General features: G+C 35.3%; 47 protein-coding genes and 2 tRNA genes (2 of these 49 running past the window's edge). 19 read left to right on the top strand and 30 right to left on the bottom strand.

From position 1 onward, the window contains the following. Positions 1-91 carry the start of a TolC family protein gene (locus tag D9R05_RS08795; RefSeq protein ID WP_121666856.1) on the bottom strand. The gene continues 1,283 nt to the left of window position 1, outside the view, so the window shows 91 of its 1,374 coding nt (coding positions 1-91); its start codon is at positions 89-91; its stop codon lies off the left edge, out of view. Beyond that, positions 88-690 carry a TetR/AcrR family transcriptional regulator gene (locus D9R05_RS08790; RefSeq protein ID WP_162984932.1) on the bottom strand — a complete coding sequence of 201 codons (603 nt, stop codon included), beginning with the start codon at positions 688-690 and terminating at the stop codon, positions 88-90. The genes D9R05_RS08795 and D9R05_RS08790 overlap by 4 nt, the downstream gene beginning before the upstream one ends. A gap of 135 nt (positions 691-825) precedes the next feature. On the opposite strand from D9R05_RS08790, the gene D9R05_RS08785 reads away from it, so the two are divergent. The 3 genes from D9R05_RS08785 to odhB all read left to right on the top strand — a co-directional run bounded on the left by D9R05_RS08785 (position 826) and on the right by odhB (position 5,989). Then, positions 826-1,800: a polyprenyl synthetase family protein gene (locus tag D9R05_RS08785; RefSeq protein ID WP_121666886.1), complete on the top strand. Its 975-nt coding sequence runs from the start codon at positions 826-828 to the stop codon at positions 1,798-1,800. A 124-nt stretch (positions 1,801-1,924) separates the two neighbouring features. Beyond that, positions 1,925-4,699 carry a 2-oxoglutarate dehydrogenase E1 component gene (locus tag D9R05_RS08780; protein ID WP_121666854.1) on the top strand — a complete coding sequence of 925 codons (2,775 nt, stop codon included), beginning with the start codon at positions 1,925-1,927 and terminating at the stop codon, positions 4,697-4,699. 39 nt (positions 4,700-4,738) lie between these two features. Then, positions 4,739-5,989, top strand: a complete 1,251-nt coding sequence (odhB, locus tag D9R05_RS08775; protein ID WP_121666853.1) for a 2-oxoglutarate dehydrogenase complex dihydrolipoyllysine-residue succinyltransferase — start codon at positions 4,739-4,741, stop codon at positions 5,987-5,989. Between the two features lie 53 nt (positions 5,990-6,042). Here the strand turns inward: odhB and D9R05_RS08770 are convergent, their stop codons facing one another. Further along, entirely contained in the window at positions 6,043-6,480 is a 438-nt protein-coding gene (locus D9R05_RS08770; protein ID WP_121666852.1) for a retropepsin-like aspartic protease, read from the bottom strand. Between the two features lie 129 nt (positions 6,481-6,609). On the opposite strand from D9R05_RS08770, the gene D9R05_RS08765 reads away from it, so the two are divergent. From D9R05_RS08765 to D9R05_RS08730, 8 genes are all read left to right on the top strand, one after another. Then, positions 6,610-7,380, top strand: coding sequence for a TatD family hydrolase (locus D9R05_RS08765; protein WP_121666851.1), 771 nt, complete (start codon positions 6,610-6,612; stop codon positions 7,378-7,380). Then, complete coding sequence (locus D9R05_RS08760; RefSeq protein WP_121666850.1) at positions 7,377-8,405, top strand: asparaginase; 1,029 nt, start codon at positions 7,377-7,379, stop codon at positions 8,403-8,405. Before D9R05_RS08765 ends, D9R05_RS08760 begins: the two co-directional genes overlap by 4 nt. A gap of 75 nt (positions 8,406-8,480) precedes the next feature. Beyond that, a tRNA-Ser gene (locus D9R05_RS08755) sits at positions 8,481-8,568 on the top strand. A gap of 75 nt (positions 8,569-8,643) precedes the next feature. Continuing rightward, a complete protein-coding gene (locus D9R05_RS08750) occupies positions 8,644-9,444 on the top strand; it encodes a MotA/TolQ/ExbB proton channel family protein (RefSeq protein WP_121666849.1) in 801 nt (266 codons plus the stop codon). A 26-nt stretch (positions 9,445-9,470) separates the two neighbouring features. Next, positions 9,471-9,911 carry a hypothetical protein gene (locus tag D9R05_RS08745; RefSeq protein WP_121666848.1) on the top strand — a complete coding sequence of 147 codons (441 nt, stop codon included), beginning with the start codon at positions 9,471-9,473 and terminating at the stop codon, positions 9,909-9,911. 4 nt (positions 9,912-9,915) lie between these two features. Continuing rightward, a complete protein-coding gene (locus D9R05_RS08740; protein ID WP_121666847.1) occupies positions 9,916-10,530 on the top strand; it encodes an ExbD/TolR family protein in 615 nt (204 codons plus the stop codon). A 22-nt stretch (positions 10,531-10,552) separates the two neighbouring features. Beyond that, a complete protein-coding gene (locus D9R05_RS08735; RefSeq protein WP_121666846.1) occupies positions 10,553-11,035 on the top strand; it encodes an ExbD/TolR family protein in 483 nt (160 codons plus the stop codon). An 80-nt stretch (positions 11,036-11,115) separates the two neighbouring features. Then, entirely contained in the window at positions 11,116-11,841 is a 726-nt protein-coding gene (locus D9R05_RS08730) for a porin family protein (protein ID WP_121666845.1), read from the top strand. A 163-nt stretch (positions 11,842-12,004) separates the two neighbouring features. Here the strand turns inward: D9R05_RS08730 and D9R05_RS08725 are convergent, their stop codons facing one another. The 9 genes from D9R05_RS08725 to pyrH form a co-directional block, all read right to left on the bottom strand. After that, positions 12,005-12,619, bottom strand: a complete 615-nt coding sequence (locus D9R05_RS08725) for a hypothetical protein (protein ID WP_121666844.1) — start codon at positions 12,617-12,619, stop codon at positions 12,005-12,007. After that, positions 12,620-14,077: an RNA polymerase factor sigma-54 gene (gene rpoN / locus D9R05_RS08720; RefSeq protein ID WP_121666843.1), complete on the bottom strand. Its 1,458-nt coding sequence runs from the start codon at positions 14,075-14,077 to the stop codon at positions 12,620-12,622. Between the two features lie 69 nt (positions 14,078-14,146). Next, the gene (locus D9R05_RS08715; protein ID WP_121666842.1) at positions 14,147-15,019 is read right to left on the bottom strand and encodes an RluA family pseudouridine synthase; all 873 of its coding nucleotides are present in this window, start codon (positions 15,017-15,019) and stop codon (positions 14,147-14,149) included. 7 nt (positions 15,020-15,026) lie between these two features. Further along, a complete protein-coding gene (gene asnS, locus D9R05_RS08710) occupies positions 15,027-16,469 on the bottom strand; it encodes an asparagine--tRNA ligase (protein ID WP_121666841.1) in 1,443 nt (480 codons plus the stop codon). Positions 16,470-16,563: 94 nt separating this feature from the next. Beyond that, on the bottom strand, positions 16,564-17,214 hold the full coding sequence (locus D9R05_RS08705) for a hypothetical protein (protein ID WP_121666840.1): 651 nt from the start codon (positions 17,212-17,214) through the stop codon (positions 16,564-16,566). A 30-nt stretch (positions 17,215-17,244) separates the two neighbouring features. Next, complete coding sequence (locus D9R05_RS08700; RefSeq protein ID WP_121666839.1) at positions 17,245-19,644, bottom strand: efflux RND transporter permease subunit; 2,400 nt, start codon at positions 19,642-19,644, stop codon at positions 17,245-17,247. 60 nt (positions 19,645-19,704) lie between these two features. Then, positions 19,705-22,149 (bottom strand): DUF5686 and carboxypeptidase-like regulatory domain-containing protein, encoded by a 2,445-nt coding sequence (locus D9R05_RS08695; RefSeq protein ID WP_121666838.1) that lies wholly within the window; start codon positions 22,147-22,149, stop codon positions 19,705-19,707. A gap of 97 nt (positions 22,150-22,246) precedes the next feature. Next, positions 22,247-22,801 (bottom strand): ribosome recycling factor, encoded by a 555-nt coding sequence (frr, locus tag D9R05_RS08690; protein ID WP_121666837.1) that lies wholly within the window; start codon positions 22,799-22,801, stop codon positions 22,247-22,249. 58 nt (positions 22,802-22,859) lie between these two features. Then, positions 22,860-23,567 carry a UMP kinase gene (pyrH, locus tag D9R05_RS08685; protein ID WP_121666836.1) on the bottom strand — a complete coding sequence of 236 codons (708 nt, stop codon included), beginning with the start codon at positions 23,565-23,567 and terminating at the stop codon, positions 22,860-22,862. 155 nt (positions 23,568-23,722) lie between these two features. On the opposite strand from pyrH, the gene D9R05_RS08680 reads away from it, so the two are divergent. Then, positions 23,723-24,271: a hypothetical protein gene (locus D9R05_RS08680; RefSeq protein ID WP_121666835.1), complete on the top strand. Its 549-nt coding sequence runs from the start codon at positions 23,723-23,725 to the stop codon at positions 24,269-24,271. Positions 24,272-24,332: 61 nt separating this feature from the next. On the opposite strand, the gene D9R05_RS08675 is transcribed toward D9R05_RS08680, so the two are convergent. From D9R05_RS08675 to polA, 9 genes are all read right to left on the bottom strand, one after another. After that, positions 24,333-27,986: a M1 family aminopeptidase gene (locus D9R05_RS08675; protein WP_121666834.1), complete on the bottom strand. Its 3,654-nt coding sequence runs from the start codon at positions 27,984-27,986 to the stop codon at positions 24,333-24,335. Between the two features lie 4 nt (positions 27,987-27,990). Further along, complete coding sequence (locus D9R05_RS08670; RefSeq protein WP_121666885.1) at positions 27,991-28,887, bottom strand: ABC transporter ATP-binding protein; 897 nt, start codon at positions 28,885-28,887, stop codon at positions 27,991-27,993. Between the two features lie 597 nt (positions 28,888-29,484). Next, on the bottom strand, positions 29,485-30,312 hold the full coding sequence (gene tsf / locus D9R05_RS08665) for a translation elongation factor Ts (protein WP_121666833.1): 828 nt from the start codon (positions 30,310-30,312) through the stop codon (positions 29,485-29,487). 99 nt (positions 30,313-30,411) lie between these two features. Further along, the gene (gene rpsB / locus D9R05_RS08660; protein ID WP_121666832.1) at positions 30,412-31,341 is read right to left on the bottom strand and encodes a 30S ribosomal protein S2; all 930 of its coding nucleotides are present in this window, start codon (positions 31,339-31,341) and stop codon (positions 30,412-30,414) included. 167 nt (positions 31,342-31,508) lie between these two features. Beyond that, complete coding sequence (rpsI, locus tag D9R05_RS08655) at positions 31,509-31,895, bottom strand: 30S ribosomal protein S9 (protein ID WP_121666831.1); 387 nt, start codon at positions 31,893-31,895, stop codon at positions 31,509-31,511. Further along, on the bottom strand, positions 31,896-32,351 hold the full coding sequence (gene rplM / locus D9R05_RS08650; RefSeq protein ID WP_121666830.1) for a 50S ribosomal protein L13: 456 nt from the start codon (positions 32,349-32,351) through the stop codon (positions 31,896-31,898). A gap of 497 nt (positions 32,352-32,848) precedes the next feature. After that, positions 32,849-33,334 carry a hypothetical protein gene (locus tag D9R05_RS08640; RefSeq protein ID WP_121666828.1) on the bottom strand — a complete coding sequence of 162 codons (486 nt, stop codon included), beginning with the start codon at positions 33,332-33,334 and terminating at the stop codon, positions 32,849-32,851. 27 nt (positions 33,335-33,361) lie between these two features. Further along, positions 33,362-33,991 carry a hypothetical protein gene (locus D9R05_RS08635; protein WP_121666827.1) on the bottom strand — a complete coding sequence of 210 codons (630 nt, stop codon included), beginning with the start codon at positions 33,989-33,991 and terminating at the stop codon, positions 33,362-33,364. A gap of 160 nt (positions 33,992-34,151) precedes the next feature. Continuing rightward, entirely contained in the window at positions 34,152-36,995 is a 2,844-nt protein-coding gene (gene polA / locus D9R05_RS08630; RefSeq protein ID WP_121666826.1) for a DNA polymerase I, read from the bottom strand. Between the two features lie 439 nt (positions 36,996-37,434). On the opposite strand from polA, the gene D9R05_RS08625 reads away from it, so the two are divergent. Beyond that, positions 37,435-38,661 carry a metallophosphoesterase gene (locus D9R05_RS08625; RefSeq protein WP_121666825.1) on the top strand — a complete coding sequence of 409 codons (1,227 nt, stop codon included), beginning with the start codon at positions 37,435-37,437 and terminating at the stop codon, positions 38,659-38,661. Positions 38,662-38,724: 63 nt separating this feature from the next. Next, entirely contained in the window at positions 38,725-39,024 is a 300-nt protein-coding gene (locus tag D9R05_RS08620) for a thioredoxin family protein (protein WP_121666824.1), read from the top strand. 61 nt (positions 39,025-39,085) lie between these two features. Here the strand turns inward: D9R05_RS08620 and D9R05_RS08615 are convergent, their stop codons facing one another. Continuing rightward, positions 39,086-42,418: a glycosyltransferase family 117 protein gene (locus D9R05_RS08615; RefSeq protein WP_121666823.1), complete on the bottom strand. Its 3,333-nt coding sequence runs from the start codon at positions 42,416-42,418 to the stop codon at positions 39,086-39,088. 158 nt (positions 42,419-42,576) lie between these two features. Between D9R05_RS08615 and D9R05_RS08610 the strand changes: the two genes are divergently transcribed. Then, positions 42,577-42,649 (top strand) — tRNA-Gln (locus tag D9R05_RS08610). A gap of 181 nt (positions 42,650-42,830) precedes the next feature. Here the strand turns inward: D9R05_RS08610 and D9R05_RS08605 are convergent. The 7 genes from D9R05_RS08605 to D9R05_RS08575 all read right to left on the bottom strand — a co-directional run bounded on the left by D9R05_RS08605 (position 42,831) and on the right by D9R05_RS08575 (position 50,589). Then, the gene (locus D9R05_RS08605) at positions 42,831-44,264 is read right to left on the bottom strand and encodes a TolC family protein (protein ID WP_121666822.1); all 1,434 of its coding nucleotides are present in this window, start codon (positions 44,262-44,264) and stop codon (positions 42,831-42,833) included. Further along, on the bottom strand, positions 44,257-47,421 hold the full coding sequence (locus D9R05_RS08600) for an efflux RND transporter permease subunit (RefSeq protein ID WP_121666821.1): 3,165 nt from the start codon (positions 47,419-47,421) through the stop codon (positions 44,257-44,259). The genes D9R05_RS08605 and D9R05_RS08600 overlap by 8 nt, the downstream gene beginning before the upstream one ends. Before the next feature lie 23 nt (positions 47,422-47,444). Then, positions 47,445-48,527 carry an efflux RND transporter periplasmic adaptor subunit gene (locus D9R05_RS08595; protein WP_121666820.1) on the bottom strand — a complete coding sequence of 361 codons (1,083 nt, stop codon included), beginning with the start codon at positions 48,525-48,527 and terminating at the stop codon, positions 47,445-47,447. A gap of 162 nt (positions 48,528-48,689) precedes the next feature. Beyond that, on the bottom strand, positions 48,690-49,085 hold the full coding sequence (locus D9R05_RS08590; protein ID WP_121666819.1) for a hypothetical protein: 396 nt from the start codon (positions 49,083-49,085) through the stop codon (positions 48,690-48,692). A 148-nt stretch (positions 49,086-49,233) separates the two neighbouring features. Further along, positions 49,234-49,578, bottom strand: a complete 345-nt coding sequence (locus tag D9R05_RS08585; RefSeq protein WP_121666818.1) for a hypothetical protein — start codon at positions 49,576-49,578, stop codon at positions 49,234-49,236. Between the two features lie 123 nt (positions 49,579-49,701). Further along, on the bottom strand, positions 49,702-50,325 hold the full coding sequence (locus D9R05_RS08580; RefSeq protein WP_121666817.1) for a metallophosphatase domain-containing protein: 624 nt from the start codon (positions 50,323-50,325) through the stop codon (positions 49,702-49,704). Between the two features lie 60 nt (positions 50,326-50,385). After that, positions 50,386-50,589 carry a hypothetical protein gene (locus tag D9R05_RS08575; protein ID WP_121666816.1) on the bottom strand — a complete coding sequence of 68 codons (204 nt, stop codon included), beginning with the start codon at positions 50,587-50,589 and terminating at the stop codon, positions 50,386-50,388. Positions 50,590-50,768: 179 nt separating this feature from the next. Here D9R05_RS08575 and D9R05_RS08570 point away from each other — a divergent pair, with 179 nt between their 5' ends. Then, a complete protein-coding gene (locus tag D9R05_RS08570) occupies positions 50,769-52,286 on the top strand; it encodes an AsmA family protein (RefSeq protein WP_162984931.1) in 1,518 nt (505 codons plus the stop codon). On the opposite strand, the gene D9R05_RS08565 is transcribed toward D9R05_RS08570, so the two are convergent. Further along, positions 52,279-53,112 (bottom strand): universal stress protein, encoded by an 834-nt coding sequence (locus tag D9R05_RS08565; RefSeq protein WP_121666814.1) that lies wholly within the window; start codon positions 53,110-53,112, stop codon positions 52,279-52,281. The two genes, D9R05_RS08570 and D9R05_RS08565, sit on opposite strands and share 8 nt — an antisense overlap. 167 nt (positions 53,113-53,279) lie before the next feature. Between D9R05_RS08565 and rimP the strand changes: the two genes are divergently transcribed. The 3 genes in view from rimP to infB are tightly spaced (at most 58 nt apart) and all read left to right on the top strand, a layout consistent with a single transcriptional unit that may run on beyond the window. After that, complete coding sequence (gene rimP, locus D9R05_RS08560) at positions 53,280-53,741, top strand: ribosome assembly cofactor RimP (RefSeq protein ID WP_121666813.1); 462 nt, start codon at positions 53,280-53,282, stop codon at positions 53,739-53,741. Positions 53,742-53,753: 12 nt separating this feature from the next. Further along, entirely contained in the window at positions 53,754-54,986 is a 1,233-nt protein-coding gene (gene nusA / locus D9R05_RS08555) for a transcription termination factor NusA (protein ID WP_121666812.1), read from the top strand. A gap of 58 nt (positions 54,987-55,044) precedes the next feature. Next, on the top strand, positions 55,045-57,671 hold the 5' portion of the coding sequence (gene infB / locus D9R05_RS08550; protein ID WP_121666811.1) for a translation initiation factor IF-2. 160 nt of this gene lie beyond the right edge of the window; the window shows 2,627 of its 2,787 coding nt (coding positions 1-2,627); it begins with the start codon at positions 55,045-55,047; its stop codon lies beyond the right edge, outside the window.

The raw sequence follows: 57,671 nt of genomic DNA, 5'->3' as shown, positions 1-57,671 counted from the left end.
AAGAGTACTCTTGTTGGCTGTTAAATTCAGTATTTTGCGCATTTGCTAAAAAACCAAAACATAGCAATACTATGCCGAGTTTTATTTTCATAAGTCTTTATTTTTTAAATGATTGATATATGTTAAACCTTTTTCTGAGGCAATTGCTCTGAAGTGATATTCTAAAAAATGTTTGAGTATAAAGGGAATAGTATATTTTTTTACCGAGAAAATATCGCTGTTCTTAATTCCTTCTAGCGTCATATAATAAAATTGAAACACAACCTCAATATCAATATCATCTCTATAATAGCCTTGCTTTTTTCCTCTTTTTAGGTTGTTTATCACCTGTTTACGCATCAATTCAAGCTTTTGCTTTCGCATCTTTTGCTCAATTTTTGGATAATATTTTCGCAATTGATGCTGTGTTGATTCTTTTTCTTCTTTCAGCTTATTCAATGCATATTTGTGAATGAGAAAATGCTCCTTTATGGGATTGTGGTTTTTATTAATGATTTCTGCTACACCGTCACTGATATTGCAAAAAAGATCTTTGGCGCAAGATTCAACAAGTTTAGATTTGTTTGGAAAATGGGTATAAATGGTTTTTTTAGAGATGCCTAATTCTTGAGCAATATCGTCCATCGTCCCACTTTTAAATCCTAATCGTGTAAATAATTCGGTAGCTTTGTTTAAAATTTTTTCTTTCATAATTGCGGCAAAATTACACAGAAACTTTAAAAACAAAAAAAGTTTCCGTGGTTTTTTTGAAATATTTACATTCATTTAAAAGAGCCTTTAAAATTCATCGAAATGTGGTATTTTAGCCGAAAATTTTTGCCCCGTATGCACGATATTTCTTTTTACCGATCAGAATTTTTAGCGCATTTAGAAAAAAAAGTAATTGCAAAAGAGCCGGTAGGGCTTTACGATCCTATACTCTATATTTTAAATCTTGGCGGAAAGCGTTTGCGTCCGGTAATGGTTTTACTTTCAGCAGAACTTTTTGGGACACCTTATAAAAAGGCACTCGATGCTGCTTTGGCAATTGAAGTTTTTCATAATTTTTCGTTAGTACATGACGATATTATGGACGATGCTCCGTTAAGAAGAGGGCAAGAAACCGTACACGAAAAATGGAATGTGAATACGGCAATTCTATCAGGAGATGCGATGTTGATTAATGCGTATCAACTCTTTGAGAATTACGCGGGAGATACATTTAAGCAAATGGCAAAACTTTTTACAAGAACAGCGATAGAAGTTTGTGAAGGCCAACAATACGATGTTGATTTTGAAACGCGAGATGATGTAAGTATAGAAGAGTACATCAAGATGATTAGGTATAAAACGGCTGTTTTAGTAGGGGCCTCTTTAGAAATGGGAGCAATTGTCGCTGATGTAAGTGATGCTTGTAAAGAGCAGATTTATGAGTTTGGTTGTTTATTAGGAATTGCTTTTCAATTGCAAGATGATTTTTTAGATGCTTTTGGCGATCCCAAGAAATTCGGAAAACAGGTAGGTGGCGATATCATTGAAAACAAAAAAACATTTTTATATCTAAAAGCTATAGAGCAGTCTAGTGTAGGAGAAGCTAGACAATTAGAACATTTGTATACAATTGCTCCAAGAGATGCTTCTCAGAAAATAGAAACAGTAAAAAATATTTTCGAATTAAGCGGTGCGGCAAAAAGTACACAAATAGAAATTGAACGCTATACCGAAAAAGCCTTTAAAATGCTGGAGCAAATGAATATTCAAGAAGAAAAAAAGCAGCTTTTAAAAGACTTTGGAAATTCATTAATGACACGCAAAGTTTAACAAAAATAACGCAGTGTTAGAAAATCTTATACCATATAAGATAAATTTATGTTTAGGTAGCTGCTAATTTTAGTAAAAATTGTATTTTTGTTTTGTTTAAAAAAACACAACAGTAATTCCTCTTATGGATCAATTTTCATTTCTAAATGCGGCACACACCGCTTACTTCGCAGAATTATACGATCAATACCTGCAATACCCTGATAGTGTTGAACCTAGCTGGAGAGCCTTTTTTCAAGGGTTTGACTTCGGTAAAACGCTAGGAGAAGAAGAGATCTTAGGGCAAACTAATGGAACAGAGCAATCTAGTAATACGCAGATTGCCATTCCAGATAGTGTCAGAAAAGAATTTCAGGTCGTGCAGCTTATCGATGGGTACAGGTCCAGAGGTCATTTGTTTACCAAAACAAACCCTGTTAGAGAACGTAGAAAATACGAACCTACGTTAGCCATTGAGAACTTTGGGCTTTCTAAAGAGGATTTAGATACCAAGTTTAGCGCAGGAGAAATTTTAGGGATTGGCACAAGTTCGCTACAAGAAATAATTGATCATTTAGAAAGAATTTATTGCGACGCTATTGGGGTTGAATATATGTATATTCGGAAGCCTGAAGAGGTGCAATGGATTCAGAAGCGCTTAAACATCAATGAAAATCATCCAAAATTCGATGAGCAAAAGAAAAAGCAAATTCTAAAAAAACTGAATGAAGCTGTTTCTTTTGAAGCTTTTCTGCATACAAAATATGTAGGGCAAAAACGTTTTTCGTTAGAAGGCGGAGAAACTTTAATTCCGGCTTTAGATGCTTTAATTGAAGAAGCTGCAGAAAGAGGAGTTCGAGAATTTGTTATGGGAATGGCGCACCGAGGCCGATTAAACACCTTAACCAATATTTTTGGAAAAAGCGCAAAAGATATTTTCAGTGAGTTTGATGGAAAAGACTACGAGCAAGAAGTGTTTGATGGGGATGTAAAGTATCACTTGGGGTGGACTTCTTGTAGAAAAACCGATAGCGGAAAAGAAATAAACTTAAATATTGCACCAAACCCTTCGCATTTAGAAACGGTGGGGCCGGTTGTGCAAGGTATTGCAAGAGCTAAACAAGATAATCATTATAAAAGTAACCCGGAGCATGTGTTGCCGATAGTTGTACATGGAGATGCTGCAATTGCCGGACAAGGCGTGGTTTATGAAACTGTGCAAATGGCGCAGTTAGACGGGTATAGAACAGAAGGAACAATACATATTGTGGTGAATAATCAAATTGGTTTTACTACAAATTACTTAGATGCTCGTTCATCTACCTATTGTACAGATGTTGGTAAAGTGACTCTCTCTCCTGTGCTTCATGTGAATGCAGACGATGCAGAAGCGGTTGTTCATGCAATGTTGTTTGCGCTTGATTTTAGAATGAAATTTAAAAGAGACGTCTTTATAGACCTCTTAGGCTATAGAAAATATGGTCATAATGAAGGTGATGAGCCTCGTTTTACCCAGCCAAAATTATACAAGGCTATTTCTAAGCACGATAATACACGCGATATTTATGCCAAGAAGCTTCAAAGCGAAGGACTGATCGATAGTGATTATATTAAAAAATTAGAGAAGGAGTACAAAGATAAATTAGAAGAAAACTTAGAGAGTTCTCGTAAAGAAGAGAATACGGTAATTACTCCTATTATGCAAGAAGAGTGGGATGGATATACCTACGCTACCGAAAGTGATATGATGGAGATGGTAGACACTTCTTACGACCTAGAAAAATTGAGTGAGGTTGCAGAAACCATCACTAATTTACCGGAAGACAAAAAATTTATGCGAAAGCTTAAAAAGCTTACCGATACGCGTAAAAAGATGTATTTCGATAAAAATAAACTGGATTGGGGCTTAGCAGAATTATTAGCCTATGGTACGTTACTTTCTGAAGGGTATAATGTTAGAATGACCGGTCAAGATTGCGAGCGCGGAACTTTTTCTCACAGACACGCAGTTTTAAAAGTTGAAGATAGCGAAGAAGAGGTTGTATTGCTTAATAATATTAGTAAGGATCAAGGAGAATTTTATATTTATAATTCCTTATTGTCAGAGTATGGAGTAGTTGGTTTTGATTATGGTTATGCAATGGCAAGTCCAAATACTTTAGCGTTATGGGAAGCACAATTTGGTGACTTTAGCAATGGAGCGCAAATTATGATCGATCAGTATATTTCTGCTGCAGAAGATAAATGGAAGTTACAAAACGGGTTGGTTATGCTCTTACCGCACGGATACGAAGGGCAAGGAGCAGAGCACTCTTCAGCAAGAATGGAGCGTTACCTTCAATTGTGTGCAAAGGACAATATGTTTGTTGCTGATGTGACTACACCGGCAAACTTATTCCATTTGTTAAGAAAACAAGTAAAAGCTTGTTACAGGAAGCCTTTAATTATCTTTACTCCAAAAAGCTTATTGAGACATTCTAAAGTAATTTCAACAAAAGAAGAATTAGCTGAGGGAAGATTTCAGACCGTAATAGATGATGGTGAGGCGGATGTTAAGAATATTAAAAGCTTAGTTTTTTGTACAGGTAAATTTTATTACGACCTTTTAAAGAAAAGAGAAGAAAACGAAAGAGATGATGTAGCTTTGGTTAGAATTGAACAATTATTCCCATTGCCTACCTCAAGAATCTTGGAGATTATAAAGAAATACGAAAACGCAGACGATCTGGTTTGGGCACAAGAAGAACCTAGAAATATGGGTGCTTACAGTCATTTGCTTTTACATTTAAAAGAAGCTAAAGACTTCAGAGTTTGCAGTAGAAAATTCTATGGTTCTCCTGCCGCAGGTAGTCCTGTGAGATTTAAAAGAAGACATGAGCGTGTTATGGAAAGTGTCTTTGATAAAAGTTTAAATGAATAATAAATTTAGAAATTACGATATACCGAAATAAATATAATTATGGCTTTAGAAATGAAAGTCCCTTCACCGGGAGAATCTATTACAGAAGTTGAAATAGCAGAATGGCTTGTTGAAGATGGCGATTATGTTGAGAAAGATCAAGCAATTGCAGAAGTAGACAGCGACAAGGCAACATTAGAACTTCCAGCAGAAGCAAGTGGAATTATCACTTTAAAAGCAGAAGAAGGTGATGCTGTTGCAGTTGGAGAAGTTGTTTGTCTTATTGATACCGAAGCTGAAAAACCGGGCGGAGGAGATGATGAAGATGATAAAGCTTCAAATGAAGAAAAAAGTGAAGACGAAAAATTAGAGCCTAAAAAGGAGACCCCGTCTAAGCCTTCTACTCCAGATCAAAAACAAGATGATAATAATTATGCTGAAGGAACTCCTTCTCCTGCGGCAAAAAAAATCTTGTCAGAAAAAGAGATTGAGGCTAAGGATGTAAAAGGGACCGGTAAAAACGGAAGAATTACTAAAGAGGACGCAGAAAATGCGAAACCATCTATGGGTTCTCCGGGTAGCGGGAAAAGAGGTGAAACACGTAAAAAAATGTCAATGCTACGTAGAAAGGTAGCAGAGCGTTTAGTGGGAGCTAAAAATGAAACGGCAATGCTAACAACTTTTAATGAAGTTGATATGTCGCTAATTTTTGAATTAAGAAAAAAATACAAAGAAGAATTTAAAGAAAAACATGACGTAAGTTTAGGTTTCATGTCGTTCTTTACCAAAGCGGTTGTTAGAGCCTTGGATGAGTATCCTGCGGTAAATAGCATGATTGATGGAAAAGAAATGATCACATACGATTATAAAGATATCAGTATTGCTGTTTCTGGACCAAAAGGATTAATGGTGCCGGTTATTAGAAATGCAGAAAACTTAAGTTTTAGAGGAGTTGAAGCTGAGGTAAAACGCTTAGCTTTACGTGCTCGTGACGGGAAAATAACAGTAGATGAAATGACTGGAGGTACGTTTACCATTTCTAATGGAGGTGTTTTCGGATCGATGCTTTCTACGCCAATTATCAATCCACCGCAAAGTGGTATTTTAGGAATGCATAATATTCTTGAACGCCCGGTAGCAATTGATGGAAAGGTTGAAATTAGACCGATGATGTATTTGGCACTTTCTTACGATCATAGAATTATTGATGGAAAAGAATCCGTAGGTTTCTTGGTGGCGATTAAAGAAGCCTTAGAAAGCCCTGAAGAATTATTAATGGATGGTGATATTAAAAAAGCTTTAGAGCTTTAAGATACTTATTTTGTTATATCAAAAAAGCGACTCCTAATAAAGAGTCGCTTTTTTTATTTTAAGTAGACATATTTTCCTTTATAATCGATTACCGCTTTTCCTTTTTTAAGGACATCAGCACCGATTATTCCATGAACGGTATCAGCATTATGATCGCTTAAGGCTTGATTTACATGACTTAAATCAAAAACAACCAGATCAATTTTCTTTTTTTTCCACTTTCCGATTTTCATTACATTTTTAGTAGAAACTCGCGTCAACATATTCGTAGCACCGGCACCGGCAGCTTTTATATCGCTATCTTCTGCAAAAAGATTGAAGTATTCTACTGCATCGGTTCCTACACAAGAACTGGAAGCGCCGGTATCTAAAATAAAATTTCCTTTTATCCCGTTTATTTCCGCAGAAAGTTCTAGATGGTTGGTAGCGGTGATGGTTAGTTTTATCCGTTGGTAACCTTTATCTGTTAAAAGATTTCTTAAACTAGGCATTACTTTTTTTTGGCAAAGATAACCGAAGAATTTAATTAAACTTAAAATTTAAAAGGCGATAGCGCTTAGCAGATAATTATAATGAAGGGAAGTTTGCCGAATTTGCAGAAGACTTCTTAGCTTTGCAGCATGAAATTAATAGATACCCATACGCATTTATATAGCGATGCTTTTGAAGAAGATCGTCAAGAAGTTATAGAAAGAGCCATTGATGCCGGTGTAGAAAAGTTTTTCTTACCCGCTATAGATTCAGCAACAACAGCAGCAATGTATGCGCTTGAAAAAGCTTATCCGGATCGTATGTATTTAATGATGGGCTTGCACCCGGTTTCAGTGCAAGAAAATTATAAAGAAGAATTGGCGCATGTTGAAGAGCAAATTCAGCAACGTAATTTTGTGGCTATCGGTGAAATTGGTATCGATTTGCATTGGGATAAATCTACCTTAGCGATACAGCAAGATGCGTTTAGAAAGCAAATTCAATTAGCAAAAAAATATAAATTGCCAATAGTAATTCACTGTAGAAAAGCATTTGATGAGATTTTTCAAATTTTAGAAGAAGAAAAATCTCCAGATTTATATGGTATTTTTCATTGTTTTACAGGAACCTTAATACAAGCAAAGCAAGCCTTGTCTTATAATATGCTTTTAGGAATAGGAGGAGTAGCAACTTTTAAGAACGGTAAAATTGATCAGTTTTTAGATGAAATTGATTTAAGTAAAATTGTGTTAGAAACCGATTCTCCTTATTTAGCACCCACACCATTTCGCGGAAAACGAAATGAAAGCAGTTATATAGTGAATGTTCAAAAAAAGTTGGCAGAAATTTATGGTATTTCTAAAGAGGAAATAGCAACAATAACTTCGGCAAATGCTGAAAAAATATTCGGCTTATCATGATAAATAACTCAAAAATATTATTGGTATACACCGGAGGAACTATCGGGATGATCAAAGATTTTGAAACCGGTGCTTTGCGACCTTTTAATTTTGATGAATTGCTTCAAAGCATTCCCGAATTAAAACTATTAGACCATGAAATTGAAACCGTAAGCTTTGAAAATCCGATAGATTCATCAAACATGAATCCCGAATACTACTTAAAGATAGCAGAAATCATCGAAGAGAGTTATGAAACCTACGACGGCTTTGTGATTCTTCACGGAAGCGATACCATGTCGTATTCATCTTCTGCATTAAGTTTTATGTTTGAGAATTTAAATAAACCCATCATTTTTACAGGTTCTCAATTACCTATTGGCGATTTGAGAACTGATGCTAAAGAAAACCTCATTACCTCTATTCAATTAGCGGGTTTAAAAAAGAATGGCAAAAATGTGTTGTCAGAAGTCGGACTTTATTTTGAATATAAGTTGTATCGTGCCAACCGAACAACAAAAATTAATGCCGAACATTTTCAGGCATTTAGTTCTTTAAATTATCCGGCTTTGGCAGAATCAGGGGTTCATTTAGATATTAACGAGGCAATGATTAAAAAAGCCAACCGCCGAAAAAAATTAATTGTCCATAAAGAATTGGATAATAATATAATGGTGCTAAAATTATTTCCGGGCATTAATGAAAATATTATTAATCAATTGATTTCAGCAAAAGGTTTAAAGGGGATTGTGTTAGAAACATATGGAAGCGGAAACGCTTGTAATGAAGATTGGTTTATCAATCTTTTAGATAAAGCTATAAAAAACGGCATTCTTATTGTTAATGTTACCCAGTGTATTGGAGGTAGTGTAGTTATGGGACATTATGCAACAAGTACGCGCTTAGAAGAGATAGGGGTAATTTCAGGAAAAGACATCACCACAGAGTCGGCAGTGGCAAAAATGATGTATTTGTTACCAAAAGAATTATCGTCAAAAGTGTTTAAGACTATTTTTGAAACATCACTTCGTGGTGAAATGTTATGAAAAATTAACGTAGCATATTTGAAGGACTAATTTTTTTTTTGTTATTTGCCAGCCCTTTATAAAACTTGTATGAATAGAGAGGTGGCCGAGCGGTCGAAGGCGCACGCCTGGAAAGTGTGTATGCGTTAATAGCGTATCGAGGGTTCGAATCCCTTCCTCTCTGCTAGATACATTTTTAATAACTAAGATTTTTTATATATATTTAACCCTTTAACTAATTAAATTAAGACAAAACGTAATGAAAAGATTATTTTCTATTCTGGTAATCGCTACAATTATGGTCTTCGGAGGCCTTACTGCGAACGCGACAAATAGTGTAAATGCGTTTCCATCTGCTGTTACTGCTAACTTTGTTCAAGATGATGAACAGGCAGCTACTGCAGAAGAGCAAACTGATGAAAAATTAAGTTTCCATCAGACGTTAAAGAAGCGTTTCATAGAAGGTGGACCTGTATTTATGGGGATTGTACTTTTATGTTTAATTCTTGGATTGGCAATTGCCATTGAGCGTATCATTTATTTGAACTTATCGACTACAAATTCAAAGAAATTAGCTCAAAATGTAGAAGATGCTTTAAATAGTGGCGGTGTTGAAGCTGCAAAAGAGGTTTGTAGAAATACAAAAGGACCTGTTGCTTCTATCTACTATCAAGGTTTAGATCGTGCAGATGAAAGTATAGAGTCTGCAGAAAAAGCGGTTGTAGCCTACGGAGGAGTTCAAATGGGACAGTTAGAGAAAAACGTATCTTGGGTTTCTTTATTTATTGCTCTTGCACCAATGCTTGGGTTTATGGGTACTGTATTAGGTATGATTGAAGCCTTTGATAGAATTGAGGCAGCTGGAGATATGCAACCTTCTTTGGTAGCAGGTGGTATTAAAATTGCACTGTTAACAACGGTATTTGGTCTTATTGTAGCTGTTATTCTTCAGATTTTCTATAACTATATCATTGCAAAAATCGATAGTATTGTAAATGATATGGAAGATGCATCAATTACTTTAATTGATATTCTTGTAGCTTACAAGAAAAGAGGATAATTTTTTATAATTAGATAATAACTATTATGACTTTACATAAAGTTTTAAAATATTTAGCCATCGTCATCGGTGTTATCGGTTTGATTTTTCTTGCAAGAATTGTAATCGAAGGTGATGATGCAATTGAAGGCTCTGCAGATTTGCAGGCAAGCATGATTAATCCGCTTATTTATTTAACTTATGCGGTGATTGTTGCTGTATTAGTCTTAGTATTAATTTTTGTACTTAAAGACTTATTTACAGGAAATGTTAAAAATACATTGCTATCTATAGGTGCTTTTGCAGTAATTCTTTTTATTGCTTATTTAATTCCTGGAGAAACAACACCTGTAGAAATGAATAATGGCGAAATGCTATCTAGCGGAGGGGTTACCATTGTAAATATGGGCTTACGTACATTCTATATTTTAGCAGGAATTGCTGTTGGAGCAATGATTTTTTCAGGAGTAAAAAAATTAAGTAAATAATATTATGGCAAAGAGATCGGCACCAGAAGTAAATGCAGGTTCTATGGCAGATATTGCCTTCCTGCTGTTAATTTTCTTCTTGGTGACAACTACTATTGAAACCGATAAGGGCTTGAATAGTAAATTGCCGCCAATTGAAGAGGAACCACAGGATCCACCTCCAGTAAAGCAAAAGAATATTTTTCTTGTGTTAATTAACGGAGGAAATCAACTTTTTGTTGAAGATGATAAAATGGAACTTGTTGACCTTCGTGAAGAAGCAATTGCTTTTTTAGATAACGGAGGCGGACAAGGAAAGGAAACTTGTGAATATTGTCAAGGAGCAAATGATCCTGAATCATCAGATAATCCGGTGAAAGCAATTATTTCTTTACAAAACGACCGTGAAACTGATTACGGAATGTATATTGCTGTTAGAAATGAGTTAACAGCAGCATATAATTTCCTTAGAAATAGAGAAGCGGAACGTCTTTTCGGAACTTCTTTTAGTAAAATGGAAGAGGATTTTAACAGTCCGGATTACGATGGGAATAAAGCGCAACTTGAGGAAAATATCAAGGTGATAAGAGAAATGTTTCCAATGAAACTCTCGGAAGCTGAACCTAAGAAGAGAAATTAATTCAGACTAATAAAAGCTAATTATGTCTAAATTTAAAAAGAAAAAAAGTGGTGATTTACCCGCAATATCTACAGCATCGCTGCCGGATATTGTATTTATGTTGCTGTTCTTTTTTATGGTAGCTACGGTAATGAGAGATACTACATTAATGATTGAAAACGAACTTCCTTATGCAGATCAAGTAGAAAAACTGCAAAAGAAAGATTTAATTATGTATATCTACGCCGGGAAACCTAGTGAGCGTTACCAAGGTCAATTTGGTACAGAATCTCGTGTTCAATTAAATGATAAATTTGCCAATATCAGTGATATCCAGCAGTTTATTTTGGAAGAAAGAGAATCTAAACGTGAAGAACTGCAAGATAAATTAACAACCGCTTTAAAAATTGATGAAGAAACTAATATGGGTATGGTTTCTGACATTAAATATGAGTTAAGAAGAGCTGAAGCTTATCGTGTAAATTACACAACCAAAACAGGTGAAGCTTCACAGAACTTAAAATAAATTTATTGTAGTATTAATGAAAACGAGCTTTTACTATAAAAGCTCGTTTTTTTGTTTAAGATATTCGCTACCTTTTCCCTATGAAAAAGTTACTTTTTTTCACTTTATTTTTTCTATTTGCTGCTCTTCCTGTAATCGCACAAATTGAACAGGAAACCGAACAAGACTCTATTGTTGTTGGAGAAACAAAAATTGATAGTCTTTATCGTGAAGATCAGTTTTATTTAGGGCTTAGCTTTAACTTAATTACAAATACACCTACAGGAGTTGACCAATCAGGGTTTTCCGGTGGTTTGCATGCCGGTTTTATTCGAGATATGCCTATTAACAAAGCACGAAATATTGCTTTTGGTGCTGGTCTAGGTTGGTCAGTAAATACCTATGGACTAAACTTAATGATCTCTGAAGATCCTGAAGGAAATTCTATCTTCGAGCCTATTGATGGTGATATTGATTATGACACTAATCGATACACTACTTATTTAGTAGAGGTACCTCTACAGTTTAGATGGCGTACTTCTAATCCCACATCGCATAAGTTCTGGCGTATTTATGCCGGAGTGCGGATGGGGTATATTTATTATTTTAAATCTAATTTTAAGAATGGGAATGTACAAATAAAGCAAACAAAGGTACCCGAACTCAACAGGTGGCGTACCGGTCTAGCTTTTACGTTTGGTTATAATACTTTTAACTTTCACGTTTATTATAGCCTTAATTCATTTTTTGATGGTAAAATCACAGGTACTCAAGATGATATCGGACTCAATACTTTTAAGCTAGGTTTTATGTTTTATATTCTTTAGCGCGAACGGTGTTAATATTGCTATTTTCTCGATTTGAGAACTTCAATATTAATTGATGCTTTTCACCGGTCTTTGCTGTTGCGAAACGTATTTATTCATATAATAGAAAACATGATTCAACTATCTTCGTATAGTAATGAAGCGTTTTTGTGGTTAGCCTTTTTTAGTTGAAGAAATTAGGAATAAATAAAAGCAGTAATTGCGGTATAACCCCGAAAACAAAACCTAAGAGCAATTCCTTTTCATTATGCGCTTTAAGCAATAGTCTAGATGAAGCAATCCACCCTAAAATAAAGATTAACAAGCCGATAATATAAGTTAAATTTGTACCGTATAAGACGCTTAAGGCAATAAGAAAGGTTGTAAAGCCGGCTGCACCCATCATATGTAAGCTTACTTTCAGTTTGAAAATACTGCTTAATAAAGCCAGTAAGCTAGAATATAGAATTCCACTGAAGAAATAATATAGTTCAGGATACCGATAACTTTCTACAATAAAGTTTAAAATTGTTAATAGTAATAGCGAAAAAAATAAAAGCGGCAGTCTTCTTTCTTTTACTTTTCTTAAATGAATGGAAGAAATTAGGCCTAGATTTTTAATTAAAAAGGCAAAAATCACCGGAATAAAAACCGTGAGAATTGCAATGGCTAAAAGTTTTGCTTTTACAATTGGCAACGGAAAAAAGCGTGGACTAATTAAGAAATAAACTATAGTTCCTGCTAGCGGCATCCAAAGCGGATGAAAAATCTGGGATCCAAATTTTAGAAACCTTTTCATTTAAATTTCTTTACGAAGTCTAGCGACAGGAATATCTAATTGTTCTCTGTATTTCGCAACCGTTCTTCTGGCTATAGGGTAACCTTTATCTTTTAAAACTTTAGAAAGTTTGTCGTCTGTTAAAGGCTTTTTCTTGTCTTCTTCTTTTACGGTAATTTCAAGAATCTTCTTGATTTCTCGTGTAGAAACATCTTCTCCCTGATCGTTTTTCATCGATTCCGAAAAGAATTCCTTAATCAGTTTTGTGCCATAAGGCGTATCTACATATTTACTGTTGGCCACACGAGAAACGGTAGAAACATCCATGTCTATTTCTTCGGCGATATCTTTTAAGATCATTGGTTTTAAGTCGCGTTCATCACCGCTTAAAAAGTAATCATACTGATGATGCATAATTGCATTCATCGTTACAAAAAGCGTTTCTTGTCGTTGTCTGATAGCATCTATAAACCATTTAGCAGCATCTAATTTTTGCTTGATGAACATTATCGCATCTTTCTGCTTTTTTGTTTTTTCTTTGGAGTCCTTATAGCCTTTAAGCATATTGCTGTACTCCCGAGAAACATGCATTTCGGGCGCATTTCTACCGTTTAAGGATAATTCTAATTCGCCATCTTTAATTTTTATGGTAAAATCTGGAACTACGTGTTCTACAATACGCGTGTTTCCCGCATAAGCTCCACCGGGTTTCGGGTTTAAATGCGCTATTTCTTCAATGGCATTTCGTAACTGATCTTCGGTAATGTCGAATTTTGAAATTAACTTTTGGTAATGTTTTTTTGTAAATTGATCAAAGCCGTTTTCCATTAAATCAATTGCCAATTCCACACTTTCTGTGGGATTCTTTCTTTTTAACTGAATCAATAAACATTCTTGTAAAGAACGAGCACCGACTCCTGCAGGATCTAAGCGATGAACATATTTAAACACGCGTTCTACCGTCTCTTCATCGGTATAAATGTTTTGCGTAAAGGCCAAATCATCTACAATATCAGCTACTTCTCTTCGGATATAGCCGCTTTCGTCTACACTGCCGACTAAAAATTCGGCAATTTTCATTTCATCATCTTTAAAACGAAAGGTATGCAATTGATTTTTTAGGAACTGTGAAAATGAAGTTCCTGCAGCATAGGGGATCTTTTTGTCATCATCGTCTTTGCTGTAATTGTTGGCTTGTAGACGATAACTGGGTATTTCGTCGTCACTTAAATATTCGTCAACATTAATTTCAGTTTCAATTACTTCATTATCATCATCTCGTTCTTCGTTCTTAAACTCATCTTCAAACTCATACTCCTCTGTTTTTTCTTTCCCGCTGTCTAGAGCCGGATTATCTTCGAGTTCTTGCTTTATCCGTTGCTCAAAAGCTTGCGTAGGCAATTGTATTAGCTTCATCAGCTGGATTTGCTGTGGTGAAAGCTTTTGAGAGAGTTTAAAATTGAGTTGCTGTTTTAGCATAAAGATTTCTGAATTGTTGCTTACTACAAAAATAACGAAAATGGCATAACAATTGTTACCAAAATTTTGTTAAGCTTCTAATTCAGGGCTACTATTTTTAGGTAAAAATCTCCTGAATTTTTTTGGTAGAGCGGTGCTGAAAGATAAAATTTCCGTTGTGATAGGATGTTGAAATTGTAAAGAAAAAGCGGTTAATAAAATTCCTTTAATGTCGATTTTTGATCCATATACTTCATCACCAACAATAGGAAATGCCGCTTCAGAAAGATGTTTTCTTAACTGATGTGTTCTTCCTGTTTTTGGAAATAACTCTACCAACGAAAAAAACCGTTCATCTTTTTGAAAAGACTTTAACAGCCGAAAATTAGTAAGGCTTTCTTTTCCATCTATGGCATTATTGAATTCTCCTTCTTGTTGAATTTCTCCTTCCACAATGGCCAAGTAACTTTTAGTGATTTTTCGTTCTTCAAAAGCGGTATTTAATGCTCTTTGAGCATTTCTTGTTTTGGCGATAAGCAATAAACCACTTGTGGGATTGTCTAAACGATGCACCGGAATAGGATAGGGGAGCGCGTCTTTTTCTGAAGAAATTTCTAAATTAAAGGGAAGCGCATTTTCAATGGTTTTAAAATAATTTCCGTTGGTAGGAAATCCTGCCGGTTTTTCTATGAGGGCTAAAAAATCATCTTCATAAACGATTTTCAGCGAAAGCTTAAAAATTTTTTTAGGGCTTTTTTGAGGCTGAATTAATTGTAAAATTTGTCCTTCTTTTATCCAGTCAGAAGTTTTTGCGGGCCGACCATCTAGTAAAATTTCTTCTCTTTTAATGGCTTTTTTAATTCCACTTCGTGTAGAGATGGTTTTAAACGCCAAGGGAGCATATTCCTGCAAGCGAATTTCTTTTTCGATTGCAGGAACCTTATGTTGCTCTATAATGTTCAAAATGCTGTTAAAATTCTGCGTTTTGCGGTGTTCTTGGGTAAGGAATTACATCACGAATATTCGTCATTCCGGTAGCAAATAAAACCAAGCGCTCAAAGCCTAAACCGAAACCACTGTGCACACAAGTTCCGAATTTACGCGTGTCTAAATACCACCATAATTCTTTTTCGTCTACGTCTAGTTCTTTCATCTTGTTTTGTAAAACATCTAAACGCTCTTCACGTTGTGAACCGCCTACAATTTCTCCAATACCCGGGAAAAGGATATCCATCGCGCGAACGGTTTTACCGTCTTCATTTAAACGCATATAAAATGCTTTAATATTGGCGGGATAATCAAATAAAATTACCGGACATTTAAAGTGTTTTTCTACCAAATAACGCTCGTGTTCACTTTGTAAGTCTGCTCCCCATTCTTCAATTACATAATTGAATTTTTTCTTTTTATTCGGCTTAGAATTTTTAAGTATATCAATGGCTTCTGTGTAGCTTACGCGTTTAAAGTTGTTTTCGGTAATAAACTTTAATTTATCGCGAAGCTTCATCGGTGCACGATCTTTTTCCGGTTTACTTTTATCCTCTTGAATTACCCTGTTTTCAAGAAAAGCAAGATCGTCATCACAGTTTTCTAAAATATAGCTTAATACATATTTTATAAAATCTTCAGCAAGATCCATATTGCCATCAAGATCGCAAAAAGCAACTTCGGGTTCAATCATCCAAAATTCTGCCAGGTGGCGTGAGGTGTTCGAGTTTTCTGCTCTAAAGGTTGGACCAAACGTATATACTTGTCCTAAACCTAATGCGTAGGTTTCTGCTTCTAATTGCCCGCTTACGGTAAGATTGGTTTCTTTCCCGAAAAAGTCTTTTTTATAATCAATTTCACCGTTTTCATCAGTGGGCGTATTGTTTAAATCGAAGTTGGTGACTTTAAACATTTCTCCGGCACCTTCGGCGTCACTTCCGGTAATAATGGGCGTGTTTACATAATTAAATCCGTTTTGCTGGAAATATTGGTGTACCGCGAACGAAAGTTTAGAACGCAAGCGCATTACCGCACTAAAGGTATTGGTACGAACACGTAAATGTGCCTGTTCGCGTAATTTCTCTAAACTGTGACGTTTTGGAGAAAGGATGGTTTTTTTTACCTCTTCCGGATTGGCTTCGCCTAAAATTTCTATTTCTTGCGCTTCAATTTCTACACGTTGTCCTTTTCCTTCGCTTTCTTTTAGCGTTCCTTTTACAGCAATGGCAGCGCCCACATTTATTTGTTGTAAAATTTCTTCCGGCGTATTTTCAAAATCAACTACACATTGCAAATTATTGATGGTAGACCCATCGTTTAAAGAAATAAATCGGTTACTTCTAAACGCGCGAACCCATCCTTTTACAGTGTATTCTTGTAAAAGATGTTCGCTTTTTAATAATTCGGCAATTTTATGATGTTTCATGAGTGACAAAAATTTAAGCCACAAAGATACTTTTTCTGAAAATGCTTGGCAAGCGCAAGTTTATTTTAAAATGCGTTGTTTGTGATGAATTTTATCAATTTAATTGATAAGAAACTGAAAAATGAGGAAAACGGATAAAATCCTGAAAAAGAACACTGGATTCGAAGTCTTCTCGGTTATCAAAATTTGGCGTGTTTGAGTGATAGGTAATAATATCTTTAAAGAAGATAGAAATCATCCAATTTTCTTCGGGTAAAAAGCTAAACCCGGCGTCTAAGTATGTTTTTAAATAATTGCTGTTTTGCGTTTCCGGGGTTTCTATAGGCGAATTACTCCGGTAATGATTGTAATTGATTCCAAGTTCACTTCGCAAATAAAACTCCGGCGTAATTTTTAAGAAGTAATACTGAAGCTGCGTACCAATTTTATAATTTACGTGGGTACTTTTTTCGTCTAGCTCTTTTAATTCAAAAGAATCATAACCGAATCCGAGATGGGCTCCGAGAAATAAGCGATTGGCAATGGCGTAATTGAGTTGTGGAATAAATTCTAAACGAAAGCTGTTATTGACTTCTTGGTAATTTATGTTTTCGCCATTAATTCTTGCCAGCTCTCTATTATAAAAGGATAAACCTGCTTTTGCTTCTAGCCATAAACTTCCGTTGGAAAGCGATTGGTTTTGTTGAGCATAAAAAAATTGAATACTAAAAACTGTTATAAAAAATAGAAGAAAGCTTTTTTGCATAAAATGCTTTTTTCCAAAGGTATAAAATTTTTAAGAGTTCAATTCTTCTTCTTCATCCTCATCATCAATAATTTGAAGATGCGGTTCTTTAAGGGTCTTTTTATTGGCAATGCTTTTTTCTAAAGAAAGCAATAACGAAGGTAATAACAACAAGTTAGAAAGCATCGCAAAGAGCAACGTTGCCGAAACTAAACCACCCAGCGCTACCGTACCGCCAAAACTACTAATCATAAATACAGAAAAACCAAAAAAGAGTACAATAGAAGTGTAAAACATACTTACCGAGGTTTCGCGTAAGGCCGGATAAACCGACTTTTTAATTTTCCAATTATGATGTTTCAGCTCTTGTCTATATTTTGCTAAAAAGTGAATGGTATCGTCTACCGAAATTCCAAACGCAATGCTAAAGACCAAAATAGTAGAGGGTTTTATGGGGACGCCTAAAAAGCCCATCATTCCTGCAGTGATTAATAAAGGCAGTAAATTCGGAATTAATGAAATAACAATCATTTTAAATGAGCGGAACATCCACGCCATAAAAAGTGCAATTAACAAAATGGCTAAGGATAAGGAAATGATTAAGTTTTTCACTAAATAATTGGTCCCTTTTTGAAAGATTAAGGCCTTTCCGGTCATACTCACTTCGTAGCGTTCCGGAGGAAAAATCTTGTTGATTTTTGGCCATAGATTCGCCTCAATACGTTCCATTTCTTCGGTGCCAATATCTTTCATAAAAAAGGTCATTCGGGCAAATTGACCCGTAGAATCTACAAAGGCGTTGAGTTCCTGATCTTTACCGGATAGCGTTTTGAGATACGGAAAAATAAAGTTCTTTTCTTGCGAACTTGGAAGTTGATAATACTTAGGATTTCCGTTATAATAAGCTTGTTTGCTGTATTTTACCATATTAACCACAGAAATGGGTTTAGATAATTCAGGAACATCAACCAAAAGCTCCTCCAGTTCTTGCATTCGTTTGAGCGTAGAAAGTTTAACGACGCCTTGTTCACGTTGGGTGTTGATTAAAATTTCGAGAGGCATGATGCCATTAAACTCTTCTTCAAAAAACTCGATATCCTTGAAAAAATCGGCTTCTTTCGGCATATCTTCTAATAAACTTCCAGAAACTTTGATCAAATAAATTCCGGTCATACTAGCAATTAATAAGACTACCGCAGAAATATAAATACTGATTCGGCGTTTGCGTACGGTACTTTCTATCCAATTCACGAAACCTTCAATCCAGGTTTTTCCTAAATGGCGTAAATGCTTTTCTTTCGGCAAAGCCATATAGCTGTATATGATAGGGATAATGAGCAAACTTAAAATAAATATGGCTAAAATATTGATGGAAGCTACAATACCAAACTCTTTCAACAAGGTGCTTTCGGTTATAATAAAGGTAGCAAAACCGGAAGCTGTTGTTACATTAGTCATTAAAGTAGCATTCCCTACTTTAGCAATAACCCGCTGTAATGATTTTGCTTGATTTCCGTGTTTTTTTATTTCCTGTTGATATTTGTTGATAAGGAAAATACAGTTGGGTATTCCGATCACGATAATAAGAGGCGGGATAACAGCCGTAAGCGCCGTAATTTCATAATGTAATAATCCCAAGAAGCCAAAAGACCACATTACTCCAATGATAACGGTAAACATGGAAATTAACGTAGCTCTAACTGAACGGAAAAAGAAAAAGAAAATTAAAGAAGTAACCAACAAGGCACCGCCGACAAACCATTGAATTTCATCAACAATATTTTTAGAGTTCAAGGTTCTGATGTAGGGCATTCCCGAAACATGCAGCTCGATATCACTTTCTTTCTCAAAGTTTTCTAAAATGGGTTTTAGATCGTTTAAAACAAAGAGTTTTCTAGCTTCGGTATTCACTACAGCTTTATCCATATAAACCGCCGTTTGCACGGTATTGGTTTTTTTGCTGTACACTAGACCTTCATAAAACGGAAGCTTTTCAAATAACTCTTCTTCGTAGACTTTCAGTTCTTTTTTATTCGGATTTTTTTCAGCTAAAGCGGGAACTAGTTCAAATCGGTTAGGATCAGAAAATTTCTTTAACTTTTTTAAATCGCCTACACTAATGGTGTACTGTACCTCAGGAAAGCTATCCAGTTTTTTAGATAAGTTATTCCAGGCTTCAAACTTTTCGGGGGTAAATAAACCTGGGTCATTGGTGGCGATTACAATAAGATTACCTTCTTCACCAAACTTTTCTAAGAATTTTTCATACTCCTGATTTATTTCATGATCATCAGGAAGTAAGTTTGCTTCGGTATACGAAAAGCGCATGTTTTTCCATTGAAAAGCTAGAAAAACCGTGGCCGCCAAAATTAAGGCTAAAATAATGATGCGATTGCGAAGAATGATTCTTGCAATTGTATTCCAGAATCCGAAGCTGAAAAGTTTTGACATGATTCAAAATTAGGGCTGCAAAGGTATAAAATGCTTAGCAATAACCTATTGAAAAATCATTTAAAGCTTAAAATAAAATGTAAATTTAAAAGAGATATTATCTTCTAAATCCGGAAGGTGATAGGCTCCATAACGATACGCAAAACTGAGTCCGAAACCAAAGAGTATTTTATTGATTTCTAAACCTGATTCTGAATACCCATGTTCTAGCGTATTAAAGCTTAAACCGCTATGCTTAGCTTGATCTAGAAAATCGCCAATGGCATGTCGGGTTATTAAAACCAATTCTGGTTTGCTGTAACGCCCAAAATCCCATGGTCTAAAGCGATGTTTAATTTGTAAACTTGCTAAACGATCACTAAAAAACTCACTAAAATACATGGTTTCAAAGGTTCGTCTTCCGGCTACTGAAAAGCGTTGTGTTAATTTTGCTTTATTTGGATTATTTGGGTAGGCATGAAACGTATGTGTAAGTGGTAAATCACCAAACCCATAATCGCCTTCTAAAATAAAAGAGGTTTGATTTTGGTTAATTCTGTCGATGGTGTAATTAATTTTTAAGCCTAATTTAGTGTATTCAAAGTCGCTTCCAAAAATATTGTCAAAAGCTTGTGTGGCTTGAAAGGAGAATTTCGGGTACCCCACATCAAGTTCAATAATTTTATCGGCCGCTTTTAAATAGGTGCTAAACGGGCTCCAACGGAAAGATGCGGTAGCCTCTGCTAAGGAGTAATCGCTATATGTTTTTCCGTCGTTTTGAAAGCTGTAATTTTGTGTTTGTGAAATATCACTTTTGGCCAGTTGAAATTCACTTAATAATTTTGGAGAAAATCGATGCTGTAAGCTTGTACGAAACATCTGGTATTTATAATAGAAATTAATGTTGATTAAACGAGGTTCAAATAAAGAATAGGTTCTGCGATCTGTTAAATAAAAAAAACTTCCAACTTCATTAATGTCATCGGTGTAGTTTACGTTTATCCAAGTATTCGAATTTTCGTTTAGTAAAATACCCCCACCAATGCTATACTTAACGGCTTCATCTTTAAATCCGTAAACACCGTAGCCTTCTAGTCTAAATTTTTCTGATAGCTTTTCATTGGTAATTCCTCCGGCTCCTAAACGCAATCCTTCGTAATCATTATATTTTATAAGTTTTCGTAAATCAATGTTCATAAAACCAATAGGGAAGTAGCCAATATTAAAATTCTGAATCACATCAATCCTTCTGGAAATATTTTCAGCTTTAATAATACTATCTACGCGTTTAAAAGTTGCCTTATCTCGATTGGTAAACGGAATGCTTCTATTTGCTTCCCAGTAGTTATTGTCACGCTCTGTTGCATCTGGAGAAAGGGTGATTTTGTTTTCTGAAGAAGGTTGTTGTGTTTCTTCATTAAACTTGATGTCTTGATATGTCATGACCGAATTCAGAAATAATTCTTTACCGCTAAATTGATCTTGTTTTTCGGGCAGGCTTCCTATGGAAATACTTCCTCCAAAAATGGATACTTTTTCGCCACCGGTACCGGGTTTTAAAGTAATGGATTGTTCTTTGGGAAACCAAATATTTTCGTCTTCATAATAGGTGAAATCTTGTGTAGCTTTTACATCAACTTCACCCTTTAACTGTCCTATCGCTTTTTGAAGTCCGTAATTTAGGGTGTCGATATACAACACGCCTTCTAAGCCGGCAACTGCTTTTCTGCGCTTGGGTTCAAAATAAATTACAAAAGCCGGGCGCTCTGTTTGCGTAGTGTCTAATACTTGATAGGTGTAATTTCTGTAAGGATGGTCGGCTAACGGACTGGCGTAATCGGTGCCGAAAACAGTGTATTTTTTATCGTACCACGAATTGGATTGGACCTTTGTCGACAATAATTCGTAGACCGGTTTTTTAAAACCTGCTGTTCGGGTTGCTTGAATGGTTTCGGTTAAGCCGTTTTCTTGCGTAAAATTGTATTCGCTTACTTGTTCAGAAAGATAACTTCTGCCCTCTTTTAATATTCTTTTGATTTTTGTTTTAGTGGAATCTGCTGAAATAGTTAAGGCTTTTTCTTCATCATCTATAATGAGTTTATTATAGGTTTTATAATGATAAGTGTCAAATTTTAAATCCGGATTATTTTCGGGTTTTCTTGCAATGGCTCTATTTATAATCCGTTGGGCTACACGCTCGGTAGAAGTAACCAAAACTTTCACTAAATTTTCGACAGCAGGATCGAGTTTCACGAGAATATCCGTCCGATTGTTTAACGAAACACGTTGGGTTTTATAGCCGATGTAAGAAACAATAATTTCTGAGATTGAAGATTCAATTTGCAGGCTAAAGGTTCCGTCTACATTGGTAAGCGTCGGGTTTTTAACTTGCGAAGTGTATACGTTGGCATAGGGTAAGGGCTCGCCGCTTTTTTGATCGATCACGGTGCCTGTAATTACTTTTTGTGCTAATGAAAGATTAGCAAGCATCATAAGGCACATAAAAGCTAGAAGACGTTTAGCCATGAATTTATTGATCTTTAATTGACTGCAAGGAAACTAAAAAAAGCGACATGGTTGCCGCTTTAATTAAATTTTAAGTAAATAATACAAGGATTTATTTTTAAACCGTCATAATTTCTTTTTCCTTATAAGCTAAAATATCATCAATTTTAGCAATGTATTGATCGGTTAATTTTTGAATATCAACCTCAGCATTCTTCTTTAAATCCTCAGAAGCCTCTTCAATTTTTTTGATGTCATTATTGGCGCTTTTTCTATCGTTTCTAACTCCCACTTTTGCGTCCTCCGCTTCTGCCTTAGCTTGTTTTGCTAATTCTCTACGACGCTCTTCTGTTAATGGCGGTACGCTAATAATTACGCTTTCTCCGTTATTCATCGGGTTAAAGCCTAGATTGGCAAGTTGAATTCCTTTTTCAATCTCAGGAATTAAAGATTTTTCAAAAGGCTGAATAGAAATTGTTCTGGCATCTGGTGTATTTACGTTTCCTACTTGGTTAAGTGGAGTTTTTGAGCCATAATATTCTACCATTACACTGCTAACCATGTTTGGGTTGGCTTTTCCGGCACGAATTTTCATCAATTGCTTTTCTAGATGAATAATGGCTTTTTGCATCGATTCATCTGTGCTTTCTATAATAAAATTTATTTCATCCATTTTCGTGAACTTTTTTAAAAAATCCTATACTAAAATAGTAAGTTAAAAATTTTGTTGCTTATAAATTTACTTTTGTTCCGATATTTTCTCCGGAAACCACTTTTAATAAGTTGCCAGATTTATTCATATCAAAAACAATAATAGGTAATTCATTTTCTTGACTTAAAGTAAAAGCAGTGGTGTCCATTACTTTTAACCCTTTTCTTAAGACATCATCAAAGGTAATAAAATCAAACTTGGTTGCTTCTCTGTCTTTTTCAGGATCAGCATTGTAAATCCCATCAACACGGGTTCCTTTTAAAATAACATCAGCTTGAATTTCTATTGCACGTAATACTGCTGCAGAATCTGTAGTGAAATAAGGATTTCCGGTTCCGCCTCCAAAGATAACCACACGCCCTTTTTGCAGATGGCGTAATGCTTTTCTTCTAATAAAAGGTTCGGCTACTTCGTTAATTTTTACAGCAGATTGCAAACGGGTTTCAATATCTTGATCTTCACAAGCACTTTGTAAAGCGAGTCCGTTAATAACTGTTGCTAACATCCCCATATGGTCGCCTTGCACGCGGTCCATTCCTTTACTGGCTCCCGAAACACCTCTAAAAATATTTCCGCCACCAATAACAATGGCAACTTCAATTCCTTTATCGGTAACCGATTTTATTTCTTTTGCATAATCTGCCAGACGCTCAGGATCTATACCATATTGACGGTTTCCCATTAATGCTTCTCCAGATAATTTTAAAAGAATTCTTTTGTATTGCATAATTTCTGCTCGTATAAGTTGTGCAAATATAGCGATATTCTGAATTTGAGAAAGTATTGATGAAAAAAACTGATACTGATTTGTAATCGAACTGGATTGGTTTGTGTATGGATGATTTAGATTGTATATTTATCTGATTATCAGAATTAAATGTTATGAAATACTTAGGTAAACTTTTTTTTTCGACCTTATTAGTAATGTGTTTTTTCTCTTGTCAAGAGAATTCCGAAAAAACTGATTTTGATGAAAAATCAGAAATACCCGAAAGCAAACAGCTGGATGCAAAAACAAAGGCTATAGTTGCGAGTGATACTTATCCGTATTCTATTGACTCTTTTGAAGAATTGGATGCTTACTTTCGGTCTATTGAAGCAGATAAACCAGAAAACTTAATTCTTAAAAGTCATGCCTTAACAGGCTTATTTGTACAAGGATTAGTGCAAAAAATTTCTGATGAGGAAAAACTATATTATGCGAATGCTATGGCAAATATGAGACATGCGTTGCCAAACGTTAATGATTTTTATGAGCTGATGCAGCACCTTAAAAAGCGTTTGGAGGTTGAAAGATTACAAAATATTGCTCAAAAATTCTATGATAAAAATATGCACATGGTTGAATCCATAGAATGGAGAAATACAGATATTCGAAAAGAGAGAATGATAACGCTAAACAAGTTGAAAGAAGAATTTCAACTTGAATAATATTATAATTAGAAAAAGTAATAGGCTATCAGAAAATGTATGTTTTCGATAGCCTATTTTTTTACTCTACCTCCATTCGGTTGTCTTCAGAATTTCTGTCGATTAATTTGTTATACGGATCAATGCCTACTTCAGTTGGTTTTTGATCAACCACAATCGTAAATTCGTTATAAATTTCTGTCACTTTTCGCTTTTTTAAGTATAACACCTCTTCATTTTCTTCATCATCTTCGGTAAAAATTCCGATCTCAATGTAGTCTTTTAAAGGAAGCGACTCTATTTTAGCAGTTTCTTCATCTTCATTTTCCGGTGAATAGCTGATGGAACAAGATTCGTAATTTTCAAAGTTTTTCGTTCCATAGTCGGTAGTTCGGTATTTAGAAACTTGTGCTTTTAGGCTTATTTCGTATTTGCCGTTTTCTAATTCATTTACCTCATAATCCAAGACTTTATTGTTATAAAGTGTAATGGTTTCAATCATATCGTACACCAAATATTGCAGGGAGTCCGGTGTTGCTTTTTTAAGATGTTCTGTAAATTCTAGTGAAGTTGTATACGGCGCATCTTGAAAACCGACAGCATCAATATAGTCAGCAAGCATGTTGTTGAATTTTTTAGTGCCTATATAATCACTTAAAGCATATAAGACCAGCGAACCTTTGTTGTAATGAATATAAGGTTTGTTTTCATTATAAAGAAGCGGTTGTTCTCTCTTACTTTCAGAACTACGACCACTTAAATAGTTGTCTAACGCGTCTTTTAAAAAGCGGCGCATTTTTGTTTCACCGTAACGCTTTTCTAAGACTTTCAACGCAGAATATTCAGATAGGCTTTCAGACATCAGCGTCGAGCCTTGAACATTAGCACCAATTACTTGATGCGCCCACCATTGGTGCGCAACTTCGTGAGCGGTTATCGTAAAGGGATAATCTACCCCGTCGTTTTCTTCTTCTACATTGGCGATAAAACCAATTCCTTCAGAAAAAGGTACCGTATTGGCAAATGATTGCGCAAAAGACCCGTATGTTGAGGGAAATTCGATAATTCGTAATTGTCTAAATTGATACGGACTAAAATTCTCTTGGTAATAAGAAAGGGATTTTTTTGCGCCATCCATCATGCGTTCCAGATTATATTCATGTCCGGGATGATAGAATATCTGAAGATTGATACCTTCATGTTTTTCAGATACCACTTCATATTCTGCAGACATAATGTTGTAGAAATTTAGCATTTTATCTTCCATTTTATAATGAAAGTAGCGTCTTCCGTTTTCAGACCATTCTTTTTGCAAATAACCGGGGGCGATGGCAATTTGTTCCGAACTTGTGCTAATGGTAGCTTCAAAATCTATCCAGTCAGCCTCCGAAGAAATATAGGTGTCGCCCAAAGCGGTAGAATCATGCGGAGATGACATACGTTCTTTATAAGGCAAATCATATTTTTCACGAATTTTTTCTGAACTGTGCTCGTAGCTTTCATTGTAACCAAAACTTGGCAGCATTCTATTATTTAAGAATGTACCGTTGTACTGTATAGGCGAATTATTCCTTAACCAAGAATTCGGCTCATTTTTCATAGTGAAATTGAACGTGATTTTTTCTCCCGGTTGAAGTGATTTTTTAAACTGAAGCACTTCAAAATTAAAGCGTTCGTTGGTTAAGCTGACTTCTGTGGGAATGCTAAAGGAATAGTCTATTAAATCATCGCTGGTTTGAAGGTAGATAGAATCAATAGCTTCCTCGGTTTTATTTTCCATGGTAAAAACTCCTTCAACTTTGTAATCACGTGTTTCCGGGTAAATTGCTAAATCTATTTTAGAAGCTGTAATTCTAGGCTTCTTCATGCTAGCGTAATGTCCAAATTCTTTTTCATATTTTACACGTCCTTTTTCATATTCTTTCCCGGAATAGCGTTCATTTTTAATATTATCTATATAATAAATGTAACCCCCTAAACTGAAAAAGAGAACCAAGCTTCCAAAAAACACAACTTTGCGCGGAGAAGAAAAACGTTTTCCGGCTAGGCGTAAACGGGCTTTAAATCCATTGGTCAAGCCTCTTTGGTAAAGTAGGGAAGCGATGACAAATAAGGCGATTCCAAATAATCCCCAATATATTTTATAGATATAAAATACACTTAATCCGTGCCCGTATCCATTCATATCGGAATAGGAAGTGCCACTGATTTTGTTGAAGTTAAAAATAGATTGCTCTATACCGAAACTTGGGAAAAATTGTAATAGAATAAAAAGAGCAATAAGGGTAATAAAGCCAACAATATAATTTTTGATCAGGCTATGAATAAAAAATGCGAGAAACGTATAAATAATCCAGTTTGGGAAATCAACAAAAAAGTAATCGAATAGATAAAGGCCGATTTCAAAATCATAAAAGCCGGAAATTGCTTGATAAGCAATGGAAACGCCAATAACCGACAGAAAAATAACAGCGATCATTTGTAAAATGGCTACAAATTTTGACGTCATAAAAATCCACGAAGGTTGCGCTGTGGTGTCTAAGAGCTGATCCATATGGGAAATGTTTCCACGATGCATCAGCATTCCCGAAAAGAGAAAGATAAGGATCATCATAAACAAACCGATGCCCCCTTGACTTAAGCTGATCATAATTCGCGTTATGGGTAAGGTATCGGTTCCTTGAATTTGATAGCCAAGGTTTAATACCAAGACCACCATTAAAATACCTACAGCAAAAATGGAAATAAAAGCCCAGTTTTTGAGAATATACTTTAACTCAAATGTAGCGAATTTCCACACATTCTTTAACTTTCTGCTGAGCGAGAAATCTAATTGTACCGTAGGAGTTCGATGAATTTTATAGCCCCCAAAATTTTGCTTTACAAAGCGCTTACTTTTCTTTTTAAAAATTTTTAGACTGATTGGGTTTTGGTGAAATTTAAATGCATTAAAAACGCCTAAGAAAATAAGCAAGCTAATGACCGACCATAAAATTCGGTTGTATAAAATATATCCGCTAAACGGAATAAAATTATTGTTTTGTTCCTCTACCGTCCAATATTCAGTTTCATAACTGATGGCAGAACCTCCTAAAGGATCTAGCAGCGCTGCAAGGGTTTTTGTATCTAAATCGCCTAAATAATTTCCGGCAAGTCCTTGTAATACAATTAGAATAAGCACGGTAATAAAACCGATAAAAATATTTCTAGAGAACGTGACTACCCCAAAAACAATGGTTCCAAAAAAGAAAAGGTTCGGAATCACAACGAGTACAAAAGGTTGTAAATAATTGAGGAGTTCAAAATCCAATAATAAATCCTGATTTGCACCGGGTAAATAACAGCCAATAATCAATCCGATAACGGCAAAGAAAAGCACGCCAAGCGTCATTAAAAAGCTGCTCAAGAATTTAGCGAGTAAATAATCAGTTTTAGAAAAGGGATAAGAAAAAAGTACCTGATACATTTCAGATTTATAGTCCTTATAAATAGAATTCCCAATAATGGAGGGTAATAAAAAATAGACGAGAAAAGTAAAACCTCCTAATAGCCCCGCAATCGATATGGGAGAGTTTATTTTTTTTATACCGGTTACCGAAACGGTTGCGCTGTCAAAAACACCCACAGCGGTAGCGGTAATTAGGGTGGCGATAATGAGCATCGCCGCCATGTAACTATACCAAAGCGGACTTTTGAGCCAATACGAAATCTCAAACTTAAATATTTTGCCAAACATAATCTTACGCGTTTACAGAGTGAGTTGGTTCATCTTGTTTTAAATGCACAAAATACACATCGTTTAAATCGGCTTGTGCGGCAATAAAATTTTCGGTTGGTTTTGTATCGGAAAAAACACGAACATTTAAACTGTTATCTTGATTGAAGCTCGAAGAAATTACTTGGAAGTTCTGAGCTAAGGCTTCTTCGCCATCACGATCGGTAATAGTGGTCCATATTTTTCCTTCTAATTGTTGAACCGCATCTTTGGGCGACATTTTACTTAAGATTTTTCCGCCGTTTAAAATAGCCATATCGGTACACAGTTCTTTTACATCATCTACAATATGTGTTGATAGAATTACAATGTTGTTGGTCCCGATTTCTCGTAATACATTTAAAAAGCGATGACGCTCTGCCGGGTCGAGACCTGCGGTAGGTTCATCTACAATAATTAATTTCGGGTTGTTTAACAATAATTGCGCGATACCGAAACGTTGTTTCATTCCGCCGGAATAACCTGCCACGTGTTTATGTTTTACTTCAGTTAAATTAGTAACTTCTAAAGCATATTCTACCATTTTCTTTTTTTCTGCTGCAGAAGAAATTCCTTTCAGGTCAGCAAAATAGTTCAGTAATTTCTCGGCAGACATTTTTGAATAAACCCCAAATTGTTGTGGTAAGTAGCCTAGCAGTTTGCGTAATTCCATTTTTTCTTTTCTGATATTGATATCACCCAAAAATAAGTCGCCATTATCCGGTTCTTGCAAGGTAGCAATGGTTCGCATTAAGGTAGATTTTCCGGCTCCGTTAGGACCTAATAAGCCAAACATTCCGGATTGTATTTCGATGCTGACATCATCTAAGGCTTTAACGCCATTGGAATAGGTTTTGGAAACATGATTTAAGTTGAGTGTTATCATAATATGCTGTTTATTCAGTTTATACTTGAAAAGAATGCCTGTCCATCAAGTAATTTATAATGTGCTATAAGGTGAGTTCTATATATAAAATAAAAATAGTATCCGCCTTTTTCTTCAGTGTAGCGAAGGTTTTCCGTGAATAATTTTCGAAGCTTTGGAGAAAATTCAGGAAAAGTTTTGCGGTTTTTCGCCTATAGCGAAAAAATACCTTAGAAAAAGCGTCTTTTCTTTTGGTTCGTTTTCTTTGGACGAGCAAAGAAAATGAACAATCTCTTATAAAAATAAAACGTTTATTCTTTTTATTAAAACATGAACTCTAATTAATAGACTACTTATGTAGTTTTTTGTTACAGTTTACTGTAATAATTTTTTCTGCTAAATATATAAACAATTTTGGAAGTCAGAAGTTAGCTATTTATAAAAAAATCTAGGGATGTCAGGTTGAGCGCAGTGAAATCTAATTGAAGAGAGGGGTTATTTTCTTAGTTGGCTTAAAGTATAAGGCATTGCATACAGTAAATAGCTGTTACAATAAAAATAAAAAAACCGCTTCCTGTTAAAGAAAGCGGTTTAGGTATAATTTTAAAGCTTAGATTATCCTAAAGCAACGCGTTCAAAAGCGGTTACTTCAACATCTTTTCCTAAAGAATCTTGCACGTGTTGTGCAACGGTTTTCTTGTTGTCTTTAATAAACAATTGATTCACTAAGGTGTTGTCTTTAAAGAAACGTTTAATTTTACCTTTAGCGATGTTGTCTAACATATCTTCAGGTTTTCCTTCTTGACGTAATTGATCTTTAGCGATTTCAATTTCTTTCTCAATTGTCTCTTGCTCTACACCCTCTTCGTTTAGCGCGACAGGGTTCATTGCGGCAGCTTGCATAGAAACATCTTTTGCAACTTCCTCTGCACCATCTGCACTTTTAGATAATCCTGTAAGAACAGCAATTTTGTTACCGGCGTGAATATACGAACCTACAAATGCAGCTTCTAATTTTCTAAACGCACCAATTTCAATTTTCTCACCGATTACTCCGGTTTGTTCGGTTAATTTTTCTTGCACCGTGATTCCGTTAAAATCAGCTGCTAAAAACTCATCTTTAGAAGAGAAGTTTAATGCCAATTCAGCGAAATCGTTTGCCAATTTAATGAAGTCTTCATTTTTAGCAACAAAGTCAGTTTCACAGTTTAACGAAATGATCGCTCCTTTTGTAGCGTCATCATTTACTTTTGCAATTGCAGCACCTTCAGAAGACTCTCTGTCTGCACGTTTAGCAGCAATTTTTTGTCCTTTTTTACGAAGCACTTCAATTGCTTTATCGTAATCACCATCAGCTTCTACTAATGCTTTTTTACAATCCATCATACCGGCACCGGTAGACTTTCTTAATTTATTTACTTCAGCAGCAGTTATTTTTGCCATCTTAATCTTGTTTTATAGTTAAAAAATAAGTCGTTTAGTTGGCTATTTTATAAATAAAAAGAACTAAACGACTTATCATCAATTTTATAAAATTGTTATTTATTTTTTATCGCTTTCAGAAGATGTTGCTTTATCTAAAGTTTCTTGCTTAGATTCTAACTTTACATCTTTTTTAGCTTCTTTCATCGCTTTTTGATCTTCAGCATCTTTAGAAGGAACTTCTACGTCTTCTTTTTTTGCTTTAGGAGCTTTTTCTTTCTTTGAAGACTTTTCAGATTTCTTAGCTGAATCGTCTTTTTTAGCTGCTTCTTTCTTTTCTTTCTTCGCTTCTTTGTCAGCTTTTCTCTCGGTTAAGCCTTCAACAATAGAATCGGAAACGTAAGAAATTACTTTTTTAACAGATTTTGAAGCATCATCATTTGCAGGAATTACATAGTCTACTTCACGTGGGTCAGAATTGGTATCGACCATAGCAAAAATAGGAATGTTTAATTTTTGTGCTTCTTTTATCGCGATGTGTTCACGTGTAATGTCAACTACAAATAATGCGCCCGGAAGGCGAGTCATGTCTGTAATAGAACCTAATTGCTTTTCTAACTTAGCACGCATACGGTCTACTTGTAAACGTTCTTTTTTAGACAACGAGTTAAACGTACCGTCTTTTTTCATGCGATCTACCGCTGCCATTTTTTTAACAGCCTTACGAATAGTCACAAAGTTAGTTAACATACCTCCTGGCCAACGCTCAGTAATGTAAGGCATGTTTGCTTTAGATGCTTCTTCAGCAATAATTTCTTTTGCTTGTTTTTTGGTAGCAACAAATAAAATCTTTCTACCGCTTGCTGCAATTTTGCTAAGAGCCTCTCCGGCTTCTTGCATTTTAGCAGCACTTTTATATAAGTTGATGATGTGAATTCCGTTACGCTCCATATAAATGTAAGGAGCCATGTTTGGATTCCATCTTCTTGTGAGGTGACCAAAGTGTACACCTGCATCAAGTAATTCTTTAACTTCTATCTTGTTTGCCATTTTTGTAATAGTTTACGTTCTGTTGAGATAGCAATAAATAAGCGGCGTAAAAAACGGCCTTATTTATTTAGATGCTAAACTAACTTTCGGCACTTGCCGAAATAACAACAAATACTTTTTTAAAAATTGGTTTATTATTTTGAAACACAAAGGCTTCAAAAAATACATTAACGTTTTGAGAATTGGAATTTCTTACGTGCTTTCTTCTGACCGAATTTCTTACGTTCAACCATTCTCGGGTCTCTCGTTAATAATCCTTCAGGCTTTAGCGTTGTTCTGTTTTCTTCGTCTAACTCGCACATTGCTCTAGAAATTGCAAGACGAACAGCTTCTGCCTGACCGGTAATTCCTCCACCTAAAACGTTTACAGAAATATCAAAGTTTCCTTCATTTCCTGTAAGCATTAAAGCTTGGTTTACTTTATACTGAAGTGTTCCAGTGGTAAAATAATCTTTTAGGTCCTTTTTGTTTACAGTAATGTTTCCTTTTCCTTCTGAAAGGTAAACACGCGCAACTGCAGTTTTTCTACGACCGATTTTGTGAATTGTCTCCATTTACACAAGTTCGTTTAAGTTAATACTTTTAGGTTTTTGCGCTTCGTGATCGTGTTCTGATCCAGAATAAACCTTTACATTTTTGAAAAGAGCCGATCCTAATTTATTTTTAGGAAGCATTCCTTTTACAGATTTTTCAACAAGCCTCGCTGGGTCTTTGTCAAATAATTCTTGCGCTGTTAAACTTCTTTGTCCCCCAGGGTAGTTGGTGTAACGAAGGTAAACTTTGTTATCCCATTTTTTTCCTGTTAAGTTGACTTTTTCTGCATTGATAATAATTACATTGTCTCCGCAGTCAACGTGTGGGGTGTAATCGGTCTTGTACTTTCCTCTAATAAACTTTGCAGCGATAGAAGCAAGACGACCTAGTGATTGTCCTTCAGCATCCAACAAAACCCATTCTTTATTAACGGTCTTACTGTTGGCAGATACTGTTTTGTAACTTAATGTGTCCACACTAACTTTTTTTAATAATTAAACATTCCTTTCCTGTTCTCAAGCGAGAAAACAGGGGTGCAAATGTACGATTATTAATTTATTCAGCAAGTGGTCAACGTTAAATTTTTAGCGAATTGTACTCGTTGCCAATTAATTGAGTGTCAAAGCTAAGCAAACCCTTCTGAATTAATTGATACTCTTTATAAAGTTTTTGTTGCTTTTGTTTTTGGTATAGTTGTTTTTTTATGGCTATTTCAGAACAAGATATTGAATATTTAAAGTTTGAGTGTTGGGCATAGGTGGTAAGTTTTGATCCTGGGTAGTTGGTGTAATTTAATTTGCGGGCAACCAAGGTTGGTGTAAGATTTTAAATAGGTTTACACCACTGTTTATAGGGGAGTCACAGTGTCGCTGTATTCCCACTGTAGACTGAATGTAGTGTGGGTAGGGGGTATATAATTTTATGGGTAGAGAAAATGAGAGCTAATTAGGAGGCTGGATTAGTTTTTTTGTTTCTAGACGAGATTATTGATTCTTTGGATAATGCTGTCTCTATTTAAATATTTTGGATGTTCAATTCCAAATGCTTTTAATTTCCTGATTAAATAATCAATTTCATATTCTTTAAATTCTTTTTTATTAGAAACTTCCATGAAATTTGTTTCTGTGGAATCTATTCTTATAAATTTAAAATTACTTTTATCTGAAATTAACTCTATACTATCGTGATTATACTTATTTAATAAAAAACTTTCTGTGCTTCCATCGGTATAGGTTACTTCTGTAAAATCTTCTGAACTTTGATAATGAATGGGTTTTTGAGTCCCAATTTCAATATGATAGGTGTAAATAGAATCGTTGGTGATTTCCACTTCATAATAGATAGAATCATGCGTTAGCATACTCCAATTGCCTTGGAATGAAAAATGTTTTGTCCCCTCCTTTTTACAAGAAGTTAAGTGAAGTAAAAGATAGCAAATTAGTAAAGGTCTTTTTATCATCTAAAGAAAACTTTTAATTAAATCCATTCACCTCAAAAAGCCCTGAGCTTTTATTTGTTTTTGAATCTCAGCTATATGTTCAGGGATTTCGTGTTGTATTAGCCAATTGATATCGAGTCCGTGATGAATAGCTGTTTCCATTAAGAATGGTTTTTCAGCGATTAAGTTTCCTAATTGTGGTAAAGCGTCTTCAAATTCCAACAATAAATCTTTATGCATTTGCTCAATAAGGACTAACATTTTAAACGTACGTGCAATTACATACACGCAAAACTTTCGGGCTTTAACATAATTGGTGTTTTTGAATAAATGATTAGCGTGCGTAAGAATAGTGCTAAGCATTAATAATGTTAACGAAACTTCCCCAAATTTATCTTTGGTGATGCGTACATGCTCGGAAATGTCGCCGCTTAAAAAACTCGTTAAAACCTTTAGTTGATTAAGCGATTTAGCATTTTCAGCAATTTCTTTTCCTTTTTTTAGGATGTACTCTTCCATAATCGCCCGACGATCATCGACATCTTTATCATCTAAGAGTTCAAAATATAGGCGGTTGACTAAATTTTGATCTTTCTTCAGCAAACGGATTAAGAGTTTGTCTTTTTCCTTTTCGGATAAGTGGAGAACAGCTTCCTTAAATTCTTTACTGAATTTCATTTTTTTTTAGTTGTTTAATGTAAACAGTATTCGCATCATTCTGAGTTCGACAAGAAATCTCCTCTTTTTGGGGAATAAAAAGGATGAGATCCTGCAACAGGTTCGGGATGACGAGAGCTGTTATCTATAAACGAATACCAGAAAAACCTATCACCTAAACTTAATGCGCTTCCAGCCAATTTTGTCCGATACCTAATTCAACATCTAGCGGAACTTCCAGTTTAAAAGCATTTTCCATTTCAGATTGAATAATAGGTTTTAATTCTTCCAATTCGTCTTTATGAATATCGAATACCAATTCATCATGTACTTGCAGTAACATTTTTGATTTGTAATTTCCGCTTTTCAATCGTTTCTGAATGTTGATCATCGCTACTTTTATAATATCGGCTGCACTTCCTTGAATAGGTGCATTTACCGCATTTCGTTCTGCTCCGCTACGCACCATATGATTTTTTGCGTTGATATCTTTTAAATAACGTCTTCTTCCCATTACCGTTGAAACATAGCCGTTTTCACGTGCAAATTCTACTTGTTCATCAATAAAATCGCGTAATTTCGGATAAGTTTTGTAATAGGTTTCAATCAATTCTTTTGATTCGGCTCTTGTTAAATCGGTTTGATTGCTTAAGCCGAAGGCAGAAACCCCATAAATAATTCCAAAGTTGACGGTTTTTGCGTTGCTTCGTTGTGCACGGGTTACTTCATTTATCGGAACATTAAAAACTTTTGCGGCCGTAGAAGCGTGAATATCTTCGCCATCCTGAAAAGCTTTTATCATCGTTTTTTCTTTACTCAAGGCTGCGATAATTCGTAATTCGATTTGTGAATAATCGGCAGCCAACAACACATAATTTTCGTCCCTCGGAATAAAGGCTTTTCGCACTTCGCGTCCACGTTCGGTTCTAATCGGGATGTTTTGTAAATTCGGATTGTTAGAACTCAATCTTCCTGTCGCTGCAACGGTTTGCATATAATCGGTATGAATTCTACCGGTTTTTTCTTCAATTTGTTCCGGTAAGGCATCTACATAGGTGTTTTTTAATTTCACCAATCCGCGCCAGCTCAATACATCAGCAACAATTTGATGGTCGTTGGCTAGATAAGAAAGCACATCTTCGGCGGTAGAATATTGTCCCGTTCTGGTTTTTTTAGGCTTGTCAACCAATTCTAATTTTCCGAAGAGAATTTCGCCTAATTGTTTTGGTGAACCAATATTGAATTCTTCGCCGGCTTCCTCATAAATTGTTTTTTCAAGTTGAAGAATATCTTTTTCTAAGGCGTCAGAAAGTTTTTTTAAGAAATCTTTATCTAATCGAATGCCTTCCATTTCCATATCAGCTAACACGCGTAGGAGGGGGATTTCAATATCATTGAATAATTTTTCGTTATTCGCATCTTTTAATTCCTCTGTAAAAAACTGTTTTAGTTGAAGGGTAATGTCAGCATCTTCCACTGCGTATTCGGTTTGCTCTTCTACCGGAACTTCGCGCATCGATTTTTGATTTTTTCCTTTCTTTCCGATAAGTGTTTCAATGGAAACAGGAGAATAATTGAGGTAAGTTTCTGAAAGGACATCCATATTGTGACGCATATCTGGGTTGATAATATAATGCGCCAACATGGTGTCAAATAATTTTCCTTTTACTTTAATATTGTAGTTTGCCATCACCTTGATATCATATTTAAGGTTCTGACCGATTTTCTCAATTTCTTCTGCTTCAAAAAACGGGCGAAGCATTTCTACTGTTTCTTGTGCTTTTTCATCGTCTTCAGGAATAGGAATATAATAGCCCTTTTCTTTTTCCCAGCTAAATGCAATCCCGACCAATTTGGCTTGATGGGTATTTAAGCTAGTTGTTTCGGTATCAAAACAAACCGATTGTTGTTGCATCAGTTTTTTTAAGAACAATTCAGTTGCCATTCCCGGTTGAATGGTTTGGTAGAGATGCGATGTATTCTCAATAGTTTTATAGCCTTGAAAATTTTCGGCAGAAACATTATCCCCGGAAGTATCGTTACCAAAAAGCGAAAATTGTCCCGCCCCGGCAGTAGGTTTTGCAGCTTTTTTGTTTTCTGAAGTTGAAGAAGTGGTTAAGCCTTTCCCTGAAGTTTCCCCTTCGTTAAACATTTTCATGAACTGATCGGTAAGGCGTCTAAACTCTAATTCCTTGAAAATTTCAACAACTTTTTCGGCATCAGGTTTAGAAAGTTCATAATTTTCGGCATCAAACTTCACATCACAATCGGTGAAAATTGTGGCTAGTTTTTTTGAAAGTCGTCCTAATTCAGCATTGGCAATTACTTTTTCTTTCATTTTTCCTTTTAGCTGATCGGTGTTTTCCAGCAAGCCTTCCATGCTATCAAACTGCGCGATAAACTTCTTGGCCGTTTTATCGCCAACACCGGGTAAACCAGGTATGTTGTCGGAAGCATCGCCCATCATTCCTAAATAATCAATTACCTGTTCTGGGCGTTCTACACCAAAGCGTTTTTGAATTTCTGGAATTCCCCAAATTTCGATACTATTTCCCATTCTGGCAGGACGGTACATAAAAATATTTTCTGAAACTAACTGCCCAAAATCTTTGTCAGGCGTTACCATAAAAACTTGGTAGTCTTCTTTTTCGGCTTGTTTAGCGAGTGTGCCTATAATATCATCGGCTTCTAAACCGGAGAGTTCTACACAAGGAATGTGCATCGCTTTTAAGATTTCTTGAATTATAGGTACCGCAATCCGAATAGCTTCTGGAGTTTCATCTCTATTGGCTTTGTATTCTGGAAATAGTTCGGTTCTTTCTTTGCTTCCGCCTTTGTCAAAACATACGGCTAAATGATCGGGATTTTCTCGTCTAATGACATCAAAAAGTGAATTCGTAAAACCCATAATGGCAGAAGTATCTTGCCCTTTTGAATTGATTCTTGGATTTTTGATCAATGCATAATAGCCTCTAAAAATTAGTGCGTACGCATCAAGCAGGAAAAGTCTTTTTTGTTTTGCCATGGGTTCTTATTTTATGGAAGTCTTCAAAACTACGAGTTATTTCAACAAAATGGAAATGTAAACGTTATTAGTCGCCTCTGTTAAAGATATTAGAATGTTAAGCTGTTAGAAAATAGAAGTTAGAGCGCTTCGCTTTTTGAGCCAAGTGCTAAAACGTGATTTTAAGTTTGATACAGAATACTGATGAGATTTTACAAAATCATGAGGTTATCGAAAAAGTATCAAACTTTTTCATTCTTAATTTATTCCAATAACTATCGGAACAGAATATCATCTTGCTGTCTTACAGATTAGTATGCGGATCTGGATTAAGTTCAGTTTGACGAAAATAGACTCTTTAGACGTCTGATTCAGAAAAAACCAATCTTTCGTTAAATATTTAGAAATCATCGTTTAGGCATCTTATTTGCTTTAATTTTGCCAGCTGAAAAAATCAATTATGCGCTGGATCATTTTTATTGTTTTTTATATCCTTATTAGTCTTTACGCTTTTCAAGCCTTGCGAACGGTGACGAAAAGCAATTGGGTTTATGCGGTTTATGTGCTGATTTCTGTTGGCGTATTAGGGAATTTCATTTTTCATTGGGCACAACCTGATACTGGTCAGGTACTTACGGGGGCAAAAAGTTATGCCTTTGGATTTTTATTAGCGCTTATTTCAGCAAAACTAGTGTTAATGTTGGTGCTTTTTGGCGAAGATATTGTACGACTGATTACCGGGGTTTTTAAAAGTTTGTGGGGGTCATCAGATAAAGGATTTTACCTGGCTTCGCGTCGTGATTTTGTGAGTAAAATTGCCTTGGGAATTGCCGCCATTCCCTTTGCTTCTTTATTGTACGGCATGTATCGCGGAAAGTATAACTTTCAAGTATTAAGTTATGAATTAGCTTTTGAGGATTTACCGGAAGCTTTTGATGGTTATCAGATTACCCAAATTAGTGATGTGCATAGTGGAAGCTTTGACAATCATGAAAAAATAAATTATGCCGTTAATTTAATTAATGAGCAACAAAGCGATGCTATTTTTTTTACGGGTGATTTGGTGAATAATCGAGCTGATGAAATGGAAAGTTGGAAAGACATATTTGGAACCTTACAGGCTAAGGACGGGGTGTATTCTATTCTAGGAAATCATGATTATGGAGATTATGCCGAATGGGAATCTGATGCTGCTAAACACCAAAACCTACAGGATTTAAAAGATACTCAGAAAAAGATGGGTTGGGATTTGTTGTTAAACGAACATCGATTTATCGAGAAAAACGGCGAGCGTATTGCCGTTGTTGGGGTTGAAAACTGGGGAGCCGGCAGTTTTGTAAAACACGGCGATGCCGATAAAGCTGCAGCCGGGCTCGGAGCTAATGATTTTAAAATTATGTTAAGTCACGATCCCTCATATTGGCAAGAGAAATTAAAAAATGACCCTAAAAAATATCAACTTACTCTAAGTGGGCATACCCACGGGATGCAATTCGGGATTGAAATTCCGGGTTGGATAAAATGGAGCCCGGTGAAATATCGCTATAAAAATTGGGCCGGTATTTATCAGGAATTTGATAATTATATCAATGTAAATCGTGGATTTGGTTATTTAGGTTATCCGGGTAGAGTAGGGATTTGGCCTGAAATTAGTGTAATTAAATTAAAGAAGAAACGAAGTTCTTAACATATTCCTAAATTTTTGGTTAGCTAAAACTTCTTGCCTAATTTTAAGTTCTAAAAATTTCATATGGCTAAATTTGGAGAGTTAATAGATCTGAATGTTCCGCTATTATTAGACTTTTATGCGGAATGGAATGATTCTTCAGTAGCGATGCATCCTATTTTAAAAGATGTAGCTGCCGCAGTTGGAGATCGTGCAAAAGTTATAAAAATTGACGTTGATAAAAATAAGAAACTAGCCGATGCGTTGCGTGTTAAAACCCTTCCTACTTTGGTGATATATAAAAATGCGGAAATGGTTTGGCGCCAGAGCGGAGAACACGATGCCAATACGTTGATTCATCTGCTTCAAAAGTTTAACGAGTAAAAAATTAAGAATAGTCTGTTTAATAAAAAAAACCTGCAAAATTACTTGCAGGTTTTTCTCTTTAAGGAATAATATCAGTTTCTGTCCCATCCATAAGTGTGGAATCATTCGGAGCTATATTTCTAGGGTTTAACAACTCGTTTTCTAAAGCAGGATCTATTTCTTCTTCCGGCTCCTGAGTATTATACGACTCTTCTTCTTTATAAAAATGCTTAAACATTTTTAAATAACTATTAAACTCCTCGGCTTTTTCCTCTACCAATTCTTCATCTTGATTAAGAATTAATAAGTCGACTAAACTTCGGTAGCGCTCAATAGCCGTAATAATAGTTTCGCCGTATTCATATTGTTTGTTCAGCGGTAAGCTGCTATAATAACGTAGTTTTTCGTGATATTTTTCGGCGGTTTTTTTCCATATTTCTCGGGCAGTTTCTTTTTCACCGATTTGGTAATAACCGTCAATAAAAGGTTCTAATAAAGTGTAGTGACCAAATTTATCGACAGGCATTTTTTCCATACCCAGATCTAATATTTTTTTGGCACGAACACTATCTTTTTCAGCGATTAGATTTTCAACCAAACGTGCTAAATTTCCTCTATATGTAATGGAGTTTTTTCTGGTTTCCGGATCGTGATAAATTTCATCACTTCCGCTATTTCCCCATTCCCAATTAGTCACAATATCATACATTTTATCAGTATCAATTCTTCCCATGTCATAAGGAATCCTCGGGTCGATAGGTGTTTTAATCGGGACAAGTTTATAGCAAACCCCGTCGAGTTGAAGGTAGTCTTTCATCCATAAGTAATCATCATCTCCAAAGCTCCCGCCGGTAAAGTAAATAGGACGTTCCCAATTTGCATTTGCGACCACGTCTAGCATTAAAATCCTATTTTTAAGCATAACATTTTCATCGAGGTTAATATCGATATAAGGAACAATTTTATTGCGATCTTTTTCTTTAACAATACCACTTTTTATAGCATTACTCGCACTTACCGGAACTCGAATATTTTTAGTCGGGAAGGTGCTCACCATTTGTCCTGTTTGCGTTTCAGCTTGTGTACTCGGGTCGTCACTTTTAATGTATTTAAGCCAATTTTTAATCAGCATCGTATCTCGAACACGCGGATCTTTGTAATAACGTACATAATCATTAGTTCCGTAGCTGTAGTCACTATGCTCTAACAATGTTTTTACAGGTTTACTGTCGTAAGCGGCACGCTTCATTTGGTCAATATACCAGGCTGTCGCAAATAAGGAAGTGTTAATGACGCGAACGTCTTTTCGATACCCCTCAATTTCTTGTGCATACCATAGGGCAAAAGTGTCGTTATCGCCAATAGTAAATAGAATTCCGTTTTCTTCTACAGAGTCTAAATACATTTTAGCCATGGCCGTGGTGGTATAGCGGTTAGACCTGTTGTGATCGTCCCAATTTTGCGAGACTAAAATCCCGGGAACGGCAAGTAAACAAACCACGGTAACCAGCGGCGCTACTATTTTTGCCGACAGGTTTTTCTTGAGCATATCGTATAAGGCATAAACACCAAAGCCAATCCAAATGGCAAATACATAAAAGGAGCCGACAAGCGCGTAATCTCTTTCTCTCGGCTCAAACGGACGTTCGTTGAGGTAAATTTTAAGGGCAATTCCCGTAAATAGGAAGAAAACTAAGAGAACCCAAAAATTCTTATTGTCTTTTTTAAGTTGAAAAACCAAACCGATAATTCCTAAAATCAATGGTAGGAAAAAATAGGTGTTTCTTGCTTTGTTATTTTTTACATCACTAGGCAGGTTATCTTGAGAGCCTAAGAACATTTCGTCTATAAAGTCAATTCCGCTAATCCAATTTCCATGTAAATCGGTATACCTTCCTTGAATATCGTCTTGCCTCCCCACAAAATTCCACATAAAATAGCGCATATACATGTAGCCGATTTGGAATTCAAGTAAATAACGGATATTGGAAGTGGTAGAAGGTTTTTTTACATCAATATATTGGCCGAATTGGCGTAGAAAAGACACGTAATCTTCATTGTCAATTTTTCCTAAGGCGTAGGCTTTTTTAAATTCGTTTACTGTTTGTACCAGCTGTTGTTCTTGCTGATATTCTGGTCTGATGGTAAACTCTATAGGTCCCGTAAATTGCATGTAATTTGCAATATGCTCCGGACTCCACATTCTGGGTAATAATGTTTTGTGTTTACTGCTTGAATTTGGTTTAGCATTTTCCCAATTGTTTACAATAATATATTTTCCGCTAGCCTCATCTTCTTCATATTTTGGTTTATCATCGATATAGGGTTCTTCTTCATCTAAACCGGCGAAGGTGTCTGTAAACTGCGGACCGTAAAACAATTTGGTTTCAGGATATTGCTCTCGATTATAATAGGCTAATAATTCTCGTGCATTGTCGGGGCTGTTTTCATTAATAACCGTTCCGGCATTGGCACGGATAGGAAGCATAATCCAACTGGAAAATCCGATAAAAATAAACAATACGCATAGTAAAAATGTATTGGCGTGAATGTAATTGTGCTTTTTGGTGTATTTAAATCCATAGAAAAAAGCGATCAATACCACTAAACCGGCAATAATGGTTCCTGAATTAAATGGTAATCCAATCGAGTTGACAAAAAATACTTCCGCTTCAGCGAAAAAAGTCAGCGTATATGGCAATAATAATTTAAAAATAAACAATAAGATAGCCACTACAATAATATTAGCTAGGATAAAGTTTTTGGCCGTAATTTTTTCGGTGTTTTTAAAATAATATAAAAATCCGATAGCAGGAATGGTGAGTAAGGCCATAAAGTGTACACCAAATGAAAGACCAATAATAAAGGCGATTAAAATTAACCATCGGTTTCCGCGTGGTTTAAACATATCGCGTTCCCATAATAAGCCGAGGTAAAAAAGTACTGCCATAAGAAAACTTGCCATCGCATAAACTTCTGCTTCTCCGGAGTTAAACCAAAAACTGTCGGTAAAACTAAACGCAAGTGAACCGACTAATGCACTCCCCAAAACCGCAATTTTAGAGGAAGTTGATAAGGTTTCTGCCGAACCGGAAATTTTTCTCACCAAGATAGAAATAGACCAGAACATAAATAGAATAGTAAATGCACTGGAAACGACCGAAACCATATTGACCATTAGGGCAACATTGGTTTCATCTGTAGTGAAGGTAGAGAAAAATGCTCCCATCATTTGGAATAATGGAGCGCCCGGTGGGTGACCTACTTGTAATTTTGCTGCCGTAGAAATATACTCCCCGGCATCCCAGAAACTAGCGGTGGGTTCTACAGTTAAGGTATATGTAATGAGGGCGATAAGAAAAACGGCCCATCCTAAAATTTTATTCCACTTGCTAAAGTTAAGTTCTGTCATGCTTTCGGATTGAAAAAATTTCTGCGTGTGGCGAATTTAAGAATAAATGCTGAATGAGCTTAGAACGAAATTAAAATTATCCTATTGCCTTGAATTTTTTTTTATTTTTTATTTGGTGAATTAAAAGTTTATATTAAATTTGCACCGCATTCAAGCATTGGCCTATGGTGTAACTGGCAACACGTCTGGTTTTGGTCCAGAAGAGTCTAGGTTCGAGCCCTAGTAGGCCAACAGAATTAATCCCGATCATTTATTTGGTCGGGATTTTTTATGTTGAAAAATAAGAAGTTGATTGGACTAGAAGTTTATGCTGAGTGTTGTTCCGGTAATTTTTTGTAGGTTGATAAAATAAAAAAACCCCGATTCTGTAAAAAGAATCGGGGTTTTTAGCTTTACTTATAGTTTTGGCATTTTAATTCCATCCGCCACCTAAAGCTTGGTACATATCTACCAAAGCATTTAGCTGATTTTTCTTGGTTTCTACCAATTCAAACTTCGACTCTAGGGCATCACGTTGGGTGAGTAAAACCTCCATGTAATCTGCTCTAGCGGATTTAAACAAATCATTAGCAATATTAATCGATTTAGTAAGAGCTTCAACTTCTTGTGCTTTTAAGTTGTAGCTCTTTTCCAAGTTATCAATTTTTGCAAGCTGATTGGCAACTTCTATATAGGCTTTTAAAATACTGCGCTCATAATTATACACCGCTTGAATTTGCTTTGCATTTGCACTAGAATAGGCTGCTTTTATAGCGTTTCTATTAATAAGAGGAGCGGTCAGGTCTCCAGCTAAAGAGTATAAAAGCGATTCCGGAGTTTTTAATAAGTATGAGGGATCAAAAGCTTGAAATCCTATGCCGGCAGAAATTCCTAATGAAGGGTAAAACCTAGCTTTAGCAACTTTAATATTAAGTTTAGCCGCACTAAGCTCTAATTCTGCTTGTTTAATATCCGGTCGGTTTTCCAGCAACTGGGCCGGAAGTCCTGTGTGAATTTTTTTAGGAATTAACGTATCAAAATTTTTATTACTACGTTCTACATGCTGCGGAAAGTGCCCCACTAAAAAATTTATACGATTCTCTTTTTCTGTAATTTCTTGCTGAATTTCATATTGTAAACTTCTGGTATGAAATACTTCTGCTTCAAATTTCCGAACCGCCAAGGACGTTACGCGAGTCGCTTCTTTTTGTAAGCGAACAATTCTTAAGGCATTAGTTTGAATGGCTACATTTCGTTGTACAATATCCAGTTGATTATCAAGTGCAAGTAATTCATAATATGAATTAGCAAGTTCAGCAATCAGGTTGGTCGTCATAAAATTTTTCCCTTCTACACTCGACAGGTAATTCATGACTGCTGCTTTTTTCGAATTACGTAGTTTGTGCCAAATATCTATTTCCCAAGTTGCATAAGCACTCAGCATATAATCAGGTAAAGGGTCAGGCATTGTTTTTTCGTCCTTGATATTTAGACTTTCTTCCACTGCTCCGTTTCTGGTATATCTACCGGATTTCTCAAAACCGGCACCTCCTCTTAATCCTACAAAAGGTAAATATTCTCCCTTTTTCGCTTGAACCTCATTTTTAGTAATTTGAAGTTCTTGCAAGATGATATTCAGCTCTTGATTATTAGCTAAGGCGGTGTCAATTAACCGATTTAAATGTGGGTCGGTAAAAAATTCTTTCCAATTGATCGTTGCGGAATTAAGGGTGTCCCGTGAGCTGTTGTAACTCGCAGGAATCTCTTTATTCACTTCTTTCTGTGTGAGTTTAGGAACGCCACAAGCACTGACGAGTAAAAATAGCATTGAAATTCCTACTCCTTGAATTATTTTTTTTCTATTCATCATATTCAAAATCTTCTGTTAACGGATTATCGTCTTCATATTTTATTAATGATTTTCCTTCGGACAGACTACCAAAAATGTAGTATAAACCGGGAACTATAATTACACCGAAAATGGTTCCGAAAAGCATTCCGCCTAAAGCTGAAGCTCCTAACGTTCGGTTACCGATTGCTCCGGCTCCGGTTGCAACTATCAATGGAATTAATCCGGCGATGAAAGCAAAAGAAGTCATTAAAATAGGTCTAAAACGAACTTTTGCACCTTCAATGGCAGATTCTAAAATAGTATAGCCCTCCCTATGTTTTATAACGGCAAATTCCACAATTAATACCGCGTTTTTACCTAAAAGACCAACTAACATTATGAGTCCGATTTGTGCGTAAATATCATTTTGAAGCCCCATGAATTTCAGCAACATAAACGAACCGAAAACTCCCACAGGAAGTGAGAAAATTACTGTCAACGGAATTATGAAACTTTCATATTGTGCGGCAAGTACAAAATAAACGAACACCAAAACGATTAAGAAAATATATAGTGATTCATTACCCCGATGAGATTCATCATACGAAAGTCCTTCCCAAGCAATATCATAATTTTTCGGTAAGGTTTCTTTTGCAACTTCACGAATGGCTTCAATAGCATCTGCAGTAGTGTAGCCTTTTGCCGGGAGTCCACGAATTGCCGCAGAATTATACATGTTGAATCGAGTTACCTCGTTAGGGCCCTGTAGTTTTTTTAGCTTCATAAAGGCGGAATATGGAACCATTTCTCCGTGATCATTTTTTACATACATATCTAACACATCGGAGGGTAATCTTCTAAACTTAGGGTCAGATTGAACATAAACTTTAAAAAAGCGATTAAATTTAATGAAACCTTGTTCGTACGTACTACCGATTAGAATATTCAGGTTTTCCATCGCTTTTCCAATAGAAACTCCTTTCTGCATCGCTAATTCATTATTGAACTCTAATTCATATTGCGGATAATTTGCAGCAAAGAAGGTGAAAAGTCCTTTTAACTCTTTTCGCTTTCTAAGGTTCTCCATGAATTCTTGATTAATTTTATCGAACTCTTGGTAATCTGTATCTGTATTTTGATCTAATAAACGCATAGAAAAACCACCGGAAGAACCAAACCCAGGAATGGCTGGTGGTTCAAAAAACTCAATTATCGCACCTAAGTCTTTGGATTCTTCTTCGAGCTCTTCCATAATTTCTTTTACGGTATGCTCTCGATCTGACCAGTTTTTTAGGTTAATTAAACACGTACCGGCGTTAGAGCCACGCCCTTCTGTCATGATTTCATAACCCGCTAAGGACGAAACCGATTCTATTCCATCAACTTCTTCTGCTATTTTCTGAAGTTCCATAGAAACTTCATTGGTACGTTCTAAGGTTGCTCCTGGTGGTGTTTGAATAATCGCGTAGATTGTACCTTGATCTTCACTCGGAATAAAACCTGAAGGTAAAATTTGATTTTCTAAAAAGATTCCGGCACAGAAAGCCACTAGAATACCAAATGTTAACCATCTTCTGCTAACAATTCTTTTTAAAATTCCTACGTATTTTCCGGTAAGTTTATCGAAACCAGAATTGAATTTATCAAGTCCTTTGATTAAAATATTCTTTTTCTTCTCTTTTCCATGATGATTTTTAAGCAATATTGCACATAAAACCGGTGTTAATGTAAGGGCGATTAAGGCTGAAATTACAATTGCACTAGCCATCGTAATGGAAAACTGTCGGTAGAATGTACCTACAGGCCCCGACATAAAAGAGATTGGCAAGAATACGGAAACCATTACCATCGTAATGGCAATAATTGCTCCACTAATTTCACCGAGTACTTTTTTAACGGCTTTATAGGGAGAAATTTTCGGGTCTTCCTCAAACTTGGCGTGGACGGCTTCAACAACAACAATTGCATCATCGACAACAATACCAATCGCTAATACTAAAGCGAATAGTGTAACGAGGTTGATGGAAATACCAAAAAATTGAATTACGAAAAAAGCACCTACTAATGAGACCGGAACAGCCAAAATAGGAATTAAAGTAGATCGCCAGTCTCCCAAGAAAATGAACACCACAATGGCTACTAAAAAGAAAGCATCTCGTAAGGTGTGAACCACCTGCTCAATAGATGCGTCTAAGAATTGAGAAACATCGTAGCTAATTTTATAATCCATTCCCGGGGGAAAGTCGACTCGCATATCTTCGAGTTTTGCTTTTACCTCATCAATTACATCACTTGCATTACTACCGTAATTTTGTTTCAGTACGATTGCTGCAGAAGGATGCCCATCTAAATTGGAATAAATATCAAAAAATTCACTTCCGAGTTCTACTCGACCAATATCTTTTAGATGTAAACTTTCACCATCTGGATTTGCCCGGATAATTATATTTTCATATTGCTCGGGTTCATTGTACCTCCCTTTGTAAGTTAATACATATTCTAAAGATTGTGCTTCGATACCAGAACTCCTTCCTAAACGTCCTGGGCGACCAACGATACTTTGTTCTTTCATGGCTTCCATTACTTCATCAACAGAAACATCATAGGCTCGCATTCTATCCGGGTTTAACCATACCCGCATCGCATATTTTCTACTTCCTAAAATAGTGGATTTTGCAATACCTTTAATCCGATTGATTTCAGGAATCATTTTCACATTCGCATAGTTGTACAAGAACTTTTCATCCATATTCTCATTTTTAGAATATAGATTTACATACATTAACATACTAGGCTGAATGGGCGTAATGCTAACACCTTCTCGCTGAACTAATTCAGGTAAAAGTGGCATTACCCTGTCGACTCGGGTTTTTACCCGAACTACAGCTTCATTAGGGTCTGTGCCGGGTTCAAAAATAACGCGAAGTGTTGCTTCACCGGCACTCGTAGCATCGGTAGCAATATAGCGCATATCTTGTACTCCGTTAATAGAATTTTCTAAGGTAATTAGGGTAGATTTTACCAACACATCAGCACTTGCTCCCGGATAAGCTACAAAAATATTTACCGTAGTTGGTGCAATTTGAGGGAACTGAGATATGGGTAATTTTTTTATGGCTAAAGACCCCATAAAAACTATAATGATTGAAATCACTATAGCAAATACAGGTCTATGTATAAATCGTTTAAACATTTTTTCTGAATTTTGCTATTGATTTATTCGGCATATAGTTGCAAGTGATTAATCACTTTTTCGGGCTCTTCGAATTCGTATTCGATTTCATCTCCGTTTCTTACTTTTCGTAAGCCTTCCAAAAGAATTTTATCCTCTTCGGTAATGCCATAACTTATCACATATAAATGCGGAAGTTCACTTGCAATTTTAATCTCTTTCGCTTCGATTTTATTTTCTTCTGAAACTACATAGACGTAGTGTTTGTCTAACACTTCAAAAGTTGTTTTTTGTGGTATTAACAAAGCATTTTTAAATGGAATTGTGGTGATAATGCTTCCAGTTTCGCCGTGTCTTAATAAACCTTTTGGGTTAGGAAAAGTTGCTCTAAAGGCGATATTCCCGGTTTCGTTATTAAATTCTCCTTCGATGGTTTTTACGATTCCTGTTTCGGGATACATTTTGTTGTTTGCCATAAGAAGCTGAACTTCTTTTTTATCTTCAGAATTTTTGGTATTCATATATTCTAGATATTCGGCTTCCGGTACATTATAATAAACCCACATTTCGCTGTTATCGGAAAGTGTGGTTAATAAATCACCTTCATCAACCAGGCTTCCTAATTTTAGATGAAGTCGATCTGAAATACCCTCAAAAGGAGCTCGAATACTAGTGAAATCTAAATGCACGTTAGCAAGTGCTAATTCTGCTTTTGCTTTATCGTAATGTGCTTTTGCCATCGCTAACTCATTTGGAGAAACGACATTACTATTCGCTAGCTTTTTAGTGTTGAGGTATTCTATTTTTGCAAATTCTGCTTCTGCTTCGGCTTTTTGTTGTTCGGCCTCATAGAGTTTTGGCATAATTCTGAACATCAATTGCCCTTTCTTAACTGACTCTCCTTCGTCTACATAGATATCTTGCAAATATCCTCGTTCTTGTGCTCTAATTTCAATATTCCTTATAGACTGAACTTGTGCAACATATTGATTGGTAATTAAGGTGTCTTTACGAATAGGCTGGGTCACAAGAAATGTAGACACTAATTCTTTTTCATGTTTTTTTGATTCACAGCTTGTTAGGCATATCATGCCACATAAGCCCATGAATAATAGAATTTTTTTCATGATAATAATCTGTTTATAAGATTTTTAGGTGTGTAATATTGTTGCATGAAAACATGCTGGCGTTATAGGTGTGTTTATATTAAAACAAACCGATATTACGCGCTAAATTTTATCGTTGTGATAAAAGACAACCAAGAAAAGGTTGTATGTTGAGGGGTTAAATCATAACCTAAAAACACTAAACTGAATGTATAGTGGTTTAAGCGAGGTTATTTGGTAAGTATTATGGTAATGTTTTGTTTTGTCAGTCTTATTCTCTATAGAAAACTGGTATAAAAAGGCATAACAAAGCGAGACAGCTTTTTGGTGATTTTCTACAAATTTTTTAACGGAGAACCATTCGTATTCTTCTTTTTCAACATCGATACCAACAATTTCTAAATTATTGGTATGATCTGAAGACGCTGGTTTATATAAAAAGGCTAATTCATATGTTGCTGAATTAACAGTTTTATTAGCTGTAGTTAAAAAATTCTGGGTTTGATTAAAGGCATAAAGTTGTGTAGATCCGATAAGGATTACTATACAGAGTAGAAAATATTTAAATGCCCTTTTCATTTGTGATGCAAAATTAAGTGAAGCTATTCACATAGCCAAGTCTTTATGACTTTTAAATGTTTTTCAAAAACCTTGCCGTTTATATAAGAAGCTTACATAAAAAAATCCCTTATAAAAGGGATTCAATTAATGGATAGGGAGTGATGATTCAATAAAAAAAATAATTACTCACACCTACATTATAAAAAGTCAGCATGTTTTGATAAAAAGACAAGCTGCCCAAATCATCTTCTAAACAAGATTTTAAGAAATCTTCTAAAGTATTGTAGCTTAGATTTACGTGAACATATTGATTGTCTTTAATTAAAACCTTCAATTCTATATTTTTAAGTTCTCTTTGAATGTCGACTTCAATCGCTTCAAAATGTTTTTTTATTAAAGCTGTATGAAAGGTGTTGAAATTAGAAGTAGAAACTTCGTTGCTTTGACAGCTATACGCGATTAAATTATTCATTTCATTTAAAATAGTATCAGACTGATAAGAAGTTCTCATAGCATTAGCGTTTTAATTACAATGCTAAGATACGTGAGCAGTTGTTAATTTATTGGTAATAAAATGTTGCATTATTTCTAATTAACTTCTATTGTGAAAAACAACCGCTATTTTATGATTTTTTTATAGAGTTAGTTTTATAGGATTGTTGATTAGTGAATACGAATCATTAAAAGAAGTAGCATTTACAAAGGTAGTTTCAGCAAATTTTACAATGCCGTAATTGTTATGCATGTGTCCGAAAATATGAAATCGTGGTTGTATGGAAGCAATTCTTTTCCTTAGAATAGCACAGCCTAACGCGTTTTGCTGATGTGATTCATCTAAAATATCATAAGGCGGTGTGTGTGTAATCACCACATCGGTTTCTTTTGGGATTTTATCCCAATGTTTTTCTAGTGATAATACGTCTTTTCCAAACGCCCAGCGATCTAAAACTGGCGTGTGTGGAGAGCCCCAAAAATTTAAGTCCATAATTTTTACACTCTTATCATGAAGGTAATGTACATTTTTGGGAATTAGTTTGTTTCGTTCTGTTAACGAACAAGATTCTAAATAGAAATCGTGGTTTCCCGCAATGCAAATTTTGTGTTGGTGGGGTTGTTCACTAAACCATTTAAAAAAGCTTTCTAATTCTCTTTTGGTTCCGGCTTCGGTTAAATCTCCGGCGTGAATTAAAATATCACCCGCAGGGATTTCCAGTTTTTTGTGGTTATTATGTGTGTCGGAAATACAAATAATGGTCATAGTGTAGAATACAAAAAATCCGATGAAAAATCATCGGATTATAAAAATATTATTGGTTAATTATTTTTCTTCTTTAAAAGCTTCGTTTTCTTCAAAAGGTAAAATTTTACTGCTCATCTTAATAACAGCAAAACAAATAAGTACTGCGCTTAACATGAAAAATAGGAATCTTGCCAGAAGACTTTCACTAAAAAGTAAACTGTAAACGCCTAGCGATATTTCGGCAATGATAAAAAGTATTCCTATAAAGAGTTTTGCGAGCATAAATATTTGATTTCGTTGTAAATATACGGTTGAGATGGTTTACAAATCAAATTTTAAATCATCTTTAGCTGAAATTTAACGTCAGGAAAATACTTGGTTAATATTTTTAAGTTAAAAACTCTTAAAGCGTAGGCTTGTCCAATAAAAGAATAATACATTAGAAGCATTAATTGAATAATGTGAAGCTAAAAAAAATACTTTTAGGAGTAGGAATTACCATTTTTGTACTTGGCGTAATTTACTTTGCGGCACACCAATATGTACGCTCGAAAATTACGGATGCGCTGGTTGAAAAGGTGAAAACGGGTGAGTTAGATTATGAAAAATTTTCATTAGATCTTTGGTCGGGCAGTGTGGTTTTTAATAAGCTTTCTTATCAAAAAAATGGAATGTTTATTACAACCGATCAACTTGCGGTTAAAGATTTTAATTATACCCGTTTTTTATTTGATAAAGAAATTGCATTCCATACTATCAGGGTAGAAAAACCGGAAGCAAATTTTAAGAAAAAAAATGATTCAGCAAATAAGAAAAAAAAGGCCAACAAAAAATCTTCCCCTAAAAAGCCAATTTTTATTCACCAGCTAAGCGTTAATAACGGGAGCCTTCGCTTTTCTAATGATTCTGTTCAACTTTTACATGTGAAGCACTATAATGTAAAATTGAATGGCATTGCGGTTACCGAAAAAACTATGGCTGAGAAAATTCCGTTTACCTATAAAAGCCTTCTTTTAGATGTTAAGGGCTTGCAATATGAGTTGAATAAACTTCAAGCATTACAACTAGACCAATTACAGCTTAGTGAAAATCAATTAACAGTTTCAAACTTAGCGATGCACCCTAAAGAAACAAGAGAAAGTTATGTAAAGGTAATTCCGTATGAAAAAGATTTAATGGAGTTGAAGTTGAAAAAACTTCATATTCCGCATTACAAATTTTCATTTAATGATACTGTGCCTGTTTTTGAAGCGCCAAAATTAGTTTTAAACCGCTTGGATTTTGAAATTTATCGAGACAAAACAGTGAAAAACGATACGCGAAAAAAAGATTTGTATAGCAAAATGCTAAGAAAAGTACCGGCAGAAATTTCTATTGATAGCCTTTTAATTGAAGATGCTAATATTGTTTACGAAGAATTGATCAAAAAGGATAGAGCGCCCGGTAAAGTTGAATTTAAAGACTTTCAGGCAAGTATTGCACCATTGACAAATAAAAATTTAGATCGTAAAGATTTTCCACGAACACAAGTAGATATTAGTACTTCGTTTATGGGGAAATCACCACTTAAGGTCAATTGGAATTTTAAAGTTAACGATACTTTAGATCGCTTTAATATTAATGGAAGATCTTTTAACATCCCGGCTTCATCTATGAATGCTTTTTTTGTGCCGGCATTTAATATGAAAACTACCGGCGATGGAGTAGAGGAAGTGTATTTTAATTTTTCGGGAAATTATAATGAAGCCGGAGGAGAATTAAAATTGGCGTATCGTAATTTTAAAGTAGAGGTCTTGCAAAAAGATGGTCAAAAAAAGAATAGTCTTTTAAGTCTTTTGGCAAATGTAATTGTAAAGAAGAATCCTAAAAATGGAGAAATTACTAAGCGAGTACAAAATGTAAAAAGAGACAAGACCAAATCTTTTTGGAATTATTTTTGGTCTTGTCTCGAAGCTGGATTAAAAAAAGCGTTTATTTAATTTTAAAGGTAATTACCGGACGCTTAGCATGATTTACTAAATCTTCTCCAATACTACCATTTAAGAAATGAGCAATTCCTTTTCTACCGTGTGTACTTATACCGATTAAGCCGGCATTTACCTTAGCAGAAAAATTTAGGATGCCTTTTTCAATAGATTCGTCATTATATACGGTAATGGTATGATCTCCAAGATGAGCTCCCTTAATAAATTTATTGATACGGTTTTCTATTTTAGTTGTCGTTTTAAATTTATTAGCCGTATTAATATAAACCAGATGCATTTTTGCACCAATTTCTTTGGCAAAATCTACCGCTTCTAGAAAAGATTCTTTACCATCATCTACAAAGTCAGACGCAAATACAAAATTTTGAACATCAAATAATGGAATATCGTTTTTTATGACTAATACCGGTAAATTGGCATGGCGTACTACTTTTTCTGTATTAGAGCCAATAAAAACTTCTTTTAAGCCGGTTGCGCCGTGAGAACCCATCACAATAAGATCGCAATCATGTTTTTTGCTAACTTCCATAATCCCTTCAAAAGCTTGATGAAACTCTACGGTTTCATGAACATTTACATCTTTTAAAAAATCACGACTCATCATATCTTCAAAACGTTGGTGTGCAAGTCTCATAAAGAACAATGCTTCGGGCGGATTATTTGTATTGCTTTGTGTGGTAGGGTCAATTAACTCCATTGGTAATTCTAGCATATGCAGTAGAAAAATCTCTCCATCGTATTTTTTGGCTAATTGAGCTGCGACTTTTAAAGCGCTTTCAGCTTGTTCAGAAAAATCGGTTGGGACGAGAATTTTTTTCATATTAAGATAAGTTTTAGTTGTTAGAAATTGTTATTATTTAAAGTTACAAATAATTTTCATTACACATCTAATTTATTATGTAAGAAATTATTAGTATATTTGCAGCACGAAGAAAGAAATCGATAAGTGAGGGGACAAAAAGTCCCCTCTTTTTATAACTATTTTCAATGCAGCAGGAGAAGATTAAAGAATTGATAGAGCAGGCATTAGCAGAGAAACCCACGTTGTTTTTAATAGATTTTGAAATCAAACAAAACAACCAAATTTTGGTTATCATAGATGATGATAAGGGAGTTTCTGTACATGATTGTATTGATGTAAGCAGAAAAATTGAACATAACCTAGATCGGGATGAAGAAGATTTTTCGCTAGAGGTTACTTCAGCCGGAGTTTCTACCCCTTTAAGATTGCCAAGGCAGTTTAAAAAAAATATCGGTAGAAAACTAGCCGTAAAAACCGAAACCGATAGTTATGAAGCGAAATTAGAAAAAGCCGACGAAAATGAGGTCTTGCTAAAATGGAAAGCAAGAGAACCTAAACCCGTCGGAAAAGGTAAAGTAACCGTGAAAAAAGAAGCGGTTTTACCATACAACGATATTGTTGAAGCAAAAGTGATGATAACATTTTAATTAAAATTTGATATGGAAAATATCGATTTAATCAACTCTTTTTCAGAGTTTAAAGATGATAAGTTGATCGATCGCGTTACCTTAATGGCGATTTTGGAAGATGTATTTAGAAATGCTTTGAAAAAGAAGTTTGGAGAAGATGATAATTTTGATATTATTATCAATCCAGATAAAGGAGATTTAGAGATTTGGAGAAATAGAATTGTAGTTGCAGATGGTGAAGTTGAAGATGATAATCAAGAAATTGCACTTTCGCAAGCAAGAAAAATAGAGCCTGATTTTGAAGTTGGAGAAGATGTTTCTGAAGAAGTAAAACTTATAGATCTTGGTCGTAGAGCAATTTTAGCACTTCGCCAAAACCTAATTTCTAAGATTCATGAACACGATAATACAAACGTTTATAAACAATTTAAAGAATTAGAAGGAGAGATTTATTCGGCAGAAGTTCATCATATTCGTCATAAAGCGATTATCTTGCTTGATGATGAAGGTAACGAGCTAGTAATGCCAAAAGATCGTCAAATTCCTTCAGACTTTTTTAGAAAAGGAGAAAACGTAAGAGGAGTTATAGAAAGTGTAGAATTAAAAGGGAATAAGCCGGTAATTATACTATCTAGAACCGCACCAATTTTCTTGGAAAAATTATTTGAACAAGAAATTCCTGAAGTTTTCGACGGTTTAATTAACGTTAAAAAAGTAGTGAGAATTCCAGGTGAAAAAGCAAAAGTAGCGGTAGATTCTTACGATGATAGAATTGATCCGGTAGGAGCTTGTGTAGGAATGAAAGGATCCAGAATTCACGGAATTGTTCGAGAATTAGGAAACGAAAATATAGATGTAATTAATTACACAACTAACGACCAATTGTTCATTACAAGAGCATTAAGTCCGGCACGTATCACTTCTATCAAAATTGATGACGAAGGAAAACGTGCAGAAGTAATGCTAAAACCAGAAGAAGTTTCAAAAGCAATTGGTAGAGGCGGACATAATATTAGATTAGCCGGTCAGTTAACCGGTTTTGAAATAGATGTGTTTAGAGAAGGTGTAGAAGAGGACGTAGAATTATCAGAATTTTCAGATGAAATTGAAGATTGGGTAATTAAAGAATTTTCAAGAATCGGTTTAGATACCGCAAAAAGTATTCTCGAAAAGGATATAGACGATTTGGTAAAAATCACAGATCTGGAAGAAGAAACAATTAAAAATGTTGTCCAGATTTTAAAAGAAGAATTTGAAGATTAAATGATAACATTTAATAATCAAGATAATAAAGAATAAAGAGGTAATTTAGAGGCAATTTATGGCTGGAGCAAATACAATGCGATTAAATAAAGTTTTACGTGAATTCAATATTTCACTTGATCGGGCTGTGGAATTTTTAACTTCCAAAGGCTATGATATTGATGCACGTCCAACAACAAAAATTTCTGAAGAAGTTTACCAAGTGCTTTTTGATGAATTTCAAACAGATAAAAGTAAAAAGGTAGCTTCTAAAGAAGTAAGCGAAGAGCGAAAAAAGGAGAAAGAAGAACTCCGTTTAAAACGTGAACGCGAACAATTGGAGAAGCAGCGAAAACTTGAAGAAGAGAAAGCAAAAGAGGAAGAAATAGTTAAGGCACGTAAGCAATTAAACGGACCTAAACAAGTTGGTAAAATTGATTTAGATAAAAAATCTGCCGGCAAAAAAGATCAAGAGAAAGAAAAAGCTCCATCGCCAAGTCAAGAAACGCCAAAAACTAAGGAGAAGAAGGAAGAAAAAGCCGAGACTCCAAAAGCTGAAAAGCCTAAAGAAAAAGTAGAAGAAACCTCTGCAAAAAAATCTACTTCAGAAAAGCCAGTTTCTAAAAAAGAAGATAAGCCAGCTCCTGCTCCAAAAGAAAAAGAGGAAACTTCAGAAAAGTCTGAAGAAGCCTTAAAAGAAGAGCGTTTAGAAACAAAATATAAAAAATTAAACGGCCCAAACTTTACCGGTGAGAAAATTGATCTTAGTCAATTTGATAAAAAGAAGCCTAAGAAGAAAGACGATAAAGACACTAATAAGCCTGGAGCAAAAGGGAAGAAAAAACGTCGCCGCAGAATAAGCAAAGACGGAAATACAGGAGGTCCAGGAAATTCAAAGCGTTCAAACTTTAAAAAAGGAGGACCAGTTAAAAAGCGTCGTCCGGTAACAAAAGAAGAACCTACAGAAGAGGAAGTACAAAAGCAAATTAGAGAAACGCTTGAAAAACTTCAAGGGAAATCTAGTAAAGGTAAAGGTGCTAAATACCGTCGAGATAAAAGAGATCAACATCGTCAAAAATCAGAGGAAGAACAAGCCCAGCAAGAACAGGAGAGCAAAACACTAAAAGTAACAGAGTTTGTTACGGTAAGTGAAGTTGCGACAATGATGGATGTGTCTGTAACCAAGGTTATATCGGCTTGTATGTCTTTAGGGATGATGGTAACGATGAATCAGCGCCTAGATGCTGAAACATTATCTATTGTAGCGGAAGAATTTGGATACGAAGTTGAATTTGTAACGGCAGATCTAGAAGAATCTGTTGAGGTAGAACAAGATAATCCGGAAGACTTAGTTCATCGAGCTCCTATTGTAACAGTGATGGGTCACGTAGATCACGGTAAAACATCTCTATTAGATTATATTCGTAAAGAAAATGTAATTGCCGGAGAAAGCGGAGGAATCACACAGCATATTGGAGCATATGGGGTAGAATTAGAAAACGATGAGAAAATTGCTTTCTTAGATACACCGGGTCACGAAGCCTTTACGGCAATGCGTGCTCGTGGAGCTCAAGTAACTGATATTGCTATTATTGTGATAGCCGCAGATGATGATGTGATGCCACAAACAAAAGAGGCTATATCTCACGCACAGGCAGCAGGAGTTCCTATAATTTTTGCAATCAATAAGGTAGATTTGCCAACAGCAAATCCCGAAAAAATAAAAGAGAAATTAGCCGCTATGAATCTTCTTGTTGAAGATTGGGGTGGTAAAGTTCAGTCGCACGATATTTCCGCAAAAACAGGAAATGGTGTGAAAGAATTATTAGAAAAAGTATTGCTTGAGGCTGAAATATTAGAATTGCAAGCTAATCCAAATAAAGCTGCTTTAGGTACAGTGGTAGAAGCTTACTTAGATAAAGGTCGTGGTTATGTTTCTACTATTTTAGTGCAAAGTGGTACGTTAAAGATAGGAGATTACGTTCTTGCGGGTACTACAAGCGGTAAGATTAAAGCAATGCATGATGAACGTGGAAACGATATCAAAGAAGCTGGTCCATCAACCCCGGTTTCGATCTTAGGTTTAGATGGTGCGCCACAAGCCGGAGATAAATTTAGTGTTATGCAAGATGAGCGTGAAGCTAAAGATATCGCAGCAAAACGAACGCAATTGCAACGTGAGCAAAGTGTAAGAACACAACGTCATATTACCTTAGATGAAATTGGACGCCGTATTGCTTTAGGAGACTTTAAAGAATTGAACATTATCCTTAAAGGGGATGTGGATGGTTCTGTTGAGGCCTTAACAGATAGCTTCCAGAAATTATCGACCGAAGAAATACAAGTTAATATCATTCATAAAGGAGTTGGGGCAATTACAGAAAGTGATGTTCTACTAGCCTCTGCTTCAGAAGCAATTATTATTGGCTTTAATGTACGTCCGGCAGGAAATGCAAAACAAGTAGCCGATAAGGAAGAAATAGATATTAGAACTTATTCTATTATTTATGATGCTATCAATGACTTGAAAGATGCAATGGAAGGGATGCTTTCACCAGAGATGAAGGAGGAAATTACCGGAAATGCAGAAATTAGAGAAACGTTCAAAATTTCTAAAGTCGGAACCATTGCAGGTTGTATGGTTACAGATGGTAAAATTTATAGAAACAGCAGAATACGTCTTATTAGAGATGGTGTTGTGGTTTA

The organism is Mesonia aquimarina, from assembly GCF_003667275.1.
In the GTDB taxonomy this organism is placed as follows: Bacteria; Bacteroidota; Bacteroidia; order Flavobacteriales; family Flavobacteriaceae; genus Mesonia; species Mesonia aquimarina.
This window is presented reverse-complemented; position numbering and strand designations above follow the sequence as displayed.

What these genes read in the sequence shown, in the direction of transcription:
- tsf (WP_121666833.1), bottom strand. Translation starts at nt 30,312, where the DNA reads ATGGCAAAAATAACTGCTGCTGAAGTAAATAAATTAAGAAAGTCTACC.
- rpsB (WP_121666832.1), bottom strand. Translation starts at nt 31,341, where the DNA reads ATGGCAAACAAGATAGAAGTTAAAGAATTACTTGATGCAGGTGTACAC.
- polA (WP_121666826.1), bottom strand. Translation starts at nt 36,995, where the DNA reads ATGGCAAAACAAAAAAGACTTTTCCTGCTTGATGCGTACGCACTAATT.
- D9R05_RS08780 (WP_121666854.1), top strand. Translation starts at nt 1,925, where the DNA reads ATGGATCAATTTTCATTTCTAAATGCGGCACACACCGCTTACTTCGCA.
- D9R05_RS08745 (WP_121666848.1), top strand. Translation starts at nt 9,471, where the DNA reads ATGACTTTACATAAAGTTTTAAAATATTTAGCCATCGTCATCGGTGTT.
- frr (WP_121666837.1), bottom strand. Translation starts at nt 22,801, where the DNA reads ATGGATGAAATAAATTTTATTATAGAAAGCACAGATGAATCGATGCAA.
- D9R05_RS08600 (WP_121666821.1), bottom strand. Translation starts at nt 47,421, where the DNA reads ATGTTTAAACGATTTATACATAGACCTGTATTTGCTATAGTGATTTCA.
- odhB (WP_121666853.1), top strand. Translation starts at nt 4,739, where the DNA reads ATGGCTTTAGAAATGAAAGTCCCTTCACCGGGAGAATCTATTACAGAA.
- D9R05_RS08565 (WP_121666814.1), bottom strand. Translation starts at nt 53,112, where the DNA reads ATGAAAAAAATTCTCGTCCCAACCGATTTTTCTGAACAAGCTGAAAGC.
- nusA (WP_121666812.1), top strand. Translation starts at nt 53,754, where the DNA reads ATGGAAAATATCGATTTAATCAACTCTTTTTCAGAGTTTAAAGATGAT.
- D9R05_RS08575 (WP_121666816.1), bottom strand. Translation starts at nt 50,589, where the DNA reads ATGCTCGCAAAACTCTTTATAGGAATACTTTTTATCATTGCCGAAATA.
- D9R05_RS08620 (WP_121666824.1), top strand. Translation starts at nt 38,725, where the DNA reads ATGGCTAAATTTGGAGAGTTAATAGATCTGAATGTTCCGCTATTATTA.
- rimP (WP_121666813.1), top strand. Translation starts at nt 53,280, where the DNA reads ATGCAGCAGGAGAAGATTAAAGAATTGATAGAGCAGGCATTAGCAGAG.
- rpoN (WP_121666843.1), bottom strand. Translation starts at nt 14,077, where the DNA reads ATGCTAAAACAGCAACTCAATTTTAAACTCTCTCAAAAGCTTTCACCA.
- D9R05_RS08680 (WP_121666835.1), top strand. Translation starts at nt 23,723, where the DNA reads ATGAAATACTTAGGTAAACTTTTTTTTTCGACCTTATTAGTAATGTGT.
- D9R05_RS08760 (WP_121666850.1), top strand. Translation starts at nt 7,377, where the DNA reads ATGATAAATAACTCAAAAATATTATTGGTATACACCGGAGGAACTATC.
- D9R05_RS08595 (WP_121666820.1), bottom strand. Translation starts at nt 48,527, where the DNA reads ATGAAAAAAATTCTATTATTCATGGGCTTATGTGGCATGATATGCCTA.
- rpsI (WP_121666831.1), bottom strand. Translation starts at nt 31,895, where the DNA reads ATGGAGACAATTCACAAAATCGGTCGTAGAAAAACTGCAGTTGCGCGT.
- D9R05_RS08580 (WP_121666817.1), bottom strand. Translation starts at nt 50,325, where the DNA reads ATGACCATTATTTGTATTTCCGACACACATAATAACCACAAAAAACTG.
- D9R05_RS08635 (WP_121666827.1), bottom strand. Translation starts at nt 33,991, where the DNA reads ATGAAATTCAGTAAAGAATTTAAGGAAGCTGTTCTCCACTTATCCGAA.
- D9R05_RS08695 (WP_121666838.1), bottom strand. Translation starts at nt 22,149, where the DNA reads ATGGCTAAACGTCTTCTAGCTTTTATGTGCCTTATGATGCTTGCTAAT.
- D9R05_RS08735 (WP_121666846.1), top strand. Translation starts at nt 10,553, where the DNA reads ATGTCTAAATTTAAAAAGAAAAAAAGTGGTGATTTACCCGCAATATCT.
- D9R05_RS08740 (WP_121666847.1), top strand. Translation starts at nt 9,916, where the DNA reads ATGGCAAAGAGATCGGCACCAGAAGTAAATGCAGGTTCTATGGCAGAT.
- D9R05_RS08705 (WP_121666840.1), bottom strand. Translation starts at nt 17,214, where the DNA reads ATGCAAAAAAGCTTTCTTCTATTTTTTATAACAGTTTTTAGTATTCAA.
- D9R05_RS08605 (WP_121666822.1), bottom strand. Translation starts at nt 44,264, where the DNA reads ATGAATAGAAAAAAAATAATTCAAGGAGTAGGAATTTCAATGCTATTT.
- D9R05_RS08675 (WP_121666834.1), bottom strand. Translation starts at nt 27,986, where the DNA reads ATGTTTGGCAAAATATTTAAGTTTGAGATTTCGTATTGGCTCAAAAGT.
- D9R05_RS08725 (WP_121666844.1), bottom strand. Translation starts at nt 12,619, where the DNA reads ATGAAAAGGTTTCTAAAATTTGGATCCCAGATTTTTCATCCGCTTTGG.
- asnS (WP_121666841.1), bottom strand. Translation starts at nt 16,469, where the DNA reads ATGAAACATCATAAAATTGCCGAATTATTAAAAAGCGAACATCTTTTA.
- D9R05_RS08585 (WP_121666818.1), bottom strand. Translation starts at nt 49,578, where the DNA reads ATGAGAACTTCTTATCAGTCTGATACTATTTTAAATGAAATGAATAAT.
- D9R05_RS08790 (WP_162984932.1), bottom strand. Translation starts at nt 690, where the DNA reads ATGAAAGAAAAAATTTTAAACAAAGCTACCGAATTATTTACACGATTA.
- D9R05_RS08700 (WP_121666839.1), bottom strand. Translation starts at nt 19,644, where the DNA reads ATGTCAAAACTTTTCAGCTTCGGATTCTGGAATACAATTGCAAGAATC.
- D9R05_RS08590 (WP_121666819.1), bottom strand. Translation starts at nt 49,085, where the DNA reads ATGAAAAGGGCATTTAAATATTTTCTACTCTGTATAGTAATCCTTATC.
- D9R05_RS08640 (WP_121666828.1), bottom strand. Translation starts at nt 33,334, where the DNA reads ATGATAAAAAGACCTTTACTAATTTGCTATCTTTTACTTCACTTAACT.
- D9R05_RS08615 (WP_121666823.1), bottom strand. Translation starts at nt 42,418, where the DNA reads ATGACAGAACTTAACTTTAGCAAGTGGAATAAAATTTTAGGATGGGCC.
- D9R05_RS08625 (WP_121666825.1), top strand. Translation starts at nt 37,435, where the DNA reads ATGCGCTGGATCATTTTTATTGTTTTTTATATCCTTATTAGTCTTTAC.
- D9R05_RS08750 (WP_121666849.1), top strand. Translation starts at nt 8,644, where the DNA reads ATGAAAAGATTATTTTCTATTCTGGTAATCGCTACAATTATGGTCTTC.
- pyrH (WP_121666836.1), bottom strand. Translation starts at nt 23,567, where the DNA reads ATGCAATACAAAAGAATTCTTTTAAAATTATCTGGAGAAGCATTAATG.
- D9R05_RS08770 (WP_121666852.1), bottom strand. Translation starts at nt 6,480, where the DNA reads ATGCCTAGTTTAAGAAATCTTTTAACAGATAAAGGTTACCAACGGATA.
- D9R05_RS08765 (WP_121666851.1), top strand. Translation starts at nt 6,610, where the DNA reads ATGAAATTAATAGATACCCATACGCATTTATATAGCGATGCTTTTGAA.
- D9R05_RS08730 (WP_121666845.1), top strand. Translation starts at nt 11,116, where the DNA reads ATGAAAAAGTTACTTTTTTTCACTTTATTTTTTCTATTTGCTGCTCTT.
- D9R05_RS08785 (WP_121666886.1), top strand. Translation starts at nt 826, where the DNA reads ATGCACGATATTTCTTTTTACCGATCAGAATTTTTAGCGCATTTAGAA.